Source organism: Pseudomonas sp. NFACC46-3, assembly GCF_900114515.1.
GTDB classification, from domain to species: Bacteria; Pseudomonadota; Gammaproteobacteria; order Pseudomonadales; family Pseudomonadaceae; genus Aquipseudomonas; species Aquipseudomonas fluorescens_Q.
Genome location: NZ_FOTH01000028.1, coordinates 1 through 57442, shown reverse-complemented (window position 1 = coordinate 57442; position 57442 = coordinate 1). Strand labels below are relative to the sequence as shown.

54 protein-coding genes, 1 tRNA gene and 1 pseudogene (1 of these 56 cut by a window edge) are annotated in these 57442 nt (G+C 59.4%); 48 read left to right on the top strand and 8 right to left on the bottom strand.

Features of this window, described 5'->3' with window-relative positions:
- The 6 genes from BM300_RS23335 to BM300_RS23310 all read left to right on the top strand — a co-directional run.
- On the top strand, window positions 1-226 hold the final stretch of the coding sequence (locus BM300_RS23335; RefSeq protein WP_092464155.1) for a hypothetical protein. 245 nt of this gene lie to the left of the window's left edge; the window shows 226 of its 471 coding nt (coding positions 246-471); its start codon lies beyond the left edge, outside the window; the stop codon is at window positions 224-226.
- Window positions 223-2286, top strand: coding sequence for an ATP-binding protein (locus BM300_RS23330; protein WP_092464153.1), 2064 nt, complete (start codon window positions 223-225; stop codon window positions 2284-2286). Before BM300_RS23335 ends, BM300_RS23330 begins: the two co-directional genes overlap by 4 nt.
- Window positions 2287-2497: 211 nt before the next feature.
- Entirely contained in the window at window positions 2498-3937 is a 1440-nt protein-coding gene (locus BM300_RS23325) for an RNA-directed DNA polymerase (protein ID WP_170862097.1), read from the top strand.
- Between the two features lie 208 nt (window positions 3938-4145).
- Window positions 4146-4790 carry an SLATT domain-containing protein gene (locus BM300_RS23320; RefSeq protein WP_092464151.1) on the top strand — a complete coding sequence of 215 codons (645 nt, stop codon included), beginning with the start codon at window positions 4146-4148 and terminating at the stop codon, window positions 4788-4790.
- 343 nt (window positions 4791-5133) lie between these two features.
- Window positions 5134-5328, top strand: a complete 195-nt coding sequence (locus BM300_RS23315; RefSeq protein WP_092464149.1) for a hypothetical protein — start codon at window positions 5134-5136, stop codon at window positions 5326-5328.
- Window positions 5325-5651, top strand: coding sequence for a low molecular weight protein tyrosine phosphatase family protein (locus tag BM300_RS23310; protein ID WP_092464147.1), 327 nt, complete (start codon window positions 5325-5327; stop codon window positions 5649-5651). The genes BM300_RS23315 and BM300_RS23310 overlap by 4 nt, the downstream gene beginning before the upstream one ends.
- A 34-nt stretch (window positions 5652-5685) precedes the next feature.
- On the opposite strand, the gene BM300_RS31465 is transcribed toward BM300_RS23310, so the two are convergent.
- The 3 genes from BM300_RS31465 to BM300_RS23295 all read right to left on the bottom strand — a co-directional run bounded on the left by BM300_RS31465 (window position 5686) and on the right by BM300_RS23295 (window position 7481).
- The gene (locus tag BM300_RS31465; protein ID WP_092464145.1) at window positions 5686-6735 is read right to left on the bottom strand and encodes a PD-(D/E)XK nuclease domain-containing protein; all 1050 of its coding nucleotides are present in this window, start codon (window positions 6733-6735) and stop codon (window positions 5686-5688) included.
- A gap of 43 nt (window positions 6736-6778) precedes the next feature.
- Window positions 6779-7108, bottom strand: coding sequence for a hypothetical protein (locus BM300_RS23300; RefSeq protein ID WP_092180211.1), 330 nt, complete (start codon window positions 7106-7108; stop codon window positions 6779-6781).
- A 288-nt stretch (window positions 7109-7396) separates the two neighbouring features.
- Window positions 7397-7481: transfer RNA gene (locus BM300_RS23295), tRNA-Leu, on the bottom strand.
- A gap of 108 nt (window positions 7482-7589) precedes the next feature.
- Between BM300_RS23295 and queA the strand changes: the two genes are divergently transcribed.
- From queA to BM300_RS23265, 6 genes are all read left to right on the top strand, one after another.
- Complete coding sequence (gene queA, locus BM300_RS23290; protein ID WP_025211994.1) at window positions 7590-8639, top strand: tRNA preQ1(34) S-adenosylmethionine ribosyltransferase-isomerase QueA; 1050 nt, start codon at window positions 7590-7592, stop codon at window positions 8637-8639.
- 14 nt (window positions 8640-8653) lie between these two features.
- Complete coding sequence (gene tgt / locus BM300_RS23285; protein WP_161951757.1) at window positions 8654-9769, top strand: tRNA guanosine(34) transglycosylase Tgt; 1116 nt, start codon at window positions 8654-8656, stop codon at window positions 9767-9769.
- A gap of 43 nt (window positions 9770-9812) precedes the next feature.
- Window positions 9813-10151: a preprotein translocase subunit YajC gene (gene yajC / locus BM300_RS23280; protein WP_007916913.1), complete on the top strand. Its 339-nt coding sequence runs from the start codon at window positions 9813-9815 to the stop codon at window positions 10149-10151.
- Between the two features lie 63 nt (window positions 10152-10214).
- A complete protein-coding gene (secD, locus tag BM300_RS23275; protein WP_092412918.1) occupies window positions 10215-12083 on the top strand; it encodes a protein translocase subunit SecD in 1869 nt (622 codons plus the stop codon).
- A gap of 9 nt (window positions 12084-12092) precedes the next feature.
- Window positions 12093-13007, top strand: a complete 915-nt coding sequence (secF, locus tag BM300_RS23270; protein WP_092143843.1) for a protein translocase subunit SecF — start codon at window positions 12093-12095, stop codon at window positions 13005-13007.
- A 117-nt stretch (window positions 13008-13124) separates the two neighbouring features.
- Entirely contained in the window at window positions 13125-13673 is a 549-nt protein-coding gene (locus BM300_RS23265) for a glycine zipper 2TM domain-containing protein (protein ID WP_014336691.1), read from the top strand.
- A 310-nt stretch (window positions 13674-13983) separates the two neighbouring features.
- Here BM300_RS23265 and suhB read toward each other — a convergent pair whose 3' ends face one another.
- Window positions 13984-14802 carry a type III secretion system regulator SuhB gene (gene suhB / locus BM300_RS23260; protein ID WP_003185165.1) on the bottom strand — a complete coding sequence of 273 codons (819 nt, stop codon included), beginning with the start codon at window positions 14800-14802 and terminating at the stop codon, window positions 13984-13986.
- A gap of 144 nt (window positions 14803-14946) precedes the next feature.
- Between suhB and trmJ the strand changes: the two genes are divergently transcribed.
- The 22 genes from trmJ to BM300_RS23150 all read left to right on the top strand — a co-directional run bounded on the left by trmJ (window position 14947) and on the right by BM300_RS23150 (window position 34319).
- Window positions 14947-15717: a tRNA (cytosine(32)/uridine(32)-2'-O)-methyltransferase TrmJ gene (trmJ, locus tag BM300_RS23255; RefSeq protein ID WP_092464143.1), complete on the top strand. Its 771-nt coding sequence runs from the start codon at window positions 14947-14949 to the stop codon at window positions 15715-15717.
- A gap of 1 nt (window position 15718) precedes the next feature.
- Window positions 15719-16495, top strand: coding sequence for a serine O-acetyltransferase (cysE, locus tag BM300_RS23250; RefSeq protein ID WP_072346750.1), 777 nt, complete (start codon window positions 15719-15721; stop codon window positions 16493-16495).
- A gap of 263 nt (window positions 16496-16758) precedes the next feature.
- Window positions 16759-17250 (top strand): Fe-S cluster assembly transcriptional regulator IscR, encoded by a 492-nt coding sequence (gene iscR / locus BM300_RS23245; RefSeq protein WP_003185160.1) that lies wholly within the window; start codon window positions 16759-16761, stop codon window positions 17248-17250.
- A gap of 50 nt (window positions 17251-17300) precedes the next feature.
- Window positions 17301-18515: an IscS subfamily cysteine desulfurase gene (locus BM300_RS23240; protein WP_063322856.1), complete on the top strand. Its 1215-nt coding sequence runs from the start codon at window positions 17301-17303 to the stop codon at window positions 18513-18515.
- A 43-nt stretch (window positions 18516-18558) separates the two neighbouring features.
- Window positions 18559-18945 (top strand): Fe-S cluster assembly scaffold IscU, encoded by a 387-nt coding sequence (gene iscU, locus BM300_RS23235; RefSeq protein WP_003185157.1) that lies wholly within the window; start codon window positions 18559-18561, stop codon window positions 18943-18945.
- Window positions 18946-18969: 24 nt separating this feature from the next.
- Window positions 18970-19293 carry an iron-sulfur cluster assembly protein IscA gene (gene iscA, locus BM300_RS23230; protein WP_030139597.1) on the top strand — a complete coding sequence of 108 codons (324 nt, stop codon included), beginning with the start codon at window positions 18970-18972 and terminating at the stop codon, window positions 19291-19293.
- Window positions 19294-19301: 8 nt separating this feature from the next.
- Window positions 19302-19823, top strand: coding sequence for a co-chaperone HscB (gene hscB, locus BM300_RS23225; protein WP_092223328.1), 522 nt, complete (start codon window positions 19302-19304; stop codon window positions 19821-19823).
- A gap of 50 nt (window positions 19824-19873) precedes the next feature.
- A complete protein-coding gene (gene hscA / locus BM300_RS23220; RefSeq protein ID WP_092143849.1) occupies window positions 19874-21736 on the top strand; it encodes a Fe-S protein assembly chaperone HscA in 1863 nt (620 codons plus the stop codon).
- A 3-nt stretch (window positions 21737-21739) separates the two neighbouring features.
- On the top strand, window positions 21740-22081 hold the full coding sequence (fdx, locus tag BM300_RS23215; RefSeq protein WP_025212005.1) for an ISC system 2Fe-2S type ferredoxin: 342 nt from the start codon (window positions 21740-21742) through the stop codon (window positions 22079-22081).
- 14 nt (window positions 22082-22095) lie between these two features.
- Entirely contained in the window at window positions 22096-22296 is a 201-nt protein-coding gene (gene iscX, locus BM300_RS23210) for a Fe-S cluster assembly protein IscX (RefSeq protein ID WP_092223324.1), read from the top strand.
- Window positions 22297-22388: 92 nt separating this feature from the next.
- Window positions 22389-22814, top strand: a complete 426-nt coding sequence (gene ndk, locus BM300_RS23205) for a nucleoside-diphosphate kinase (RefSeq protein WP_063322853.1) — start codon at window positions 22389-22391, stop codon at window positions 22812-22814.
- A 28-nt stretch (window positions 22815-22842) separates the two neighbouring features.
- Entirely contained in the window at window positions 22843-23991 is a 1149-nt protein-coding gene (rlmN, locus tag BM300_RS23200) for a dual-specificity RNA methyltransferase RlmN (RefSeq protein ID WP_063322852.1), read from the top strand.
- A gap of 12 nt (window positions 23992-24003) precedes the next feature.
- Window positions 24004-24762 carry a type IV pilus biogenesis/stability protein PilW gene (gene pilW / locus BM300_RS23195; RefSeq protein WP_063322851.1) on the top strand — a complete coding sequence of 253 codons (759 nt, stop codon included), beginning with the start codon at window positions 24004-24006 and terminating at the stop codon, window positions 24760-24762.
- Window positions 24762-25781 (top strand): RodZ domain-containing protein, encoded by a 1020-nt coding sequence (locus BM300_RS23190; RefSeq protein ID WP_092349017.1) that lies wholly within the window; start codon window positions 24762-24764, stop codon window positions 25779-25781. Before pilW ends, BM300_RS23190 begins: the two co-directional genes overlap by 1 nt.
- Window positions 25782-25784: 3 nt before the next feature.
- Window positions 25785-26894 carry a flavodoxin-dependent (E)-4-hydroxy-3-methylbut-2-enyl-diphosphate synthase gene (ispG, locus tag BM300_RS23185; protein ID WP_003185136.1) on the top strand — a complete coding sequence of 370 codons (1110 nt, stop codon included), beginning with the start codon at window positions 25785-25787 and terminating at the stop codon, window positions 26892-26894.
- Window positions 26895-26918: 24 nt separating this feature from the next.
- A complete protein-coding gene (hisS, locus tag BM300_RS23180; protein WP_014336698.1) occupies window positions 26919-28208 on the top strand; it encodes a histidine--tRNA ligase in 1290 nt (429 codons plus the stop codon).
- A gap of 40 nt (window positions 28209-28248) precedes the next feature.
- Complete coding sequence (locus BM300_RS23175) at window positions 28249-28890, top strand: YfgM family protein (RefSeq protein WP_092143856.1); 642 nt, start codon at window positions 28249-28251, stop codon at window positions 28888-28890.
- A complete protein-coding gene (bamB, locus tag BM300_RS23170; RefSeq protein ID WP_092165687.1) occupies window positions 28883-30034 on the top strand; it encodes an outer membrane protein assembly factor BamB in 1152 nt (383 codons plus the stop codon). Before BM300_RS23175 ends, bamB begins: the two co-directional genes overlap by 8 nt.
- A 134-nt stretch (window positions 30035-30168) precedes the next feature.
- On the top strand, window positions 30169-31641 hold the full coding sequence (der, locus tag BM300_RS23165; RefSeq protein WP_063322847.1) for a ribosome biogenesis GTPase Der: 1473 nt from the start codon (window positions 30169-30171) through the stop codon (window positions 31639-31641).
- Window positions 31642-31911: 270 nt separating this feature from the next.
- Entirely contained in the window at window positions 31912-33060 is a 1149-nt protein-coding gene (locus BM300_RS23160; protein WP_063322846.1) for a pyridoxal phosphate-dependent aminotransferase, read from the top strand.
- The gene (locus BM300_RS23155; RefSeq protein WP_092464140.1) at window positions 33048-33842 is read left to right on the top strand and encodes an amidohydrolase; all 795 of its coding nucleotides are present in this window, start codon (window positions 33048-33050) and stop codon (window positions 33840-33842) included. The genes BM300_RS23160 and BM300_RS23155 overlap by 13 nt, the downstream gene beginning before the upstream one ends.
- 63 nt (window positions 33843-33905) lie before the next feature.
- On the top strand, window positions 33906-34319 hold the full coding sequence (locus tag BM300_RS23150; protein WP_063322844.1) for a hypothetical protein: 414 nt from the start codon (window positions 33906-33908) through the stop codon (window positions 34317-34319).
- 194 nt (window positions 34320-34513) lie between these two features.
- On the opposite strand, the gene leuA is transcribed toward BM300_RS23150, so the two are convergent.
- The 3 genes from leuA to xseA form a co-directional block, all read right to left on the bottom strand.
- The gene (gene leuA / locus BM300_RS23145) at window positions 34514-36193 is read right to left on the bottom strand and encodes a 2-isopropylmalate synthase (protein WP_003198029.1); all 1680 of its coding nucleotides are present in this window, start codon (window positions 36191-36193) and stop codon (window positions 34514-34516) included.
- Window positions 36194-36682: 489 nt separating this feature from the next.
- On the bottom strand, window positions 36683-37504 hold the full coding sequence (locus tag BM300_RS23135; RefSeq protein ID WP_092464138.1) for a peptidoglycan DD-metalloendopeptidase family protein: 822 nt from the start codon (window positions 37502-37504) through the stop codon (window positions 36683-36685).
- A gap of 3 nt (window positions 37505-37507) precedes the next feature.
- A complete protein-coding gene (xseA, locus tag BM300_RS23130; RefSeq protein WP_092144302.1) occupies window positions 37508-38887 on the bottom strand; it encodes an exodeoxyribonuclease VII large subunit in 1380 nt (459 codons plus the stop codon).
- Between the two features lie 218 nt (window positions 38888-39105).
- On the opposite strand from xseA, the gene BM300_RS23125 reads away from it, so the two are divergent.
- From BM300_RS23125 to BM300_RS23100, 6 genes and pseudogenes are all read left to right on the top strand, one after another.
- On the top strand, window positions 39106-39873 hold the full coding sequence (locus tag BM300_RS23125) for a sulfite exporter TauE/SafE family protein (RefSeq protein ID WP_063322840.1): 768 nt from the start codon (window positions 39106-39108) through the stop codon (window positions 39871-39873).
- 70 nt (window positions 39874-39943) lie between these two features.
- The gene (locus BM300_RS23120; protein ID WP_092223370.1) at window positions 39944-40492 is read left to right on the top strand and encodes a sugar ABC transporter ATPase; all 549 of its coding nucleotides are present in this window, start codon (window positions 39944-39946) and stop codon (window positions 40490-40492) included.
- A 293-nt stretch (window positions 40493-40785) separates the two neighbouring features.
- Window positions 40786-42255, top strand: a complete 1470-nt coding sequence (guaB, locus tag BM300_RS23115) for an IMP dehydrogenase (protein WP_092143865.1) — start codon at window positions 40786-40788, stop codon at window positions 42253-42255.
- 79 nt (window positions 42256-42334) lie between these two features.
- Complete coding sequence (guaA, locus tag BM300_RS23110; RefSeq protein ID WP_045155136.1) at window positions 42335-43912, top strand: glutamine-hydrolyzing GMP synthase; 1578 nt, start codon at window positions 42335-42337, stop codon at window positions 43910-43912.
- 254 nt (window positions 43913-44166) lie between these two features.
- Window positions 44167-45780: a Fic family protein gene (locus BM300_RS23105; RefSeq protein WP_092143868.1), complete on the top strand. Its 1614-nt coding sequence runs from the start codon at window positions 44167-44169 to the stop codon at window positions 45778-45780.
- Between the two features lie 137 nt (window positions 45781-45917).
- Window positions 45918-46316: pseudogene (locus BM300_RS23100) on the top strand (helix-turn-helix transcriptional regulator); the annotation flags it as partial.
- Window positions 46317-46355: 39 nt separating this feature from the next.
- Here the strand turns inward: BM300_RS23100 and treR are convergent.
- A complete protein-coding gene (gene treR / locus BM300_RS23095) occupies window positions 46356-47060 on the bottom strand; it encodes a trehalose operon repressor (protein WP_092143871.1) in 705 nt (234 codons plus the stop codon).
- Window positions 47061-47303: 243 nt separating this feature from the next.
- Between treR and treP the strand changes: the two genes are divergently transcribed.
- From treP to tadA, 8 genes are all read left to right on the top strand, one after another.
- Window positions 47304-48746, top strand: coding sequence for a PTS system trehalose-specific EIIBC component (gene treP, locus BM300_RS23090; protein ID WP_092143874.1), 1443 nt, complete (start codon window positions 47304-47306; stop codon window positions 48744-48746).
- 73 nt (window positions 48747-48819) lie between these two features.
- Window positions 48820-50463 (top strand): alpha,alpha-phosphotrehalase, encoded by a 1644-nt coding sequence (gene treC, locus BM300_RS23085; RefSeq protein WP_092143877.1) that lies wholly within the window; start codon window positions 48820-48822, stop codon window positions 50461-50463.
- 142 nt (window positions 50464-50605) lie between these two features.
- A complete protein-coding gene (locus tag BM300_RS23080) occupies window positions 50606-51829 on the top strand; it encodes a maltoporin (RefSeq protein ID WP_092143880.1) in 1224 nt (407 codons plus the stop codon).
- Between the two features lie 71 nt (window positions 51830-51900).
- Window positions 51901-54435, top strand: a complete 2535-nt coding sequence (gene ptsP, locus BM300_RS23075) for a phosphoenolpyruvate--protein phosphotransferase (RefSeq protein ID WP_092143883.1) — start codon at window positions 51901-51903, stop codon at window positions 54433-54435.
- 2 nt (window positions 54436-54437) lie between these two features.
- Window positions 54438-54725, top strand: a complete 288-nt coding sequence (locus BM300_RS23070; protein ID WP_092143886.1) for a PTS sugar transporter subunit IIB — start codon at window positions 54438-54440, stop codon at window positions 54723-54725.
- 104 nt (window positions 54726-54829) lie between these two features.
- Window positions 54830-55222 (top strand): DUF6632 domain-containing protein, encoded by a 393-nt coding sequence (locus BM300_RS23065; RefSeq protein WP_092143889.1) that lies wholly within the window; start codon window positions 54830-54832, stop codon window positions 55220-55222.
- Window positions 55223-55418: 196 nt separating this feature from the next.
- Window positions 55419-56795, top strand: coding sequence for a multicopper oxidase family protein (locus BM300_RS23060; RefSeq protein ID WP_092464136.1), 1377 nt, complete (start codon window positions 55419-55421; stop codon window positions 56793-56795).
- On the top strand, window positions 56795-57292 hold the full coding sequence (gene tadA, locus BM300_RS23055; protein ID WP_092223304.1) for a tRNA adenosine(34) deaminase TadA: 498 nt from the start codon (window positions 56795-56797) through the stop codon (window positions 57290-57292). Before BM300_RS23060 ends, tadA begins: the two co-directional genes overlap by 1 nt.
- Window positions 57293-57442 lie beyond the last annotated feature (150 nt).

Below are 57442 nucleotides of genomic sequence, written 5' to 3'. Positions count from 1 at the left end.
GTTGGATCCGAGTGTTGATAGAGCAATCGATATTGGCCTTGGTGAGAGGCTATTCAAGCTTGATGAATTAAAGAACATTCAGTTAACGGAGAGAGGAGCGGATTTGTCTCGGCGAATCATGGCGGACTCAGAGCTTTTTCTAGAAGAAAAACTTTTTATGAGTAACTTCAATAAGAATTTTTTTTCGGATGGTTTTATTGATCGATTGCTTGAGGGGAGGTTATGACGGATCTAAGGCTGAAACTCAATAAGTTGCGGATTGAAACATCTACCGATTACGGTCTTTATGGTGTAGAAATACCTTTTGTAGATGGTCTGAATATCATTCATGCAGAGAATACATTTGGTAAAAGTACTTGCCTGCAGTCAATAATATTTGCGTTAGGCCTTGAGGGAGTGCTGGGTCCAATTAAAGGGACTCCGTTAAAGTCGGCCTTAACAAGGACCCTGAGAGTTAACGGGGAGGAGGAAGCTCTTGTTTCCAGTTCAAATGTTTTCCTGGAGTTGGAGAATAACCTCGGTGAAATAATTACTATCTGTAGGAATAGCAAAGCCGAATACAGTGGGCTGGTAAAAGTTTGGTTTGGTCCGGGAGTTAGCAAAGGGATCAGTGGATTGCAGCGTAGGGACTATCATGTGCGAATGCCTGGGTCCGCTGTCAACGAACGCGGATTTCATACCTTCCTTGCGGAATTTCTAAGTATGAATTTGCCGCAGGTGGTTAAGTATGACGGAACGAAGTGCCCACTTTATCTGGAGGCTGTTTTTTGTGTTAATTATGTCGAGCAGACCCGAGGTTGGGGGGGGATTTTAAATGTATTACCCACTCATTTGAGTATTAAAGATCTGTCCCAACGCATCATTGCTTTCGCTCTAGATCTGGAGATGATTGATTCTCAGCGTCGGCGGCAAGAACTTATATTTGAAGAAAGTAATATTGAAAAAATATGGGCCTCTAAAGTTGACAGGATTGACGTTCTTGCGAGACAAGTGTATGGGCACATTTCAGATGTGCCTGAAACACCTCGCGCCCCTGAGGCAATGGGGCTTTGTGAGATTGTAATATCTATGGATGGCAAGGAGTATACCTTGTCAGAATTGATTGTAAAAAAACAAGAGCAACTATGTAAATTCAAAGCCAACGATAATTATCCGATCTTACTTGAGAGTAATCCCAAGTATAAGAAACTTCAGGAGCTTCATTCTCAGCTGTTGTCGTTTTCCGCGCGAGCAGATGAAATTACACAGCAGCTAGATTTTTCTGAAAGCTATCTTTCTTCTTTGAAATTAAGGGAGGCTGATCAGAAGGATACTTTGAGAAAGTATAAAGATGTAGAGCGCCTGATTAAAATCGGTTCGGATGAAAACTTTGCAACGATTGCTAATAAATGTCCAACATGTGGGCATTTGGTAGATGATTCATTGCTGCCGCATATTCATGAGGCTTCAGTATTAGGAGTGTCTGATAATATTGCATATCTTGAAAAACAGCTTGATATGACGCAGTCTTTACTCGCGTCGGAAAAAGAGATGGTTAGGCTGAAAGAAATAGCTTTAGATGAGAAGAATAAGGAGATACAGGATGTTTCTAAAATTTTTGATGTTTTAAGGAGTGAGTTGGTTGATTTTAATGCTCAGGAAATTGGGGTGTCCAAGGCTAGAATTAAGGAAGAGTTAATTCTAGAAGATGACGTTGCACGGTTGGTGAAGGCAAACGCATCCCTCATGGATATGCGCCTAGAGTTGATCGAACAGGCGGAGGCATGGAAAACTGTTCAAGCTAAGCTAAAAATAATTCCAAAGGATGGATTGAGTTTTAATGATCGATCAAAGCTTAAGGTTCTTGAATCCAACTTCAAGCGCTTACTTGGAAGGTTCGGGTATCGAAGCACTAAAATTGAGGAATTTACCATTTCTGAACGTACCTATCGGCCAGCTCTTGACGGTGTGGAGATTGGATCTGAGGCATCAGCAAGCGATAATATAAGAGTCATTTGGGCATATCTTTACGCGTTAATGTTGACCTCAAAGTTTAAGGGTTTTTCCAGTAATTATCTTAATTTGTTGATTTTGGATGAGCCTCGACAGCAGGAAGCTAAAGACCTTAGTTTTAGGAGTTTTATTGAGGAGGTCTCCGGGACCGTGAATACGCAGCAGCAAGTAATTATAGGTACGAGCGAAAAGGCCGAAGAGCTCGGGGCTATACTCGATGGTATTCAGGCGAACGTTATTCACTTTGAGCAAGAGTTGATCGCACCGTTAGGTTCTTCGATTTTAACAAACTAAGTATTTCTCCAGTTTGACTCCTGAGTGGCAACGACAACTGGTGATGGCATGTCATGTTTGTGTGAGGAGAAATTGTTGAGGTGGATAAAGGGATACAAAGAATAGATAAATTTTTCTTTGGGTTTATTTATTTGTTTTTGTTAGGGGTGAATTAGTCCAATTTGTCCGCGGTGAGCTATAGGGCTGCGCCAAAAGTCATACGGGAGAAATAATGAAATTCAGCTGGAATGATATTTTGCTCGAGCATGAAGTGCCGGATAGTATTGGTTTGTTTGAATACATGTTTTCCGCTGCTAGTCTTCAAGCAGTCTTTAATGAGCGTTTCATAAATAACTCTGCAAAAGGAATTGATCGACTCAATGGATTCCAGTTTTCCAGTCGCTCAATTGCTGAGCTGACCGTAGCCTCAAATAAGTGTCTGGATGGTTCCTTTCGCTTCGCCCCTTTTCTTGAAAAGTTGAAGTTGAAGGGTCGCGGAAAACCTCCAAGAGTTATTGGAGTTCCAATTGTTAGGGATAGAGTGATACTTCATCAGCTTCAGAAGTATCTCGCGGCTATTTTTCCGGAGCGCGTGCCAAAAAATATCGCGAGCACCTATGTTCGACAGATATCGGAAGACATGAAGACACTAGACCCATCATCCGCTTGGGTCTGTAGTACAGATATAAAGACATTCTATGATTCCATACAACCTGAAAGGCTTAAGAAGGAAATTGCCAAAAGGGTAAAGTGTGAAAGAGCGCTAAAATTAATTTATCATGCGTTGAGAACTCCAACGGTACCTAAAAACACAAAGAAAACACAGCGATCAAAGTTTCAACACTTTGAAGGCGTCCCTCAGGGTCTTGCAATATCAAATATTCTTGCATCTATCTATATGCAAGTAATTGATGATGCATTTAAAGATATTCCCGATATAACATACTTCAGATATGTGGACGATGTGCTGATGTACGGTCCTGAGGAATCAGTTAAAAAGTCATACCAATCTCTTAAGGGACGCCTAAATAGGAGAGGACTGTCATTACACAGCCTTGGGTCTGGTAAGACACAGATAGCCCCAATTTCAAATACATTCGGATATCTTGGGTACACTTTTTCCTGGCCGGAAATAACAGTTAGAGATGCAACTATTGAGCGCTTCTTGCAGTCTGTTGCCGAAAAGCTTACCGAATACAAGCATAATAAGTTAAAGCGATTGGAGCGACAAAAGTACCTCACCAAGGAGCGTTTGGTTGAAATTTTCTTTATGGAACTTAACGAAAAAATTACCGGCGCTATTAGTGGGAATAAGCGGTATGGTTGGGTTGCATATTTTAATCAAATAACCGATATATCTCTGCTGTATAAAATGGACAAAGCAATTCTCGGAATGCTCAAGCGTATGCATGAGGTAAATGCCCAAGCACCTAGCGTAATCAAGAAGCTAAGTAGGGCGTATTACGAAATGAAGTTCAATCCCAAAGGTGGATATGTTAGGAATTATGATGAGATTACCACGTCCGCTCAGAAAATAAGCTTTCTGGCAGCCAGAGGTCGGATAGATCCAGATATCCCACTTACAGATAAGCAGATTGATGAAATATATGATGAATATCTTAAAGCTGTCCTTGCAGCAATGCATTCAGATGAAGGTGAAATTTATTCCTAACCCGTGTACATTTACATTCGTGAGTGGCGCCTACTGCGCAAGCAGTACCTCCTACCATCCATTGGCTGGAGCGGAAGTGCCCGAAACCTAGCGAAAGCAGGGCCTGACACCTAGTGTTAAACCTTCTCGAGGGCTATACGATAGCTGCCCGGGAAGAGGATCTGACTGATCTCTCAGGCGCCACGAACATACTATTTGGAAAAAGTCAATGCTTGAATATCTGAAAAAAATGCAGACTACCGTCTGGAGAACGTCAGGAGCCAGATACAACGCTTCTCGTCGCCTCAAGAGGAGGGAATTATTCTCCACTATTAGTTTGGCTCTATTCTCTGCGTTAAGCATAATTATTGCTGTTGTGCAAAGAATATATTCGATCCCAATACAAGTTGTTTCCGGTTTGGATAACTTGCTTACGGCGATATCTATTTGCATGGGTCTATTTATTTTGGTTTTTACCTTGATGGAGTGGGGCTCGGCGAATGGAGTGAAGGCGCACATGCTTCACATAAATGCAGAGGCTCTTAATGCCCTTCAAAGCAAAATTGGTCATATGGTTGCAAAATATAATGGCGAGCAAAAAACACCTATTAGCCAGGAAGAGGCGAACTCGTTAAGATTGGAATATGAAGAAATAAAAGGTCAGTGCGCCGAGAATCACACTCCGATCGATGACAGATTTTTTTTAATCACAAAGCGTCATTCGCCCGAGTTTGAGTACTTAAAGCTAACAAAAGTAGAGGCTGGGCTTGCTTGGCTAATATGGAATGCCTCTAGTATATGGTACTACGCGGGGCTATGGGCCGTTACTATCCTTGTTATGTGGTACACATTCTCCAGAATCATTCCCGTATAGTTCCCGCCGTTAATCAGTACATCGTTTCTAGGTTGAATCACCTGAGAATTTTTCGGCTAGCCGTTTGTTTTATTTGATCTGACCGGTTTAATTAAGATGCAAATGATCGGTGATTTTCCTAGCTTGCCCACCTGAATTTTAACGTTCAGAAAGGGGATGGCTTTTCTTTTGCTAGCAATAGATCGACACCTTCCCCCTTACCTTTATCCTGAAACAACAGCCGTTACGGACCGTCTGACCACAGCTATCTAACCTTACCCACACTAGCCAACCCCAATTCACACCATCCCCACCACCTCGTATTACTGCGGCTGCTGAACCCGGTACTCACGAGGAAACAACCATGGAAAGAACCCGCAGCTGGAGACGCGCGCAATCCCGCAAGCACAAGGGGCGCGAAGCGATTAGCCCGCAGGACTTCAAACCAGAAAAGAACTGGAAGCTGATCTACACCCGTGCCGACAAGCTGCACCGGGCGCTTCAGCTCGGTATGAGCTATCCCATCCGCACCACTCGCCAACTGTTGGATCAAGAGTGACTAATCTCCTGTTCGTTTGCAGTCGTAATCAATGGCGCAGCCCTACCGGGGAGGCGATCTGGCGTCGACGTCCTGGCTTCAGCATTCGTTCGGCGGGCACCAGCCCGAACGCACGCAAGCCTATCGGCCCAGCGGATATCCGTTGGGCCGATGTCATATTTGTGATGGAGCGCAAGCACGAGCATCGTCTGCGGGCAGAGCACGCTCGGCTGCTTGAGCACAAGCAGCTGCATGTTCTGGATATTCCCGATGACTATCGCTTCATGGATCCTGAGCTGGTGGACATGCTTGAACAGGCGGTGACGTCATACCTGTGTATTTGAGCATTTAGGGCAATCTTCACGAGCTGCCTTTTCTTCAATGGCTAGGCGAAACGATCAGGCTCACAGGGAGCTCACCCGCAATCTCCGATAACTCCGTTTGCAATGCCACGGTGTTCTTAACAAGGCCGCGAGGGTCGTAAACGAAGAAAATGATTGCATGGCATTCGGGGTGGGCACGATAGCGTGCGATATCCAGGATCAGCTCGTCGGCTAGCGATCTTGCGGTCATACCGTCGCGCGTCATCTTGAGTTCAATAAAGAGCCCATGTTCAGGCAGGAGGAAGTCTGCGCGGGTGCCGCCTGCTGCCATGCTCGGGGACGGCTCTTCAGGCTTTACATTATCAAACTGCAATCTTAGCAACGCGTTGACCAGAAACTGGACGTCGTATTCATCGTCAAGCTGAACTCCCTTTCGGCCGCGCGGGCGGTGTTCCAAGTCTTTCGCAAAACGGTGAAAACGCAGCAGCATGCGCTCGATGATCTGGTCGGCTCGCTCTTCGGTAACGGGGAGGGCGGGCATATCAAAGGAGAAATGCTCCTGGAGTATCTGTTCCTCAAACCTGCGCTGCGCTTTTGGTGGTCTTTGGAAAATGACGCAGGTTGCTATCCCAATCAAAAACAGTTCGATGGTCAGAAACATAACCAGATAGCCTGTGACGACTGTCACTTTGTACTGGCCATCAAGCTTGTATTTGTTGCCTCCTCCTTGCCTGGGCTCGTCTCGTGGTACCAACTGCAGGTTGAAAGTGACCGTTACGCCGCCAATTCGGTGAACGCCTTGTAAACCGCGCAGCGAGTCCAGGCCAATCTCGCCCCGGTTGTAGAGGTCGAGCAGAGCAAATATTTCCCGGGTTGCCTGTTGATACTCTTCGCTATTGATCACCTCAAGCACTGCGGGATTGGTAAGCCCCGAGTCCTCAAACCGCGGGGCTATCCAGGAGCAGTAGGTGAGGATGGGCATGAACACCAATATGGTGAAGCCGACCTTGGCGAACATGCGCCAGCGCCGGTTCTCCATCACTAACTCGCCCAGTGTGTCGTTTTCGCTACTTCTAAGAAAAAATGCAGAGATCCATTTCAGCAAAGCGTATTTCTCCAAGATGTTCGTTGCGCCAGGTCTTGCAGGTTTACTGGATATCTTTCAGGTAATCCCTAAGGGTTAGAAGCGGATCCCGAAGCTCCGCTATCGTCTGGGTAGCGCTGAAGTCAGTCGCCAACCGGCCCAGTTCCCGTCCCAAAGCGGTGTTGCTGCCCCCAAGTGCCTCCAGCGCCAAGTCCAAGCAGTGCTGCACTTTTGCCTGGATAGTTTGAATGTCTTCTCTGCGCACCAACAACCCAAACACCTCCCGCTCATAGTCCGCCATCAGGTGATCATCCCGCAAAATCGGACTATGCCCCTCCGTCTCGTAAGCCAGCTTCAGCGAGTAAAGAGCAACCGTTTCCAGCAGCAATTCCATGGGGTGAAATCCTTTGTCAGCGGGTGAGGAGGGGCGGTGGATCAATTGGGCGTCGCAAGGCGGAGCATCGGTGGGTGCTGTGACATTTTTGTGAGCGCTTTGCGCTCAAGCGGGAGCAAGCTCCCTCGCCACGGGTTCCTACTAGCCACAGATTCTTCCTTGCCACAGGTTTGGTGGTTGGGGCCGCTTCGCGGCCCAGCGGGGATAAATCCCCTCGCCACAAATGGATCGGGTGACTTTCCTGCAGACGAAAAAAAAGACCTTGAATTTCAAGGTCTTTCTTTAAGATGGTGCCCCGAGGGAGACTCGAACTCCCACTCCTTTCGAAAACGGATTTTGAATCCGCCGCGTCTACCAATTCCGCCATCAGGGCTCAATGGCGGCGAAGTATAGAGAGGTGCCTACCGTTGGTCAATCACGTTTCATGGTGAATTTTTGATATTTCCGCTAGACTTTCCGGCCCTGCTAGACGAACCCCATCATGCGTGTTGCTGACTTTACCTTCGAACTCCCGGATTCGCTGATCGCTCGCCATCCTCTGGCCGAGCGTCGCGCCAGTCGACTGTTGACCCTGGACGGGGTCAGCGGTGCCATGGCTCACCGTCAATTCACTGATTTGCTTGAGCATTTGCGCCCGGGCGATTTGATGGTGTTCAACAATACCCGGGTGATTCCGGCGCGGTTGTTTGGCCAGAAGGCCTCCGGCGGCAAGCTGGAGATTCTGGTGGAGCGGGTGCTGGACAGTCATCGTGTGCTGGCCCATGTGCGCTCCAGCAAGTCGCCCAAGCCGGGTTCGTCGATCCTCATCGACGGTGGCGGCGAGGCGGTGATGGTGGCGCGGCATGATGCGTTGTTCGAGCTGGAATTTGCCGAAGAGGTGTTGCCGCTGCTCGACCGTGTCGGGCACATGCCGTTGCCTCCTTATATAGACCGCCCGGACGAAGGTTCGGACCGCGAGCGTTATCAGACCGTGTACGCCGAGCGCCTGGGGGCGGTGGCGGCGCCGACGGCGGGGCTGCATTTTGATCAGCCGTTGCTGGAGGCGATTGCCGCCAAGGGCGTGGAGACGGCGTTCGTGACGCTGCACGTTGGCGCTGGCACGTTCCAGCCGGTGCGAGTCGAGCGTATCGAAGACCACCACATGCACAACGAATGGCTCGAAGTGAGCCAGGAAGTGGTCGATGCCGTGGCGGCCTGTCGCGCTCGCGGTGGGCGGGTGGTGGCGGTGGGGACCACCAGTGTGCGGTCCCTGGAAAGCGCTGCTCGCGATGGCGTGCTCAAGCCGTTCAGTGGCGACACCGACATCTTTATCTACCCGGGCCGGCCGTTCCATGTGGTCGATGCCCTGGTCACCAACTTTCATTTGCCTGAATCCACGCTGTTGATGCTGGTTTCGGCGTTCGCCGGTTATCCCGAAGCCATGGCCGCCTACAAGGCCGCCGTCGAGCATGGATACCGCTTTTTCAGCTACGGTGATGCGATGTTCATCACCCGTAACCCCGCGCCACGCGGACCCGAGGAAACAGTATGAGTCGCACCTGTCGCATGTCCTTCGAGTTGCTCGCCACCGATGGCAAGGCTCGTCGCGGTCGTCTGACCTTCCCCCGCGGTACCGTGGAAACCCCGGCGTTCATGCCGGTGGGCACCTACGGCACGGTCAAGGGCATGTTGCCGCGTGACATCGAGGCGATTGGCGCGGAAATCATCCTGGGCAATACCTTCCACCTGTGGCTGCGCCCGGGCATGGAAGTGATCAAGGCCCACGGCGACCTGCACGATTTCATGCAGTGGAAAGGCCCGATCCTGACCGACTCCGGCGGTTTCCAGGTGTTCAGCCTGGGCGCGATGCGCAAGATCAAGGAGGAGGGCGTGACCTTCGCCTCGCCGGTGGACGGTTCCAAGGTGTTCATGGGCCCGGAAGAGTCGATGCAGGTGCAGCGCGACCTGGGCTCGGACATCGTGATGATCTTCGACGAATGCACGCCGTACCCGGCCGATGAAGACGTGGCGCGGGTGTCCATGGAGCTGTCGTTGCGCTGGGCCCAGCGTTCGAAGAACGCCCATGGCGAAAACACCGCAGCGTTGTTCGGCATCGTCCAGGGCGGCATGCACCGCGACCTGCGCATGCGCTCGCTGGAAGGCCTGGACAAGATCGGCTTCGACGGCCTGGCGATTGGCGGCCTGTCGGTGGGTGAGCCGAAGCACGAGATGATCAAGGTGCTCGATTACCTGCCGGGCGAAATGCCCGCTGACAAACCTCGTTACCTTATGGGCGTTGGCAAACCGGAAGATCTGGTTGAGGGTGTGCGCCGCGGGGTGGACATGTTCGATTGCGTGATGCCAACCCGTAATGCCCGCAATGGGCATCTGTTCATCGACACCGGTGTGCTGAAGATCCGTAATGCGTTCCATCGCCATGATGATTCGCCGCTGGATCCGACGTGCGATTGCTACACCTGCCAGAACTTCTCCCGCGCTTATCTGCATCATTTGGACAAGTGCGGCGAAATGCTCGGCAGTATGCTCAATACCATCCACAATTTGCGCCATTATCAGGTGCTTATGGCTGGTTTGCGCGAGGCTATCCAACAGGGTACATTGGCCGCCTTTGTCGAGGCCTTCTATGCCAAGCGCGGGTTGCCTGTTCCGCCTTTGGACTGAGTTTTCCGATCCCTAGATTCAATACTTGCAACTGGAGTGCTAAATGAGCTTTTTTATCTCTAACGCCATGGCTGATGCCGCTGCACCTGCTGCTGCCGGCCCTATGGGTGGCGGTTTCGAGTGGATTTTCCTGGTCGGCTTCCTGGTCATCTTCTACCTGATGATCTGGCGTCCACAGGCCAAGCGCGCCAAAGAGCAGAAGAACCTGCTCAGCAGCTTGCAGAAGGGCGATGAAGTGGTCACCACCGGCGGTATCGCGGGCAAGATCACCAAAGTGGCTGATGACTTCGTGGTACTGGAAGTGTCCGACACTGTTGAAATGAAGTTCCAGAAGGGCGCCATCGCGGCCACGCTGCCAAAAGGCACGCTGAAAGCGATCTAAGTAACAACTTCTATTCAATCGACGGGGCGCGCAAGGCGCCCCGCGTCATAAGCGGGCGGCGTGATGCTGAACAAATACCCTCTGTGGAAATATTTACTGATCCTGGCGGTGCTGGCGGTCGGTCTGATTTATTCCGCTCCCAATCTCTACCCGGATGACCCGGCCATTCAGGTCAGTGGCGCAAGCACTGCGCTGCAGGTCACCCAGGCCGATCTGGACCGTGCGAGCGCTGCGCTCAAGGCGGCCAATATCGAGGTCAAGGCTGCGTCCATCGCCGAAAACGGCAAGGGCGGCCTGTTGCGCCTGGTCAAGGCAGAAGACCAACTGCCAGCCAAGGACGTGGTGCGCAAGGCGTTGGGTGACGATTACGTCGTGGCCCTGAACCTGGCCCAGACCACCCCGCAATGGCTGCGCAAGCTCGGCGCGCACCCGATGAAGCTGGGCCTGGACTTGTCCGGTGGTGTGCACTTCCTGCTGGAAGTGGACATGGAAAAAGCCCTCGACGCGCGCATGAAAGTCTACGAAGGCGACGTCAAGAGCTTGCTGCGTAAAGAGCGCGTGCGTTATCGCAGCCTGCCGCAACTCGACGGTGCCATTCAGCTGGGCTTTAGCGATGAAGATACCCGCGAGCAGGCCCGTGCGCTGATCCGCAAGAACTTCAACGATTTCGACATTGTGCCGTCCGACCTCAATGGTCAGGCGGTGCTGCGTCTGGCGATGACCCCGGCCAAGCTGGCGGAAATCCGCGAATACTCCATCAAGCAGAACTTGACCACGGTGCGTAACCGCGTCAACGAGCTGGGTGTGGCCGAGCCGATCGTGCAGCGCCAGGGCGCCAACCGCATCGTGGTTGAGCTGCCGGGCGTGCAGGACACCGCCGAAGCCAAGCGTATCCTCGGCAAGACCGCCAACCTGGAATTCCGCCTGGCCGCTGAGCCGGGTGCTTCCAAGGCCACTTCCGAGAGTTTCGAGTTCCGTGAAGGCGGTCGTCCGGCGGCGCAGATCGAGCGTGGCCTGATCATCACCGGTGACCAGGTGACCGACGCCCAGGCGGGCTTCGACGAGCAGGGTCGTCCGCAGGTGAACATTCGCCTCGACGGCCACGGCGGCGAACTGATGAGCCGCGCCACGCGCAGCAACGTCGGTCGCAGCATGGCGGTGATCTTCATCGAGCAGAAGCCGACCACCACTTACACCAAGCAAGTGGTCAATGGCGTCGAGAAAGACGTACCGGTCCAGACCTTCAAGGAAGAGAAAAAGATCATCAGCCTGGCGACCATCCAGTCGCCACTGGGCAGCCAGTTCCGCATCACCGGCCTCAACGGCCAGGGTGAATCCTCGGAACTGGCCCTGCTGCTGCGTGCCGGTGGCCTGGCCGCACCGATGTACTTCGCTGAAGAGCGCACCATTGGCCCGAGCCTGGGTGCCGACAACATCACCAAGGGTATCGATGCATCCCTGTGGGGCATGCTGTTCGTGTCGCTGTTCATCATCGCCATCTACCGCTTCTTCGGCATCATCGCCACCGTCGCGCTGGCGGTGAACATGGTGATGCTGCTGGCCCTGATGTCGCTGCTGGGGGCTACGCTGACCCTGCCGGGTATCGCCGGTATCGTCTTGACCATGGGTATGGCGGTGGACGCCAACGTGCTGATCTTCTCGCGGATACGTGAAGAAATCGCCGCGGGCATGTCGATCCAGCGGGCAATCAACGAAGGCTTCGGCCGGGCATTCACCGCGATCCTCGACGCCAACTTGACCACGTTGCTGGTGGGCGGGATTCTCTTCGCCATGGGCACCGGCCCGGTCAAGGGCTTCGCAGTGACCATGTCCCTCGGGATCTTTACCTCGATGTTCACGGCCATCATGGTGACCCGCGCAATGGTCAACCTGATCTTTGGCGGTCGTGACTTCAAGAAGTTGTGGATTTAAGGGGCTGCCATGTTACGTACAATCAACTTCATGGGCGTTCGCAACGTTGCGTTCGGCGTCACATTGTTCCTTACCGTACTGGCGTTATTCAGCTGGGCCACCAAGGGTCTGAACTACGGCCTGGACTTCACCGGCGGTACGCTCATCGAGCTGACCTACGAGCGTCCGGCCGATGTCACCAAGGTGCGCGAGCAACTGGCGACGTCGGGCTACAGCGATGCCATCGTGCAGAGCTTCGGTGCGACCACGGACCTGTTGGTGCGCATGCCGGGTGAAGACCCGCAACTGGGTCACCAGGTGGCCGAGGCCTTGCAGAAGGCCGGCGGCGATAACCCGGCCCAGGTCAAGCGCGTCGAGTTCGTCGGCCCGCAGGTGGGTGAAGAGCTGCGCGACCAGGGCGGCCTCGGCATGCTGATGGCGCTGGGCGGCATCCTGATCTACCTGGCCTTCCGCTTTCAGTGGAAGTTCGCGGTGGGTGCGATTGTCTCGCTGATCCACGACGTGATCGTGACCGTGGGCATCCTGTCGTTCTTCCAGATCACCTTCGACCTGACGGTGTTGGCGGCGGTGCTGGCGATCATCGGTTACTCGCTCAACGACACCATCGTGGTGTTCGACCGGGTGCGTGAGAACTTCCGTGTGCTGCGCAAGGCGTCGTTGATCGAGAACATTAACATCTCGACCACCCAGACCCTGCTGCGGACCATGGCGACATCGATCTCCACCTTGCTGGCGATTGCGGCGCTGCTGATCTTTGGTGGCGACAACCTGTTCGGTTTCTCCATCGCGCTGTTCATCGGCGTGCTGGCGGGTACTTACTCTTCGATCTACATCGCTAACGTGGTGCTGATCTGGCTGAACCTGAGCACCGAGGACCTGATTCCTCCAGCGGCCACCGAAACGGAAGTGGACGACCGCCCGTAAGGCTCCGGTTTCCACCCGTCACGGCTGAAAAGGCGCGAGTTGAACTCGCGCCTTTTTTTGTGCTCCAAGGCTGGGAGAAGCGCGGATTAATCCGCTTGTGATGGTCAGGAGGTTCAAGTGAACAAATCGATGCTGGTTGGTGCGGTATTGGGTGCTGTCGGTGTAACAGCCGGTGGTGCGGTCGCCACCTACAGCTTGGTAAAAAGTGGCCCTGAGTATGCGCAAGTATTGGCCGTGGAGCCGGTCAAGACCCAAATCAAGACCCCGCGTGAAGTGTGCAAGGACGTCACCGTGACTCGGCAGAAGCCAGTCCAGGACCAGCACCAGATCGCCGGCACCGTGTTGGGCGCCGTAGCCGGTGGCTTGCTGGGTAACCAGATCGGCGGCGGCACCGGCAAGAAAATCGCCACCGTGGCGGGTGCGGCCGGTGGTGGTTATGCCGGTAACAAGATTCAGGAAGGCATGCAGGAGCGCGACACCTACACCACCACCCAGACGCGCTGCAACACGGTCAATGACATCAGCGACAAGGTTGTAGGCTACGACGTTCGCTACATGCTCGACGGCAAAGAAGGCAAAGTCCGCATGGACCGCGACCCGGGCAACCAGATCCCGGTGAGCAAGGAAGGCCAACTGATCCTGGGGCAGAACGAACCCGCCCAGTGATCCAGTCGCTATGAAAAAGCACCCTTCGGGGTGCTTTTTTTTCGCCCGCATTTTAAGCCCCACCCCAAATCCCCTGTGGGAGATTGCTCGCGATAGCGGTGGGTCAGCTTCCATCAATGTTCAGGGTGTCATCCATTGTGGCGAGGGAGCTTGCTCCCGCTCGGTTGCGCAGCGACCGCAAGATCTTGGGTCTGCTGCGCAGCCCAGCGGGAGCAAGCTCCCTCGCCACGGGGTATTTATCTGGGCTGAGTGGTGTGGGGCAGGCATAAAAAAAGCACCCCGAAGGGTGCTTTTTCTGTAGCCGAGCGGCTTAACGCTTCAACGAAGCCGGCAAGTGCGGCTGGATAGCAGTCAGCACAGCCTTGAAGCATTTGGTGTTGCCGGCAACGATGTGGCCTTTTTCAAGGAAGTCGTGGCCGCCGGTGAAGTCGCTCACCAAGCCACCGGCTTCCTGGATCAGCAGGGCGCCAGCAGCCATGTCCCATTCGGACAGGCCCGATTCCCAGAACGCATCGAAACGGCCAGCGGCTACATAAGCCAGGTCCAGGCTCGCAGCGCCGGCGCGGCGGATGCCGGCGGTCTGGCCGACCAGGGCGCGGAACATGCCCAGGTAGTTGTCCAGGTTGTCCATCTGGTCATCACGGAACGGGAAGCCGGTACCCAGCAGGGCGCCGTCCAGGCTGGTGCGGCCGCTGACGCGCAGGCGACGACCGTTCAGTTGGGCGCCACGGCCACGGCTGGCGGTGAATTCCTCCTGGCGAACCGGGTCCAGCACAACGGCGTGTTCCAGGCGGCCACGGTATTTGCAGGCGATGCTGACAGCGAAATGAGGAATGCCGCGCAGGAAGTTGGTGGTGCCGTCCAGCGGATCGATGATCCACAGGTACTCTTCGCCTTCGATGCCAGTACCGGCGTGCATGCCGGTCTCTTCACCGAGGATGGAGTGGTTTGGATAAGCCTTGCGCAGGGCGTCGACGATCTTTTGCTCGGCGGCGCGATCGACCTCGGACACGTAGTCCTTGGCGTCTTTTTCATCGACCTTGATGGTATCCAGGCGCTCGATGGAGCGGAAGATCAGTTCACTGGCGCTGCGGGCGGCGCGCAGCGCGATATTCAGCATGGGCTGCATGGATGTGTCACCTAAGGTTGTTAAAGAAAGCCGCGCATTCTATCAGAAAGTTTTCCGAGGAGAAGGTTGGTGTTCGCTTTCATAGCTTAACGGTAGGTGCTTCTGTAAGATTTGCTCCCTTTATCGTGTTCGAGAGCGCCCCCCTTGTTGCAGAACATTCGTGTCGTCCTGGTCAATACCAGCCATCCGGGTAACATCGGCGGAGCTGCGCGGGCCATGAAGAACATGGGCCTGTCGCGCCTGGTGCTGGTCGAACCGCGTCTGTTTCCCCATCACGAGGCTGACGCCCGGGCTTCCGGTGCCGGTGACATCCTGGCCAACGCTCAAGTCGTCGCCACCCTGGAAGACGCCTTGGTGGGGTGCAACCTGGTGCTCGGCACCAGCGCCCGTGACCGCCGTATCCCCTGGCCGCTGCTCGACCCCCGCGAATGCGGCACCAAAGTGGTCGAGGAAGCCGCGCAAGGCTTTGAGATCGCCCTGGTGTTCGGTCGTGAAGATTCCGGCCTGACCAACGACGAGCTGCAGCGATGTCACTTTCACGTGCATATCCCTTCCGACCCCGAGTTCAGTTCCTTGAACCTGGGGACGGCGGTGCAGGTGTTGAGCTATGAAGTGCGCATGGCTTGGCTGGCAGCCGAAGGCAAGCCCAGCAAAGTCGAAAAAACCGAGGTCACGTCGCCGCGCAGTGAGACACTGGCGACCATGGACGAGTTGGAACGATTCTATGAGCACCTGGAGCAGACCTTGGTGGACATCGAGTTCCTCGACCCGGAAAAGCCGCGACACTTGATGGCGCGCCTGCGTCGGTTGTACGGACGAAGCTCGGTCAGCCGGGCGGAGATGAATATATTGCGCGGCATCCTCACGGAAACCCAGAAGGCGGCCCGTGGCGAGCTGATTAAGCGGAAGAAATAAAATGTTCGAACGTTTGCGTGAAGATATCCAAAGTGTTTTCCATCGTGACCCGGCGGCGCGCAATGCCTTTGAAGTGCTGACCTGCTACCCGGGGATGCACGCGATCTGGATCCACCGCCTGTCCGGTGCCTTGTGGAACATGGGCTGGAAGTGGCTGGCGCGGCTGGTCTCGAACTTCGGGCGCTGGTTGACCGGGATCGAGATCCATCCGGGCGCCAAGGTCGGTCGTCGGTTCTTCATTGACCACGGCATGGGTATCGTCATTGGCGAAACCGCCGAGATCGGCGACGACGTGACCCTGTACCAGGGCGTGACCCTCGGTGGCACCAGCTGGAACAAAGGCAAGCGCCACCCGACCCTGGAAGACGGCGTGGTAGTCGGTGCCGGCGCCAAGGTGCTCGGGCCGTTCACGGTAGGGGCGGGGGCGAAAGTCGGCTCCAACGCCGTGGTGACCAAGGCCGTGCCGCCTGGCGCGACCGTGGTGGGTATTCCGGGGCGGATCATCGTCAAGTCCGATGACGAGCAGGACGCGCGCCGCAAGGCCATGGCCGAGAAGATCGGCTTCGACGCCTACGGTGTCGGCGAAGACATGCCCGACCCGGTCGCCCGCGCCATCAACCAATTGCTCGATCACTTGCAGGCCGTCGATGGGCGCCTGGAGGGGATGTGCGGGGCCCTGAAGGATCTGGGCAGTAATTACTGTGCCAAGGACCTGCCTGAGCTGCGCGAGGAAGATTTCGCGTGTGTGAAGGACAAGGATCAGAGCCAGGCCAGCTAAACCCGGCAGGCCTCATCGCGAGCAAGCTCGCACACAGGGGGTTTTGGTGGGTGCACAATTCGTGTACACCACAGATCCCTGTGGGAGCGAGCTTGCTCGCGATAAACGATAACGCGGTATCGCTGGTCGCCGCCGACCAGCCTTTGCTATCATGCGCGCGCTCTTTCGCGGGTAAACCTGAGTAAAGCACTAGGTCTTATACTTGACTTAAATACTCGGGAATTGCATACTCGCCCCCATTCCGAACTCCGTGGTAATTGTCCATGCGACTGACTACAAAAGGCCGATACGCCGTGACCGCAATGCTGGATCTGGCATTGCATGCGCAGCACGGGCCGGTGTCCCTGGCCGATATCTCCGAGCGCCAGGGCATTTCCCTGTCCTACCTTGAACAGCTGTTCGCCAAGCTGCGCCGTAGCAACCTGGTTTCCAGCGTTCGCGGCCCAGGCGGCGGCTACCAGCTGTCGCGGGACATGCAGGGCATCCAGGTCGCCCAGGTGATCGATGCGGTGAACGAATCGGTCGATGCGACCAAATGCCAGGGCCTTGGCGATTGCCATGGCGGTGATACTTGCCTGACCCACCACTTGTGGTGCGACCTCAGCCTGCAGATTCACGAATTTCTAAGCGGTATCAGCTTGGCTGACCTTGTAACTCGTCGTGAGGTGCAAGAAGTAGCCCAGCGTCAGGACCAGCGTCGTTGCAATAGCAAGGCGCCGCACCTGGACAAGATTGAAGCGTCCGCCGTCGAATGACTGCCGCAGAGCACGCGGAACGCCAGCCAGCCTGATTTAGGAGAGAGTCCATGAAATTGCCGATTTACCTTGATTACTCTGCGACCACCCCGGTTGATCCGCGTGTTGCGCAAAAAATGAGTGAATGCCTGCTGGTCGACGGAAACTTCGGTAACCCGGCGTCCCGTTCCCACGTGTTTGGCTGGAAGGCCGAAGAGTCGGTCGAAAACGCCCGTCGCCAGGTCGCTGACCTGGTCAACGCCGACCCGCGTGAAATCGTCTGGACCTCCGGTGCCACTGAATCCGACAACCTGGCAATCAAGGGTGTCGCGCATTTCTACCACACCAAGGGCAAGCACCTGATCACCTCCAAGATCGAGCACAAGGCTGTCCTGGACACCATGCGCCAACTGGAGCGTGAAGGCTTCGAAGTCACCTACATCGAGCCCGGTGAAGACGGCATCATCACCCCGGCCATGGTTGAAGCCGCCCTGCGCGACGACACCATCCTGGTTTCGATCATGCACGTGAACAACGAAATCGGCACCGTCAACGACATCGCCGCCATCGGCGAACTGACCCGTTCCAAGGGCATCCTGTTCCACGTCGACGCGGCCCAGTCCACCGGCAAGGTCGACATCGACCTGTCCAAGCTGAAAGTCGACCTGATGTCGTTTTCGGCCCACAAGACCTACGGCCCTAAAGGCATCGGCGCGCTGTACGTCAGCCGCAAGCCGCGTGTTCGCCTCGAAGCGACCATGCACGGCGGCGGTCACGAGCGCGGCATGCGTTCCGGCACCCTGGCGACCCACCAGATCGTCGGCATGGGCGAAGCCTTCCGCGTGGCCAAGGAAGACATGGCCGCCGAGAACGTACGCATCAAGGCCCTGAGCGACCGCTTCTTCAAGCAGGTCGAGCACCTCGAAGAACTCTACGTCAACGGCAGCATGATCGCCCGCGTACCGCACAACCTGAACCTGAGCTTCAACTACGTTGAAGGCGAGTCGCTGATCATGGCGCTCAAGGATCTGGCCGTGTCGTCCGGTTCGGCGTGCACCTCGGCGTCGCTTGAGCCTTCGTACGTACTGCGCGCCCTGGGCCGCAACGACGAACTGGCCCACAGCTCCATTCGCTTTACCTTCGGCCGTTTCACCACCGAAGAAGAAATCGATTACGCCGCGCAGAAAGTCTGCGAGGCCGTTACCAAGCTGCGCGCTCTGTCGCCGCTGTGGGACATGTACAAAGACGGCGTCGACATTTCGAAAATCGAGTGGGCGGCGCACTGAAGAAGTCGCCACCAGAGCGACTCACTGATGAGGATTGAAGCAAATGGCATATAGCGAAAAGGTCATCGACCACTACGAGAACCCGCGCAACGTCGGCAAGATGGACGCGCAGGATCCTGATGTCGGCACCGGCATGGTCGGCGCGCCGGCGTGCGGCGACGTGATGCGTCTGCAGATCAAGGTCAACGAGCAAGGCATCATCGAAGATGCCAAGTTCAAGACCTACGGTTGCGGTTCCGCCATCGCGTCCAGCTCCCTGGCCACCGAGTGGATGAAGGGCAAGACCCTTGATGAAGCCGAAACCATCAAGAACACCCAGCTGGCCGAAGAACTGGCCCTGCCGCCAGTGAAGATCCACTGCTCGGTACTCGCCGAAGACGCCATCAAGGCCGCCGTTCGCGACTACAAGCAGAAGAAAGGCTTGATCTGATCCGCGCATTGGTAAGGAGTTTTCATGGCTATCCAGATGACAGAAGCGGCAGCTAAGCATGTGCAGCGTTCCCTCGCGGGGCGTGGCAAGGGCGAGGGTATCCGCCTGGGTGTTCGCACCACGGGCTGTTCTGGCCTCGCCTATGTACTGGAATTCGTCGACGAAGTGGGCGAAGACGATCAGGTGTTCGAAAGTCATGGTCAGAAAGTGATCATCGACCCGAAAAGCCTGACGTACCTGGACGGCACCGAGCTGGATTTCGTCAAGGAAGGGTTGAACGAAGGCTTCAAGTTCAACAACCCCAACGTGCGCGGTGAGTGTGGCTGCGGCGAAAGCTTCAACATCTGAGGCAGCTTGTGGGTACTCCTTGTCATTTTGCGTTGTTCCAGTTGCAGCCTGCTTTCCAGCTGGATCTCGATCAGTTGTCGGCGCGATATCTGGAATTGGCCCGTGGTGTTCATCCGGACCGTTTTGCCGACGGCTCCGAGGCTGAGCAGCGGCGGGCGCTCGAGCAGTCGGCGAACCTCAACGAGGCTTACCAGACGCTCAAGAACCCTGCCAAGCGCGCACGTTACCTGCTTGCCATCAGTGGCCATGAGTTGCCGCTGGAGGTCACGGTCCACGATCCCGAGTTTCTTTTGCAGCAGATGCAATGGCGCGAAGAGCTCGAAGACCTGCAGGACAGCGCCGATCTGGCCGGTGTCGCGGTATTCAAGCGACGCTTGAAAGACGCCCAGCAAACACTGAACGAAAGCTTCGCAGCCTGCTGGAACGATGCCGCGCAACGCGAACAGGCCGAACGCCTGATGCGGCGCATGCAGTTCCTCGACAAGCTCACCTACGAAGTGCGCCAGCTAGAAGAGCGCCTCGACGATTAACCCAGTGCCGCTCCGGTCGCACGCCTGATTACAGATAAGTCCTGATTACGATGGCCCTACTGCAGATCGCCGAACCCGGCCAAAGTCCACAACCGCACCAGCGTCGCCTGGCTGTCGGGATCGACTTGGGTACCACCAACTCCCTGGTAGCTGCCTTGCGCAGCGGTCTTTCCGAACCGCTGGCCGACGAGCAGGGACGGGTGATCCTGCCGTCCGCCGTGCGCTATCACGCCGATCACGTTGAAGTGGGCGAGTCCGCGAAGCTTGCCGCCGCCACCGATCCGTTGAACACCATCGTCTCGGTCAAGCGCTTGATGGGTCGTGGCCTGTCCGACGTCAAGCAATTGGGTGACCAACTGCCGTACCGCTTCGTTGGCGGCGAATCCCACATGCCGTTCATCGAAACCGTGCAGGGCCCGAAAAGCCCGGTAGAGGTTTCCGCCGACATCCTCAAGGTGCTGCGCCAGCGCGCCGAAGCAGCATTGGGTGGTGAGTTGGTCGGTGCGGTCATCACCGTGCCGGCCTATTTCGACGACGCCCAGCGTCAAGCCACCAAGGACGCGGCCAAGCTGGCCGGCCTGAACGTGCTGCGCCTGCTCAACGAGCCGACGGCCGCTGCGGTCGCTTATGGCCTGGACCAGCATGCCGAAGGCCTGGTTGCCATCTACGACTTGGGTGGCGGTACTTTCGATATTTCGATCTTGCGCCTGACCGGCGGTGTTTTCGAAGTCTTGGCCACCGGTGGCGACAGTGCCCTGGGCGGCGATGACTTCGACCACGCCATCGCCGGCTGGATCATCGAGCAAGCGGGCTTGTCCGCCGACCTCGACCCAGGTGCGCAACGCCACCTGCTGCAAACCGCCTGCGCCGCCAAGGAAGCCTTGACCGACGCCGCCACCGTTGAAGTCGCTTATGGCGACTGGAAAGCCACGCTGACCCGCGAAGCCTTCGATGCCCTGATCGAGCCCATGGTCGCCCGCAGCCTCAAGGCCTGCCGCCGTGCCGTGCGCGATTCCGGCGTGGAGCTCGAAGACGTCAAGGCCGTGGTCATGGTCGGTGGTTCGACCCGCGTGCCTCGGGTTCGCGAAGCCGTTGCCGAGGCCTTTGGCCGCCAGCCGCTGACTGAAATCGACCCGGACCAGGTGGTCGCCATCGGCGCCGCGATCCAGGCCGATACCCTGGCCGGCAACAAGCGCGACGGCGGCGAACTGCTGCTGCTCGACGTGATTCCGTTGTCCCTGGGCCTGGAAACCATGGGCGGCCTGATGGAGAAGGTGATTCCACGCAACACCACCATCCCGGTTGCCCGCGCCCAGGACTTCACCACCTATAAAGACGGCCAGTCGGCCATGATGGTCCACGTGCTGCAAGGCGAGCGTGAACTGATCAGCGACTGCCGTTCCCTGGCGCGCTTCGAACTGCGCGGCATCCCGCCGATGGTGGCCGGTGCGGCGAAGATTCGCGTGACCTTCCAGGTCGATGCCGACGGCTTGCTCAACGTCTCCGCCCGCGAACTGGGTTCGGGCGTCGAGGCGAGCATCCAGGTCAAGCCGTCCTACGGCCTGACCGACGGTGAAATCGCCAAGATGCTCAAGGATTCCTTCCAGCATGCCAGCGACGACAAGGTGGCGCGGGTGCTGCGCGAGCAGCAGGTCGACGCCCAGCGCCTGATCGAAGCCGTGCAAGGTGCCCTGGAGGCAGACGGCGACCGTTTGCTCGACGCTGAAGAACGCATGGTCATCGAGCTGCAAATGCAGGAATTGTCCGAATTGATCAAAGGCACCGATGGTTATGCCATCGAGCAGCAGACCAAGCGTCTGTCGCACGTCACCGATGCCTTTGCTGCCCGCCGCCTGGACTCGACGGTGAAAGCCGCCCTGGCGGGGCGCAACCTGAATGAAATCGAGGAATAACTGATGCCGCAGGTGATTTTTTTGCCCCACGAGAAGTTCTGCCCGGAGGGTATGGTCGTGGAGGCTGAGCCCGGGACGTCCATTCTTGAACTGGCTCATGAGCATCACATCGAGATGGAAAGTGCCTGTGGCGGTGTCTGTGCGTGCACGACCTGTCATTGCATCGTTCGTGAAGGCTTCGATTCGCTGGAAGAGGCGGACGAGCTCGAAGAAGACTTCCTCGACCGGGCCTGGGGCCTGGAAGCGCAATCGCGTCTGGCCTGCCAGGCGATTGTCGGCACTGAGGACCTGACCATCGAGATCCCAAGATACTCGCTTAACCACGCCGCCGAAGCGCCGCACTGATTCAGGGAGCTACAATGAGTCTGAAATGGGTTGATGTACTGGAAATTGCAATCCAGCTGGTTGAATCCAAGCCAGATGTAGACCCCCGTTACGTGAACTTCGTCGATCTGCACAAGTGGGTGCTGGAATTGCCGGAGTTCAGCGATGATCCGACCCGCGGTGGTGAGAAGGTGCTGGAAGCCATTCAAGCCGCCTGGATCGAAGAGGCGGACTGAGTCTGCACCGTACGCAGTTAGGCAATACCCAAGAACCCGCGTATAATTCGCGGGTTTAATTTTTCGCAAATTACCGTTTCTGGAGTTACACCATGGCTGTTCAACGTACTTTCTCCATCATCAAGCCTGACGCCGTTGCTAAAAACGTGATCGGCAAGATCGTTACCCGTTTCGAAGACGCTGGCCTGCGCGTTGTAGCTTCGAAAATGAAGCAACTGTCCAAGGCTGAAGCCGAAGGCTTCTACGCTGAGCACAGCGAGCGCGGTTTCTTCGGTGAGCTGGTGGCCTTCATGACTTCCGGTCCGGTTGTCGTCCAGGTGCTGGAAGGCGAAAACGCTATCGCTCGCAACCGTGAGCTGATGGGCGCTACCAACCCTAAAGAAGCTGCTGCCGGCACCATCCGTGCTGACTTCGCCGAGTCCATCGACGCCAACGCCGTTCACGGTTCGGACTCCGAAGCCGCCGCTGCTCGCGAAATCGCTTACTTTTTCGCTGCTACTGAAGTAACCACTCGCTAAGCATTGGCTTAAGAGTGAAGGTGAATCCATGACTACATCGACTGTTAAAACCAATCTGCTGGGGCTGACCCAGCCGGAAATGGAGAAATTCTTCGACTCGATCGGGGAGAAGCGTTTCCGTGCCGGTCAGGTGATGAAATGGATTCACCACTTTGGCGTCGACGACTTCGACGCCATGACGAATGTCGGCAAGGCCCTGCGCGAAAAGCTCAAGGCTGTGGCCGAGATTCGCGGCCCCGAAGTGGTCAGCCAGGACATTTCCAGCGACGGCACCCGTAAGTGGGTGGTGCGCGTGGCGTCCGGCAGCTGCGTCGAGACCGTCTACATTCCCCAGGGCAAACGCGGCACCTTGTGCGTTTCGTCCCAGGCAGGCTGTGCCCTGGATTGCAGTTTCTGCTCCACCGGCAAGCAAGGCTTCAATAGCAACCTCACCGCCGCCGAAGTGATCGGCCAGGTGTGGATTGCCAACAAATCCTTTGGCAGTGTCCCGGCGACCGTCGACCGTGCCATCACCAACGTGGTGATGATGGGCATGGGTGAGCCGCTGCTGAATTTCGACAACGTCGTTTCCGCCATGCACCTGATGATGGACGACCTGGGCTACGGCATCTCCAAGCGCCGCGTGACCCTGTCCACTTCCGGCGTGGTGCCGATGATCGATGAGCTGGCCAAGCACATCGACGTCTCCCTGGCGTTGTCGCTGCACGCACCCAATGACGCATTGCGTAACCAATTGGTGCCGATCAACAAGAAATATCCGCTTAAGATGCTGCTCGAGTCGTGCCAGCGCTACATGTCGTCCCTGGGCGAAAAACGCGTGCTGACCATCGAGTACACGCTGCTCAAGGATGTGAACGACAAGGTCGAACACGCGGTCGAGATGATCGAGCTGCTCAAGAACATCCCGTGCAAGATCAACCTGATCCCGTTCAATCCGTTCCCGCATTCCGGTTACGAGCGTCCGAGCAACAACGCGATTCGTCGCTTCCAGGATCAGCTTCACCACGCTGGCTTCAACGTCACCGTGCGCACCACTCGCGGCGAAGACATCGACGCCGCCTGTGGCCAATTGGTAGGACAGGTGCTGGATCGCACCCGTCGCAGCGAACGCTACATTGCCGTGCGTGAGTTGAACGCCACGGACGATGCGGTGCAAAACGCTGCGAACAGTCACTAAGAGAGGAACTCTATGTCCCTGCGCTTCGCGCTCGTTTTGCTGTTGGCCGGCCTTTGTTCCGGTTGTGTCCTGTCGGGTGACTACAACCCGATGAGGACCAGCAAAGGGCGCGACGAGGCGCGTGTGGCCTACGTGCAGCTGGGCATTGGCTACCTGCAGCAGGGCATGACTGAACGGGCCAAGGTGCCGCTCAAGAAAGCCCTGGAACTGGACGACTCCGACCCGGATGCCAATGCGGCCCTGGCCCTGGTGTTCCAGGCCGAGATGGAGCCGGAGCTGGCCGACCAGCATTTTCGCAAGGCGCTGTCTGCCCGCCCGCAAGACGCGCGGATCCTGAACAACTACGGCAGTTTTCTTTTCGAGCAGAAACGCTACAAGGACGCCTACGAGCGCTTCGAGCAGGCTGCCGCCGACACCCTTTACCCTGAGCGTTCGCGGGTTTTCGAAAACCTCGGCATGACGGCTGCGCAGCTCGGCCAGCGCGACCTGGCCCGCCAGCAACTGGAAAAGGCGCTGCGGCTCAACCGCCAGCAACCGCGGGCGCTGCTGGAAATGGCTGAGTTGTCCTACGAAGACAGGCATTATGTGCCCGCGCGTGACTACTACGAGCGTTTTAGCCTGCTGAGTGAGCAAAATGCACGTAGTCTATTGCTCGGCGTTCGGCTGGCACATGTGTTTGAAGATCGCGACAAGGCTGCAAGTTACGGCCTGCAACTCAAAAGACTCTATCCCGGTACGCCGGAATATCAGCAATACCTGTCGGAGCAATGATGAAAGCGGCGCATCCCGAAGTTGTAGCAGCGACTCGCGTAAATCCTGGTGAGACCCTGCGTCAAGCCCGCGAAAGCAATGGTTGGTCGCTGGCCGAAGTGGCCCTCAAGCTCAATCTCACCGTGGCCTCCCTCGGCAATCTGGAAGCGGGCGCGTTCGACAAGCTGCCTGGGCATACCTTTGCCCGGGGCTATATCCGCGCCTATGCCAAGTTGCTCGGCATGGACCAGACCGTGCTGGTCCAGCAATTCGATCAATACACCGGTTCCGATGCCCAGGGCAGCAACGTGCACAGCCTGGGGCGCATCGAGGAACCGGTTCGCGTTTCCCACACCATTTTGCGAATCGTCAGCCTGTTGCTGCTGATCGCGGTGATTGGTGGCGGTTTTGTCTGGTGGCAGGACCAGGCTTCCTTGCGCAACAAGGAGCCGGTCGCCATGAACCCTGAGCACGTCGAGGTCGAAGGCGCCGACGGCACCACCCAGATCCATCCGCTGGACGAGCCGGAAGACCAGGCTGTCGTCGAAGGCCAGGCCGAAGGCGAGACCGCCTTGGCGTTGCCACAGGACCAGGACGCCACTGCAGAAGCGGGTGCCGAGCCGGCTGCTCCAGCCCCTGCGCCAGTTGCACCAGCAGCGCCGGCTGCACCGATTGCCACGGCACCTGCCGCACCGAGCACGCCAGCGCCAACCGCGGCTGCGCCTGCGACCCACGCTGCGCCAGCCGCGCCAGTTGTTCCGGCAGCTCCGGCGGCCCCGACCCCGGCGCCAGTCGCAGGTGAAGGCCAGGTGCAAATCCAGTTTGTCGCCGACTGCTGGACGCAGATCACCGACGGCAACGGCAAGGTGCTGTTCAGTGGCCTCAAGCGCAAGGGCGACAGCACCGCCGTCAATGGCAAGCCGCCGTTTGCCGTACGCCTGGGTTATGCCCGTGGCGCGCAGGTCAGCTACAACGGCCAGCCGGTCGACATCGCTCCGTTCACCAGTGGCGAGACCGCTCGCCTGAAGTTGGGTCAATAAGTCATGCACGGCGAATCTCCTATCAAGCGTCGCGAATCCCGAAAAATCTGGGTCGGCAACGTGCCCGTGGGCGGCGATGCGCCTATCGCTGTGCAGAGCATGACCAACAGCGACACCAATGACGTAGCCGCCACGGTCGCCCAGATCAACCGCCTGGAAGCCGCCGGTGTCGACATCGTGCGCGTATCGGTGCCGGACATGGACGCCGCCGAGGCGTTCGGCAAGATCAAGCAACTGGTCAAGGTCCCCTTGGTGGCCGACATCCACTTCGACTACCGCATCGCCCTGCGCGTGGCGGAGTTGGGCGTGGATTGCCTGCGCATCAACCCGGGCAACATCGGTCGCGAAGACCGTGTCCGTGCCGTAGTGGATGCCGCCCGCGACCGGGGCATCCCGATTCGCATCGGCGTGAACGCCGGTTCCCTGGAAAAAGACCTGCAAAAGAAATACGGCGAACCGACCCCGGCGGCACTGGTGGAATCGGCCCTGCGCCACGTCGAGCACCTCGAGCGCCTGAATTTCCAGGACTTCAAGGTCAGCGTGAAGGCGTCCGACGTGTTCATGGCCGTTGAAGCCTACCGCCTGCTGGCCAAGGAAATCGTCCAGCCGCTGCATCTGGGCATCACCGAAGCCGGTGGGTTGCGTTCGGGCACGGTGAAATCCGCCGTCGGCCTCGGTATGCTGCTCGCCGAAGGGATTGGCGATACCATCCGCATCTCGTTGGCGGCTGACCCGGTCGAGGAAGTGAAGGTCGGCTACGACATTCTCAAGTCCCTGCACCTGCGTTCCCGTGGCATCAACTTCATCGCCTGCCCGAGCTGCTCGCGGCAGAACTTCGATGTGGTCAAGACCATGAACGAGCTGGAAGGGCGCCTCGAAGACCTGCTGGTGCCGCTGGATGTCGCGGTGATCGGTTGCGTGGTCAACGGGCCGGGCGAAGCCAAGGAGGCGCACATCGGCCTGACTGGCGGTACACCGAACCTGATTTACATCGACGGCAAGCCGTCGCAGAAACTGACGAATGACAATCTGGTGGATGAGCTGGAACGGCTGATTCGCCAGAAAGCGGCCGAAAAGGTCGAAGCCGACGCCGCAGTGATTGCGCGTGGTTGAGTCGAACGAATTTAAGGATTACCTGTGAGCAAGTCCCTGCAAGCCATTCGTGGCATGAACGACATCCTGCCCGAGCAGACGCCCCTGTGGCGCTATTTCGAGGGCACCGTGGCGCGTTTGCTGGATAACTATGGTTATCGGCAGATCCGCATGCCGATCGTCGAGTTCACCGAGCTGTTCAAGCGCTCCATCGGTGAAGTGACCGACATCGTCGAAAAAGAGATGTACACCTTCGACGACCGCAATGGCGACTCCCTGACCCTGCGCCCCGAAGGCACGGCGGCCTGCGTGCGTGCGGTGCTCGAGCACGGCATCACCGGCGGCGGCCAGGTGCAGAAACTCTGGTACGTCGGCCCGATGTTTCGTCACGAGCGTCCGCAGAAAGGCCGTTATCGCCAGTTCCACCAGATTGGCCTGGAAGTGTTCAACCTCGAGGGGCCGGACATCGATGCCGAGCTGATCGTCATGACCTGGCGCCTGTGGGGCGAGCTGGGGCTTCGCGATGCGGTCAAGCTCGAGCTCAACAGCCTGGGCACCAGCGAGTCCCGTGGCCGCTACCGTGAAGCGTTGGTGGAGTTTCTTTCTGCCCACCTGGACAAGCTCGACGAAGACAGCCAGCGCCGTCTGAAGACCAACCCGCTGCGTGTGCTCGACACCAAGAATGCCGAGACCCAAGCAGTCCTGGTCGACGCGCCGAAAATGGCCGACTACCTCGACGACGAATCCCGTGCACACTTCGAAGGGCTGAAGGCGCGCCTCGACGCCGTGGGCATCCCTTACGTGATCAACCCCAAGTTGGTCCGTGGTCTGGACTACTACAGCAAGACCGTCTTCGAGTGGGTCACCGACAAACTCGGCGCCCAAGGCACCGTATGTGCTGGCGGCCGCTACGACGGACTGGTTGAACAGATGGGCGGCAAGCCGACCCCGGGCGTGGGCTTTGCCATGGGCATCGAGCGCCTGGTGCTGATGCTGGAAGCCTTGGACAAGGTCCCCGAAGAACTGTCCCGTCAGGTCGACGTCTACCTGTGCGCCTTTGGCGAGGCCGCCGAACTGGCCGCCTTGTCGTTGAGCGAGCGGATCCGCGACCAGTTGCCCAACCTGCGCTTGCAAATCAACGCCGGCGCCGGCAGCTTCAAGAGCCAATTCAAGAAGGCCGACAAGAGCGGTGCGTTGTACGCACTGATCCTCGGTGACGACGAACTGGCCCAACAAGTGGTAGGTTTCAAACCCCTGCGTGGCCAGGGCGAACAACAAAGCATTGCCTGGGATGCGCTTGCTGCACACCTGGCCACCTGCGTCGTGCAGGGTTGAAGCTGTCAAACAGCCGATTTAGCGATTAAGGAGTATTGGGGTGTCGAGTACCGAAGATGAACAGCTGGCGGATTTGAAGGACTGGTGGACGCGCAACGGCAAGCCGCTGGTCACTGGCGGCCTGTTGGCGCTGGTCATCGTGTTCGGCTGGCAGGCCTACCAGAAATACCAGAGCAACCAGTCGCAAGGCGCCTCGGTGCTCTACCAGCAATTGCTGGAAACCACCCTGACCCCGGACGGCAAGCCTGACCCTGCCCGCGTGGCGGACCTGGCCGGCAAGCTGGACAAGGAATTCGGCGGCACTGCCTACGCCCAGTACGGTCGCCTGTTCGTGGCCAAGGTGGCGGTGGACAGCGGCAAATTGGACGACGCGGCCACTGAGCTCAAAGGTATCGTCGACAAACCGGCCAACCCGACCCTGGGCGAAGTGGCGCGTCAGCGCCTGGCGCAGGTACTGGCGGCACAGAACAAGGCTGAAGAGGCGTTGAAGCTGCTCGACGGCGATGCCGACAAGGCGTTCCTGGCGACCCGCGAAGAACTCAAGGGCGACCTGCTGGTACAGCTGGGCCGTGCCGATGAGGCCCATGCGGCCTACCAAAAAGCCAAGGCTGCGCTGTCGGATGAAGCCGCGGTCGGTGGCCTGCAAATCAAGCTGGACGACCTGGCCAAAGGGGATGCGTGACGTGATCCAGTGGAAACATGCAGCATTGCTGGCCCTGGCCATTCTGGCCGCGGGTTGCAGCAGCAACAGCAAGAAAGAACTGCCTCCGGCCGAACTGACCGACTTCAAAGAAGAAGTCGTGCTGCAGAAGCAGTGGAGCCGTTCCATCGGCGATGGCCAGGGTGAAACCTACAACATGCTGGTGCCGGCCATTGACGGCGACACCATCTATGCCGGCGACGTCACGGGCGTGGTCATGGCGATGGATCGCAGCAACGGCGACGTCAAATGGGAGAAAGATCTCGAACTGCCCGTTTCCGGCGCCGTTGGCGTGGGTTACGGCCTGGTCATGATCGGCACGCTCAAGGGCGAGATCGTCGCCCTGGACGCGAGCAGCGGTGAAGAGAAATGGCGCGCCCGCGTGACCAGCGAAGTGCTCGCACCGCCGGCCACCAACGGCGACGTGGTGGTGGTCCAGACCCAGGACGACCGTCTGATCGGCCTGGATGCCGCCACCGGCAACCAGCGCTGGTTGTACGACAGCACCCCGGCGGTACTGACCCTGCGCGGCACCAGCGCGCCGATCGTCACCAACCGCCTGGCGGTGGCTGGCTTGTCGACCGGTAAAGTGGTGGCCCTGGATGTTTCCAACGGCGTGCCGGTCTGGGAACAGCGCGTAGCGATCCCGCAAGGTCGTTCGGAGCTGGAGCGTGTGGTCGACATCGACGGTGGCTTGCTGCTCTCCGGCGGTACGTTGTACGTCGCCAGCTATCAGGGCCGCGTGGCGGCACTGGACCTGGAAAGCGGTCGTCCGTTGTGGCAGCGCGATGCGTCCAGCTACGCCGGTGTCGCCCAGGGTTTTGGCAGCGTCTACGTGAGCCTGTCCTCGGGCACCGTCGAAGGCGTTGACGAGCGTTCCACCACCGCCTTGTGGAGCAACGACTCCCTGGCCCGTCGTCAACTGTCGGCCCCGGAAGTGTTCTCCAGCTACGTTGCAGTGGGTGACCTGGAAGGTTATCTGCACCTGCTCAGCCAGGTGGACGGTCGTTTCGTCGGCCGTGAGCGCATCGACAGCGACGGCCTGCGTGCCCGTCCGCTGGTGGTGGGCAACATGATCTATGTGTATGGCAACAGCGGCAAACTGGAAGCCCTGACCATCAAGTAAGACTATGCTTGGGGCTAATCCCCCCAAGCGGCCTTGTTCTCAAGGTTTGCAGGGCTTGCACAGACTGCCCCGAGCACCAGCCGCTGCCTCGCAGCGGCTTTTGTATTTTCTGAAATAACGAAGTGGAGAGCCGCATGGTTCCCGTAATCGCCCTGGTGGGCCGACCGAACGTCGGCAAGTCCACCTTGTTCAACCGCCTGACCAGGACTCGCGACGCCATTGTCGGCGACTTGTCCGGTCTGACCCGTGATCGCCAATACGGTGAGGCCAAGTGGCAAGGGCGTACCTATATTCTGGTCGACACCGGCGGCATCTCCGGTGATGAACATGGCATGGACGAAAAAATGGCCGAGCAGTCGTTGCTCGCCATTGAAGAAGCCGATGTGGTGCTGTTCCTGGTAGACGCCAAGGCCGGTTTTACCGCCGCCGACCAGATGATCGCCGAGCATTTGCGCAAGCGTAACAAGCGTTCCTACGTGGTCGCCAACAAGGTCGACAACATCGACCCGGACATGGCCCGTGCCGAGTTCGCACCGTTGGGCATGGGCCAGGCGATCCCGATCGCCGGTGCCCACGGTCGTGGCATCACCCAGATGCTGGAAATCGCCCTGGAGAGTTTCCCCAAGGACGACGTGGAAGAGCCGGAAGAGGGCGAGGAAGAGATCGTTGCCGAAGGCGAGGAAGCCAAGCGCATTCCGGGCCCAAGCGAGAAAGACGGGATCAAGATCGCCATCATCGGCCGTCCCAACGTGGGCAAGTCGACGCTGGTCAACCGCATGCTCGGCGAAGACCGGGTCATCGTTTATGACCAGCCCGGCACCACCCGTGACAGCATCTACATTCCCTTCGAGCGTAACGAAGAGAAGTACACGCTGATCGACACCGCCGGTGTGCGCAAGCGCGGCAAGATCCACGAAGAAGTTGAAAAGTTCTCCGTGGTCAAGACCTTGCAGGCGATCAAGGACGCCAACGTGGTGATCTTCGTGATGGATGCCCGCGAGGGTGTGGTCGATCACGACCTGAACCTGCTGGGTTTCGCCCTGGAAGCCGGTCGTGCGCTGGTCATCGCGATCAACAAGTGGGACGGCATGACGCCGAGCGAACGGGATTTCGTCAAGGTCGAATTGCAGCGTCGCCTGTTCTTCGTCGACTTCGCCGACATCCACTTCATCTCGGCTCTGCACGGCACGGGCGTGGGCAACCTCTACGCTTCGGTGCAGAACTCGTTCAAGTCCGCGGTGACCCGCTGGCCGACCAACCGCCTTACCCAGATCCTCGAAGATGCGGTAGGCGAGCACGCGCCACCGATGGTCAACAACCGTCGGATCAAGCTGCGCTACGCCCACTTGGGCGGTGCCAACCCGCCGATTATCGTGATCCACGGTAACCAGATCGAGAAGGTGCCCAAGTCGTACGTTCGTTACCTGGAGAACACCTACCGTCGCGTCCTGAAGCTGGTCGGCACGCCGATCCGCATCGAGTTCAAGGGCGGCGAGAACCCGTACGAAGGCAACAAGAACACGCTCACCGACCGCCAGGTCAACAAGAAGCGCCGCTTGATGTCGCACCACAAGAAGGCCGACAAGAAGCGCCGCGACAAGCGCTGATTCAATACCTGTTGCCCGGAAGCTTGTGTGGCGAGGGAGCTTGCTCCCGCTGGGGTGCGAAGCGCCCCCCAGATGTCTCTGCCCCCGCAGTGCATCAGGCACAACCCAGGGGCTGCTGCGCAGCCCAGCGGGAGCAAGCTCCCTCGCCACGGTCGTTCGGCGACATGAAAAGGGTGTCCTTGGTGGCACCCTTTTTCATGCCCGGCGATTGGGCTATTCTCGAGCTCTCCCGCGCCGCACCAGAGCCGGGTGCAGAGCAGGGAACCCTTGATGATCACCAGCAAGTTGCCGAATGTCGGCATCACTATCTTTACTCAGATGTCCCAGCTCGCGGCGCAGACCGGTGCGCTCAATCTGTCCCAGGGATTTCCCGATTTCGATGGCCCGCAGGCCCTGCGCGATGCGGTTGGCCGGCACATTGCCCAAGGCCATAACCAGTATTCGCCGATGACCGGCCTGCCGGCGCTACGCCAGCAGATCGCAGCGAAGATCGCCCGCAGCTACGGCGCCAACGTCGATGCCGATCAAGAGGTCACCGTGACCCCTGGCGCGACCCAGGCGATTTTCTGTGCCATCGCGGCGGTGGTCCACAGCGGTGACGAAGTGATCGTTTTCGATCCTAGCTATGACAGCTACGAGCCTTCCGTTCTATTGGCCGGTGGGCGCTGCGTGCACGTGCCATTGGGCCTGGATGACTTCGCCATCGACTTCGAGAAGCTCGGCGAAGCCCTGAGCCCGCGTACGCGCATGATCATCCTCAACTCGCCGCACAACCCCAGTGGTGCCCTGATCAGCCGCGCCGAACTGGATCAGTTGGCGACGCTGATTCGCGACCGTGACATCTACCTGGTCAGCGACGAGGTCTACGAACACTTGGTGTTCGACGGCGTCGCCCACGCCAGTGTCCTGGCCCACGAAGAACTGTACCGCCGCGCCTTCGTGGTCAGTTCGTTCGGCAAGACCTACCACGTCACCGGCTGGAAAACCGGCTACGTGGTGGCGCCAGCGGCCTTGACGGCGGAACTGCGCAAGGTACACCAGTACGTCAGCTTCTGCGGCGTGACGCCGTTGCAGTACGCCCTGGCCGACTACATGGCCGAACATCCGGAACACGTCAACGGACTGCCGGACTTCTACCAGGCCAAGCGTGACCTGTTCTGCGATCTGCTGGCCCCGTCACGGTTCAGCTTCAAGCGCGTGACCGGCACCTATTTCCAGTTGGTGGACTACTCGCAGATTCGCCCGGACCTGAATGACGTCGACATGGCCGTGTGGATGACCCGCGAGCATGGCGTGGCGACGATTCCGATCTCGGTGTTCTACCAGCACCCACCCCAAGGCCAGCGCCTGGTGCGCCTGTGCTTTGCCAAACGCGAGGAGACGCTGCGCGAAGCGGCGGAAAAACTATGCGTGATCTGAGCACGTTACCGGACCTCGACATTGCACTGGTCCAGACCACCCTGGCCTGGCACGACCGCCGGGCCAACCTTGAGCATTTCGAAGCGCTGCTTGAGCAGGCACGTGGGGCTGATCTGATCATCCTGCCAGAGATGTTCACCACGGGTTTCTCCATGGAATCCGAAACCCTGGCGGAGCCGGAGAACGGCCCGACGCGCCAATGGCTCAAGGCCCAGGCGGCGAAGCTGAACGCGGTGATTACCGGCAGTGTGATCATCCAGGCCGCGGACGGTAGCCATCGCAATCGCTTGCTCTGGGCGCGGCCGGATGGAGAAGTGTTGCATTACGACAAGCGCCATCTGTTTCGCATGGCGGGGGAACACAACCACTACACCCCGGGTGAGCGACAGGTGCTGTTCGAGCTCAAGGGCTGGCGGATTCGTCCGCTGATTTGCTACGACCTGCGCTTCCCGGTCTGGAGCCGCGACGCCGAGGACACCGACCTGCTGCTATACACCGCCAACTGGCCCGGGGCGCGGCGTCTGCACTGGAATCGGCTGTTGCCGGCCCGGGCGATCGAGAACCTGTGCTACGTGGCCGCGGTAAACCGTGTGGGTACCGACGGCAAGGGTTTCGCCTATACCGGTGACAGCCAGGTGCTGGATTTCCAGGGCGAGAGCTTGCTCAGCGCCGGTGAAGCGGATGGTGTGTTCAAGGTGTGCTTGAACGCAGCGGACCTGGCGGCGTATCGCACGCGGTTTCCGGCGAACCTGGATGCCGATCGCTTCGAATTCACGAATTGAAACGATTCAGCCTCAAGGAACAGTGTTGCATGCCGATAACCGGTCAGCCAAGGAGAAGTCCCTATGACCAGTATCAGCGCAACCACCGTAAATCCTTATCCATTGTCAGCCCCTAAAGTCTCCATCCGCGGGACTGAAGAAGAGAAAGCGGTCAGTCCAGTGGCATCGACTGACGCCGACGACAAAGACAAGACACTGCAGGTCGATACCCGCGGCGCGAATGTCGCCGGCGCTCCCGCCAGCGGCGGTGGGGACATCATCGAGCAACTGAAAAAGCAGATCGAGCAGGCCGAGAAACTGCTGGCCCAGCAGCAAGCCCAGTTGGCCCGGGTCCAGAAAAGCCAGGCCAACGAAGAGCAGAAGGCCCAGCAGGCCATGGCCATCCAGACCCAGATCATGGGTACCCAAGCGATGCTGCAAACCCTGCGGGCGTCGTTGTTGCAGGCCATGACCGTTTCTGTCGATACCCATGCCTGACATTTTGGTTGTCTGACAGGCCGCCATCGCGAGCAAGCTCGCTCCCACAGGGGGCACAGGATTTCGGCTCCACTGAAGATCCAGTGTGGAGAGCTTGCTCGCGATGAGGCCAGTACAGTCAGCACCCAACCATCAGCCAAACAAAAAGGCCCCAGGGTTCACACCCCAGGGCCTTTTTGCATTTCAGCTGTAGATCAGGCCGCCTTGGCTTCCGGCTGGCTCAACGAGCGGTTCAGCGCACTGAACAGGGCCTTGAAGCTAGCGGTAGTGATGTTCTCATCGATACCCACGCCATGCACCGCACGCTCGCCGTTGACTCGCAGTTCGATGTAGGCCGCCGCCTTGGCATTGGTGCCGGCGCCGATGGCGTGTTCGTTGTAGTCCATGATCTCCACCGGAATCGGCAGGCCGGCCACCAGGGCTTCCAGCGCGCCGTTGCCCTTGCCGCGCCAGTGCAGGTTGGTCTCGCCCTGGCCCTTGCTGGCCACTTCCACTTCTACGGCGCTGTTGCCGTTTTCTTCCTGCAGGCGATGGCTGACCAGTGCGTACGGAGTGTTGGCTTGCAGGTATTCACGCTGCAGCAAGGCGTGGATCTGCTGTGCAGTCATTTCCAGGCCCAGGCGATCGGTTTCGCGTTGTACCACCTGGCTGAACTCGATCTGCATGCGACGCGGCAGGCTGATGCCGTATTCCTGTTCCAGCAGGTAGGCGATACCGCCTTTGCCCGACTGGCTGTTGACGCGAATCACCGCCTCGTAGCTGCGACCGATGTCGGCCGGGTCGATTGGCAGGTATGGCACTTCCCACAGACCGTCCGATTTCTGCTGGGCGAAGCCCTTGCGGATGGCATCCTGGTGCGAGCCGGAGAACGCGGTATGAACCAGGTCGCCAACGTACGGATGACGCGGGTGCACCGGAATCTGGTTGCATTCCTCGACCACTTTGCGCACGCCGTCGATGTCGGAGAAGTCCAGCTCAGGGTTGATGCCTTGGGTGTAGAGGTTCAGCGCCACGGTCACCAGGTCGACGTTACCGGTGCGTTCGCCGTTGCCGAACAGGCAGCCTTCGACACGGTCGGCGCCGGCCATCAGGCCCAGCTCGGTAGCGGCCACGCCGGTGCCACGGTCGTTGTGGGTGTGCAGGCTGATGAGCACGCTGTCACGCCGGGTGATATTGCGGTGGAACCACTCGATCTGGTCGGCGTAGATGTTCGGGGTGGCGACTTCCACGGTAGCGGGCAGGTTGAGGATCACCTTGCGTTCGGGCGTCGGGTTCCAGACTTCGATCACCGCGTCGCAGACTTCCTTGGCGAACTCCAACTCAGTGGCGCTGAAGGTTTCTGGCGAGTATTCGAACTGCCACTGGGTTTCCGGTTGCTGGGCGGCGTATTTGACGAACAGCTTGGCCGCGTTCACCGCGATTTCCTTCACGCCTTCCTTGTCCTGGTTGAACACGATGCGGCGGAACGACGGGCAGGTGGCGTTGTACAGGTGGACGATGGCTTTTTTCGCGCCGCGCAGGGATTCGAACGTACGGGCGATCAGGTCTTCACGGGCCTGGGTCAGCACTTGGATGGTGGTGTCGTCCGGGATGTGGCCTTCTTCGATGAGGGTGCGCACGAAGTCGAAGTCGGTTTGCGAAGCGGCTGGGAACGATGCTTCGATTTCCTTCACGCCCACCGCGACGAGGGTTTTCCAGAAACGCAGTTTCTTGACCGCGTCCATCGGCTCGATCAGCGACTGGTTGCCGTCGCGCAGGTCGGAGCTGCACCAGATCGGCGCGGCGGTAATGGTCTTCGACGGCCAGGTGCGATCCGGCAGGTTGATGGTCGGGAAGGCGCGGTATTTGGAAGACGGGTCTTTGAGCATGCTCATGGGGAAATCCTTATTGTCGTGGCCGGAAAAAGGCGGCCTGCCGGTGGTTCGAATGGGGTGGCTTGAAGCCTGGACGAGATGCCGCGATTCAGCCTGGCAGTCGTGCGCTGACGAGGCACAGGCTGCGGTGCTGGCGAAGCTGAATGAGGGTGTGAGAGGTTTTCATGCCTTCAACCCTAACCGCGTGAGGGAAGGATCGCAAGCAGTCGGAAAAAATTGAGATAAGTTCTGCTTTGGGGAGGTTTTGCGAGATTTAATCGCGAGTTTTTCGGGAATTTGTAGTTTTATTGCGTCGATGTTTGTGGCTCGGCAATTCAGGAAGAGGCGGTGCTACTGCCGGCCCCATCCCGAGCAAGCTCGGCTCCCACAGGGTAGCTCGGTACTTGTGAAAGAGTGCTGTACCTGTGGGAGTAGGTACTTTTAAGAACAGCGCTGTACCTGTGGGAGCCGAGCTTGCTCGCGATGAGGCCAGTAGCCCTGGCACACATCTCAGGGCTGAAACGCACCGATGAAAATCGCCGGATCCACCCGCGCATCGTTCAGGCTGATGTTCCAGTGCATGTGCGGCCCGGTCGCGCGGCCGGTGGCGCCGACCTTGCCCACCACGACGCCCCGGGCCAGTTGCTGGCCGACCTTCACATCGATCTTCGACATGTGGCAGAACATGCTGATGAAGCCTTGGCCATGGTCGACGAACACGGTGTTGCCATTGAAGAAGTAATTACCGGTGAGGATCACCTTGCCGGCGGCCGGGGTCTTGATCGGCGTGCCGGCGGGCACGGCGAAGTCCAGGCCGGCGTGGGGGTTGCGTTCTTCGCCGTTGAAGAAGCGGCGCACGCCGAACTTGCTCGACAGCGGGCCGTTGACCGGTTTGTCCAGCAACAGGTTGCTGGGGATGTTCGGGCTGAAGCTGCGGTAGGCCTTCAGTTGCACCGCCAGCTCGGCATCGATGCGCTTGAGGTCCGCCGGGTTCGGGTTGACCTGGCGCTTGTTCTTCAGGGTGATGTGTTGTTCGGGGTACTTCTTGTAGCCGACCACGAACGGCTGGGTGCCGCCGCCACTGCTGATCTGTTGCGTGCCGGGCTGCACCGTCAGCGGGATGCCGACAATCGCCAGCCAGTTGTCCTGTTCTTTGACCACCAGCACTGGCTTGCCCTGGTAACTGGCTTTCGGTGCCTTGGCGGCGCTGCCCAGGTCCACCACGGCCACGCCGCCGGGCACCGGTTTGTTCAGCAGGCGGGTGATGTAACTGTCGGCATGGGCGTTGAAGGCCAGGCACAGCAAGAGCAAAGGGGCGAGATATCGCGGCATGAATCAATCCAGTAAAGAAAGGGTGACCGGCGTGAGGTGATTGTCTTCGACCCGTACCAGCAGCTCACCTTCGCCAAGGCGGGCGGTCAGGCGCTGGCCGGTCTGGGTTTGCCCGGCACTGCGGATCGCCTGGCCGCGTTCGTCGAGCAGAATGCTGTAGCCGCGGCCGAGGGTCGCCAGGGGGCTGACGATGTGCAGCGTCTGCATCTGGTTGTGCAGCTGCACGCGTCGCGCTTTCAGGCCTTCGCGCATCGCCCGGGGCAGGCGTTCGGCGAGGCTGTCCAGGCGCTGGCGTAGCAACGCCAGGTGCCGGCCCGGATGTTGCCCGGCCAGGCGGGTTTCCAGGCGGATCAAGCGTTCGCGGCGGGTATTGAGGCTGCGCTCGAAGGCCCGGCGCAGGCGCATGTCCAGATCGTCGAGGCGCTGGGCTTGCTGGCGCAGGCGTTCGCCGGGGTGGCGCAGGCGTCGGGTCAGGCCTTCGAGGCGCAGTTGATCGCGCATCAGGCGGTCGCGCATGCGCATCACCAGCCGGCGATGCAGGCTTTCGACCCGGCGCACCAGGTCGCCAGCATCCGGTGCCAGCAGTTCGGCGGCGGCGGACGGGGTCGGGGCGCGTACGTCGGCGACGAAATCGCTGATGGACACATCGGTTTCATGGCCCACGGCGCTGACGATCGGCGTGACGCAGGCATCCACCGCCCGGGCCACGGCTTCTTCGTTGAAGCACCACAAGTCTTCCAGCGAACCGCCGCCCCGGGCCAGGATCAGCGCATCGAAACCACGGGCGTCGGCCAGCTTCAGGGCGCGGACGATTTGTGCGGTGGCTTCGCGCCCTTGCACGGCGGTGGGGATCAGGGTCAGGGCGATCTGCGGCGCGCGGCGGCGGAAGACACTGATGATGTCGCGGATCACCGCGCCGGTGGGCGAACTGATGATGCCGATGCGTTGCGGATGAGCCGGCAGCGGCACCTTGCGTTCGGCACTGAACAGGCCCTCGGCGCTGAGTTTTTCCTTCAAGGCATCGAAGGCCAGGCGCAGGGCGCCATCGCCGGCTGGCTCGACGGTGTCGAGGATCAGTTGATAATCGCCACGGCCTTCGAACAGCGAGACCTTGCCGCGCACTTTCACCGCCAACCCGTCTTTCAAGGCCTGGCGCACCCGCGCGGCGTTCTGCCGGAACAACGCGCAACGCACCTGGGCACCGCTGTCCTTGAGGGTGAAGTACACGTGGCCGGAGGCCGGGCGGGCGAGGTTGGAGATTTCGCCCTCGACCCAGATGTTGCTGAACACGTCTTCGAGCAACACCCGCGCACGGCCGTTGAGCTGGCTGACAGTCAGGACCTCACGGTCCAGGCCCAGTCGGGCAAAGGGATCTTTAATCATGGGCGGCATGATAAGGGGATTCGCCAATGGTGTGCAGACAATTAGACCGGGTTGCCTGCATCGCGAGCAAGCTCGCACACAGGGGATCTATGTCGCACTGAAGATCAAATGTGGGAGCGAGCTTGCTCGCGATAGCGACAGGCCTGTCACCACAAATGCTGGATATGCCATGACACAACTGGCTAAAGTCGCCGCTCTCCTCATCAAGGAAGTGCCGGATGAATCTTCTCCCATGGTTGGGCCAGTGGGCATTTGCCCCCACGCAATGGCTGGTGATCGGCTCGGCCATTGCCCTGGCCTACATCGTCTTCGGCATTGCCGGGTTCGGCACGGCGCTGGTGGCCGCGCCCATCCTGCTGCTGTTCATGCCCCTGTCGAAAATCGTCCCGCTGCTGGTCTTGTTGGATTTTGTCGCGGCCTTTGGCAACTTGCTGCCATCGCGTCGGGACGTGTCCCGGCCGGAGCTGCTGCGGTTGTTGCCGTGCATGGCATTGGGCTGCACCCTCGGGGTGATTTTCCTGCTCAACCTCAAGTCCGACCTGTTGTTGCTGCTGATGGGGGTGTTCATCAGTTGCTATGCGATCTACAGCCTGCTGATCAAGACCCGGCCGACACAGTTGTCGGCGCTGTGGGCGGTTCCGATGGGTACGGTGGGCGGGATGTTCGGCGCGTTGTTTGGCAGTGGCGGCTTTTTATATGCCATCTACCTGAACAGTCGCTTGCCCAAGGACCCGGCCCGAGCCACGCAAAGTGCCCTGATCAGTTGCAGCACCGTGGTGCGCCTGAGCCTGTTTATCGTGGCCGGGGTCTATGCCGAGCTACCCTTGTTGGTACTGGCGCTGTGTTTGTTGCCGGCCATGGCGCTGGGGTTGTGGGTAGGGCGTCGCTTGACCATGAAAATGTCGCGAGAAGCATTCGTGCGGCTGGTCACCTGGCTGGTGCTTGCCAGCGGCCTCGCGTTGATCGGGCGCTACCTGAGTGCTTGACCTGGCCCCGCCAGGGATTAAGCTGCCGGCCTTTGATCAGACCCTGCCAGGGAAACAGCCAGGCCTCGCCATGAACTCGCAAAGCATCATCGTTCCGAAAATTTCCACCCTGCCGGTCCACGAGCCCCGGGCCCGGGCGATCGTGCGCTGGCTGGTGCGCAAGAATATCGTCGAAGAACAACTGACCACCTGCGGGCGCACCGGCAATCGCATGGCCCACGCCATCGCCCCCGGTGCTCGCGAGGTGGTCCTGCATCCCGAAGCCTTGCCGTTCGGTGAAGCGATCAATGGCCTGGAGATCATCACCAAGCGCTGCATCTATACACCGGCCAAGGGCTTTCTCGAAGAAGCCGGTTGCGCCGAGTGCCGCAAGGAAGTCGGCGAAGCGCTGTTCGAAAGCCTGGAAGACTGGATGCCGGCGCGCACCGACAACTTCACTTGCCCTGAATGCGGTCATGAAGACGACATCAATGGCTTCCTGTTCCTGCAGCCCTGCGGGTTTTCCAACCTGGGGTTCATTTTCAACAATTGGCTGGAGGCGGGGTTCAAGCAGGACTTTCTCGATGAATTCGCCGACTGGCTCGATCAGCCGGTGAGTTGGGTGAGGGTGGAGTTGTAGATAAGCGCACTGGAGACTGCTTTTGTGGCGAGGGGATTTATCCCCGCTGGGGCGCGAAGCGGCCCTAAACCCAGGCTATGCGGTACATCAGGTATATGAGTCGACTGCTTTGGGACTGCTGCGCAGTCCAGCGGGGATAAATCCCCTCGCCACAGGATCAGGAGTGCTCCAGAGATTGTAGTGATTAGCTCCGTCAATCACCCCGGCAATAATAGACAGAGTTTTACATTGAGCCAGACGGGGTCCATGAGTATAATGGCGCGCTTCCATTTTCCCGCTCGGGAGCCCCCGCGATGCTGCGTATCAGCCAAGAAGCTCTGACCTTCGACGACATTCTCCTAGTGCCCGGTTATTCCGAAGTACTGCCTAACGAAGTCAGTCTCAAAACCCGTCTCACCCGTGGCATCGAACTGAATATCCCCCTGGTTTCCGCCGCCATGGACACCGTGACCGAAGCCCGTCTGGCCATTGCCATGGCCCAGGAAGGCGGTATCGGTATCATCCACAAGAACATGACCATCGAACAGCAGGCCGCCGAAGTGCGCAAGGTCAAGCGGTTCGAGGCTGGCGTGGTCAAGGATCCGATCACCATCGAGGCTGACGCCACGGTCCGGGATCTGTTCGAACTGACCCGTATGCACAACATCTCCGGCGTTCCGGTGCTGCACGATGGCGACCTGGTCGGCATCGTCACCTCCCGCGACGTGCGTTTCGAGAACCGCCTGGATGCCACCGTCCGCCAAGTGATGACGCCTAAAGAGCGCCTGGTCACGGTCAAGGAAGGCACCAACAAGGACGAAGTCCGCGAGTTGCTGCACAAGCACCGTATCGAGCGCGTGCTGATCGTCGACGACAAATTCGCCCTCAAGGGCATGATGACCGTCAACGACATCGAAAAAGCCAAGGCCTACCCGCTGGCCAGCAAGGACGACCAAGGTCGTCTGCGCGTCGGCGCGGCGGTCGGCACCGGCAAGGACACCGGTGATCGCGTCGCGGCCCTGGTCAGTGCCGGTGTTGACGTGGTGGTGGTCGACACCGCCCACGGCCACTCCAAAGGCGTGATCGACCGCGTTCGCTGGGTCAAGCAGAATTTCCCTGACGTGCAGGTGATCGGTGGCAATATCGCCACTGGCGCTGCGGCCAAGGCCTTGGCCGAAGCCGGCGCCGACGCGGTCAAGGTCGGTATCGGCCCTGGCTCGATCTGCACCACCCGTATCGTTGCCGGTGTCGGCGTGCCGCAGATCAGCGCCATCGCCAACGTCGCCGCCGCCCTTGAAGGCACGGGCGTGCCGTTGATCGCCGACGGCGGTATCCGCTTCTCCGGTGACCTGTCCAAGGCCATCGTCGCCGGTGCCTCCTGCGTGATGATGGGGTCGATGTTTGCCGGTACCGAAGAAGCACCGGGCGAGATCGAACTGTTCCAGGGCCGTAGCTACAAGGCTTATCGCGGCATGGGTTCGCTGGGTGCCATGTCCCAGGCCCAGGGCTCTTCCGACCGTTACTTCCAGGACTCCTCCGCGGGTGCCGAGAAGCTGGTACCGGAAGGCATCGAAGGTCGCGTGCCATACAAAGGCACCCTGAGCGCCATCATCCATCAACTGATGGGCGGCCTGCGTTCTTCCATGGGCTACACCGGCAGCGCCAACATCGAAGAGATGCGCACCAAGCCGGAATTCGTCCGGATCACCGGTGCCGGTATGGCCGAGTCCCATGTCCACGACGTACAGATCACCAAGGAAGCGCCGAACTACCGCGTAGGTTAAGGCTTCCAGCAAAACGTTAATCACCGGGGCTGTTCATTCAGCCCCGAGTTGTTTCTGATTCACTACATGAGAATGAGTCATGGCCCTCGACATTCACGCTCACCGCATCCTGATCCTCGACTTCGGTTCCCAGTACACCCAGCTGATCGCCCGCCGCGTGCGTGAAATCGGTGTGTACTGCGAATTGCATCCGTTCGACATGGATGACGAAGCGATTCGCGAATTCGCGCCTAAAGGCGTGATTCTCGCCGGCGGCCCCGAGTCCGTGCACGAAGCCGACAGCCCGCGCTGCCCGCAAGCCGTGTTCGACCTGGGTGTACCGGTCTTTGGTATCTGCTACGGCATGCAGACCATGGCCGAACAGCTGGGCGGCAAGGTAGAAGGCTCCGACCTGCGTGAGTTCGGTTATGCCCGCGTTGACGTCGTCGGCAAGAGCCGCCTGCTGGACGGCATCGAAGACCACGTCGACGCCGACGGCCTGTTCGGCCTGGACGTGTGGATGAGCCACGGTGACAAAGTCACCAAGATGCCGGAAGACTTCCACATCCTGGCCAGCACCCCGAGCTGCCCGATTGCCGGCATGTTCAACGATGATCGCCGTTACTACGGCGTGCAGTTCCACCCTGAAGTGACCCACACCAAGCAGGGCGGCCGCATCCTGTCGCGCTTCATCCTCGACATCTGCGGTTGCGAAGCCCTGTGGACCCCGTCGAAAATCGCTGAAGACGCCATCGCCCAGGTGCGCGCCCAGGTCGGTACCGATAACGTGCTGCTGGGCCTGTCCGGCGGTGTGGACTCCTCGGTGGTCGCTGCGCTACTGCACAAGGCCATTGGCGATCAACTGACCTGTGTCTTCGTCGACAACGGCCTGCTGCGTCTGCACGAAGGCGAGCAAGTGATGGCCATGTTCGCCGAGAACATGGGCGTCAAGGTGATCCGCGCCAACGCCGAAGAGCAGTTCCTGAACAACCTGGCCGGCGAGTCCGACCCGGAGAAGAAGCGCAAGATCATCGGCCGCACCTTCATCGACGTGTTCGATGCCGAATCCTGCAAGCTGGACAACATCAAGTACCTGGCCCAGGGCACCATCTATCCCGACGTGATCGAGTCGGCCGGCGCCAAGAGCGGCAAGGCCCACGTGATCAAGTCCCACCACAACGTCGGTGGCCTGCCGGAAGAGATGAACCTCAAGCTGGTCGAGCCGCTGCGCGAACTGTTCAAGGACGAGGTTCGTCGCCTCGGCCTGGAGCTGGGCCTGCCCTACGACATGGTCTACCGCCACCCATTCCCGGGCCCGGGCCTGGGCGTGCGGATCCTCGGTGAAGTGAAGAAGGAATACGCCGACCTGCTGCGTCGCGCCGACCACATCTTCATCGAAGAACTGCGCAAGGCCGACTGGTACCACAAGGTCAGCCAGGCGTTCGTGGTGTTCCAACCGGTGAAATCCGTCGGCGTGGTCGGTGATGGCCGTCGTTACGCCTGGGTCGTGGCCCTGCGTGCCGTGGAAACCATCGACTTCATGACCGCTCGCTGGGCACACCTGCCATACGAGCTGCTGGAAACCGTTTCCGGGCGGATCATCAACGAAATCGAAGGCATCTCCCGCGTGACGTATGACGTGTCGAGCAAGCCGCCGGCGACGATTGAGTGGGAGTGAAGGGAGGTCTCTAGAGGCCATCTCCAGCTATCTTGAAATCGATGCAACGTCGATTCCGTAGTCGGACAGAGGAAGGGTGCATGTTCAGCCCCTTCCTCAGCTCTGACGAGCTGGATTGCAGGCAATAATCGCTTTTGTTCGTTTCTCTTGTTTTCTAATTGTTTTTGTCTGATCTTAAGCATCAATTAACAAGATTAGGCGTCTCGCATCATTTTTGAATCCCTGAAAAGCCTTCTTGTCCGCAGAGGTCCCTTATGATCGATTTGCCCGCCGATCCCATAGGCGCCAGCTGGCTGGCCCGACTCTATGGCGTGCTGCCGCTGGGGAGACTGCCTGTGACGAGCCAGGCGGGCGGGCGACGCGCAACCCAGATCAACGATGGTTTTAGTCTGGAAACCTATCCCGAGGCGATGCGACCGGATGCAAAGCCTGCCGCGCATCTGCAGTTCCACCTACGGCATGAAGTCCCCCATCTGGAGTTCCTGGCCCGTCTTTTCGAGCGGACGGGGCCTGATTTCGTCCAAGCCTGGGTCGCGGCCGAGCCTACCGGGCAGTATGCGCGTCGCGCTGCGTTTCTGTATGAATGGCTGACCCGGGACACCCTGGTCGTACCCGAGCGTCTGGGGGGCAACTACGTCGATGCCATCGACGAAGCCAAGCTGGTTTCGGCATCGCGGGACCGGGTGGTCAAGGTGCAGCGCTGGCGGGTGAATGACAATCTGGCCGGTACGCGCGAATTCTGCCCCTGCGTAGTCAAGACTGAGGCGATGATGCGTGCGGCCAGTCTGGACATTCCACGTTTGTTCGGTGAGTTGACGGACGAGTTCGGCGAGGATCTGCTGATACGATCGGCGGTCTGGATGACGTTACGCGAAAGCAAGGCCAGTTTCGCCATCGAAGGCGAGGCTGACCGGGTAGGGCGAGTACAACGTTTTGCCGACGTGATGGCGCGCCGCACCGGACAAGGTCTGGTGCCATTGAGCAACGCTGCACTGGCGGAGTTGCAGCGGGAAATTCTCGGTGATCGGACGACGATCGCCCACTTCGGCGTGCGCCAGTCACCGGTTTTCGTCGGCGAAACGGTGCGCTACCAGGAGGTCGTACACTACGTCGCCCCTGCGGCCGATGAAATCGGCGCGATGCTTGAAGGGCTGAGGGTGTTCCTCGAAAGGACGCAAGGCCAGTCGTCGGTGATGCGCAGCGCAGTTGCAGCCTTTGGTTTCGTCTATATCCATCCACTCGCTGATGGTAACGGCCGTGTGCACCGGTTTTTGGTCAACGACGTACTGCGACGCGACGGCGTAATCCCGGATCCTGTGATTCTGCCGATCTCTGCGGTTATTACAGATGACGTAGGCGAGCGTCGCGGCTATGACCGAGTGCTGGACCAGGTGTCCAGGCCGCTTATGCAGGCTGTACGCGAGCGAGTAGTCTTCGAGTCCAGACAGACGACCTATCCAGATGGTGTCGTGTCGAACTTCTCTTTTCAGGGCGCTGACCAAGCCCGACCGCTGTGGCGTTATCCGGATCTCGGACCTCATACCGTGTTTCTGGCCAATATCATTGGCCGGACTTTGACCGAGCAGATGCGCGAAGAGTCTCGTTATCTGCGCAGCCATGCGCGTGCCCGCGCGATGCTGAAGGAGGTGGTCGAGATGCCCGACCAACAGGCGGATCGGGTGCTGCGCTCAATTGAGCAGAATCGCGGCGAGTTGAGCAATGTGCTTGCCAAGGAAATGCCCGTGCTGCAACAGGTCGGGGTCTGGGCCGAAATCGTTGATGCCGTTTCGCGGGCGTTCGAGGAGAACGGCGGAGCGGGTGCTACTGTGATTGATCGATATCGCCCGGGAAAGCCCGTCGACCGTTGAAGCCGTTCATGCAATTTCCGTCCTCCTAGGGGAGGTTCTTCTGCCAGTCGGTTTCCCCGTCACGTTTCGCTACGACTACCGCCTCCGCGGGCACCGAGCTGCGTTTATCATCGGGCGGTATACTTGCGGGTATCGCACTGGCACTTGAGTTCACTCGGGATGCGCCTGATGCGGTTAAGGCAGTGCTTAGTGCGCTGGGCGACGTTCGCCGCGCGGTGCCATCGGCCAGACTGATCGAGGTAGCGCCTGATTTAGTCGGGCTGACCGACGTAGCCGAGATCGTCGGTGTATCTCGGCAAAACATGCGCAAGCTGATGTTGGCTCATCCGGGCAGCTTCCCGACGCCCGTGCACGAGGGGAGTGCGTCTATCTGGCACTTGGCAGACGTTCTGAGCTGGCTCCAGGCCAAGGGCAGCTATTCGCTTGCCAAGAGCGTTTTGGATGTGGCCCAGGTGGCGTTGCAGGTCAACGTTGCGAAAGAAGGCCGACGGTTACCGGGCATGGCTTCCAAAGAGCTGGAAGCTTTGGTTGGGTGACAATCCTGTGGCGTCGCTGAGCTGGGATTCCTCACGACTTCAGCGCCGCGCCACGTCCGAAAAATAAAACTTATCCAGGGTATGCCGTGATTCGGTGTACTCGAACTGTCGGCCGTCCTGGAGAAAGGTCTGGTTGCTGACCACGATGACGTGGCTCTGGCCGTCGAGGTCCAGGTGTTGCTGGTCGTCCTTGCCGCAGCGAATCGCTTCGATGGTGCGCTGGGCATAGGCGATTTGCAGCTGCAGGGTCTGTTCGATGAAGGCGTAGATCGAGCGCTCGGCGATGTCGCGGGTCAGGCCGGGGATCACGTCGCTGACGAAATGGTTGATGTCCAGGATCACCCGTTTGCCGTCGATTCGCCGTACCCGCTTGATGCGCGTCACCTGGCTGCCGGCGGGTGCCTTGATGTGCTCGAGCAGGGCGCCTTCCAACGGCAGTTGAGTGAACTCGACCACATCAGTGCTGACATCGTCGCCCAGGCGCGGGTAGGTCTCCTGGAAGCTGACGATGCCGCCGAGCTGGAATTCGATGGGGGAGGTCGACAGCACGAAGGTGCCCTTGCCGTGGATCTTCTGGGCAAAACCACGTTCCTGAAGCTGTTCGATCGCCTTGCGCACGGTGCCGCGACTGGCCTGGTAGCTGTCCATCAGTTCGGTTTCCGAAGGCAAGCGGGCGCCACGCTCCAGGCGTTCGGTGGTAATGCTGGTCAGCAGATCGTTGTAGATCCGGTTGTATTTACTCATGGAGAGGGCTCTGTACCGCGCTGTTCACCGGGGCGGAACCTTAAGGGCCAAGTGGGGGATTTGTCCATTCGACTGTCATTATTTGATGAGAGGAGCGTAGGACGTTTCCCGTTTTGTCATGGGTATCATAAACAATTTCAAAACTCGTCTGTACGAGTTGTTGATTTAACTCGTACAGACGAGTACTTTCGCTTCCACGTGCTGTCGACTCTCAATAACAAGAATGACGCGGAAGAAAAAAGCATGAGCCACGATTACTCCAAAATCGCCAGTGAGCTGCTGCAAAGCCTCGGTGGCGTCGACAATATCGAGCAGGCCGCCCATTGCGTGACGCGCCTGCGCCTGTCCCTCAAGGATGCCGCCCGGGTGAACAGCGCCACGCTGAACCAGATTGATCTGGTCAAGGGATCGTTTTTTACCGGTGGGCTGTTTCAGGTGGTCATCGGGCCGGGCGAAGTGGAAAAGGTCTACGCCGCCCTGCGGGAACTGACTGGCCTTGCGGCCGCAACCATTGCCGACGTCAAGCGCCAGGGCGCGCAGAAGGGAAACGGCATGCAGCGCCTGGTACGGGTGCTTTCCGACGTGTTCATGCCGATCCTGCCCGCCTTGGTGATCGCCGGTCTGTTGATGGGCGTCAACAACCTGCTGGGGGCCAAGGGCATGTTCATTGCCGGCCAGACGTTGCTCGATGCGTATCCCAACCTGGACGGTGTCTGGAGCCTGATCAACCTGATGGCCAACACCTCCTTCGTCTTTCTTCCGGCCCTGGTAGGTTGGTCGGCGGCCAAGCGTTTTGGCGGCAGTGAAATCCTCGGCATCGTGCTGGGCCTGATGCTGGTCCACCCGGACCTGCTCAACGCCTGGAACTACGGCAAGGCCGTGGCGGGGCTGGACGGCCAGAGCCTGCCCTATTTCGATATCTTCGGCTGGTTCCGGATCGAAAAAGTCGGCTATCAGGGGCAGATCCTGCCGATCCTGCTGGCGGCCTATGTCATGAGCGTGATCGAGAAATGGTTGCGTGCCAGGGTGCCCAATGCGATCCAACTGCTGGTGATACCCATCACCACCATCGTGGTCACCGGAGTGCTGGCCCTCGCCATCATCGGTCCGGTCACCCGGCACCTGGGGATCCTGATCACCGAGGGTATGGTGGCGCTGTTCGACCTGGCGCCGGTGATCGGCGGGGCGATCTTTGGCCTTCTCTATGCGCCGCTGGTGGTCACCGGCATGCACCACATGTTCCTGGCAGTGGACCTTCAGTTGATCTCGACCCAGGGCGGGACCTTTATCTGGCCGATGATCGTCATGTCCAACCTGGCCCAGGGCAGTGCGGCGCTGGCGGTGTTCTACATGACCCGCAATGCCCGGGACAAGAGCATGGCGTCCACCTCGGCGATTTCCGCTTACTTCGGCATCACGGAGCCGGCGATGTTCGGGGTCAACCTGCGTTACAAGTTCCCCTTTTATTGCGCCCTGGCCGGCTCGGCCCTGGGCTGTATTTTCCTCTCGTTGAACAAGATCAAGGCCTCGGCCATTGGCGTGGGAGGCTTGCCGGGTTTCATCTCGATCGTTCCCGACGCCATACCCATGTTCGTGATCGGCATGGCCATCGCCATGAGCGTGCCCTTTGCCCTGACCTGTGCATTGAGCATGAAGATCGTCCGGCCGGGGTATCGCGTCGCCTGACACTCGTGGGATCCGGGCTGGCCCGCGATGAGGCCTCCCGGTTCGGTACCCAACAGACTGAAGGAATCTCGCCATGCAAGACTGGCAACGTTCAGTGATCTACCAGATTTATCCGAAGAGTTTCTACAGCCATGGTGGCCAGGCCACCGGCGATTTGCTGGGCGTCGTGGACAAGCTCGACTACCTGCACTGGCTGGGTGTGGATTACCTGTGGCTCACCCCGTTCCTGCGTTCGCCGCAACGGGACAATGGCTACGACATCAGCGATTACTACGCCATTGACCCCAGCTACGGCACCATGGCCGATTGTGAATTGCTGATCGCCGAAGCCCACAGTCGCGGTATCAAGCTGATGCTCGATATCGTGGTCAACCACACCTCTATCGAGCATCCCTGGTTCCAGGCCGCTCGCAGCAGCCTCGACAACCCGTATCGCGATTTCTACGTCTGGCGCGACCAGCCCAACAGTTGGGAATCCAAATTCGGTGGTTCTGCCTGGGAGTACGAAGCACAGACCGGCCAGTATTACCTGCACCTGTTCGACCACACCCAGGCCGATCTGAATTGGGACAACCCGCGGGTGCGCGCCGAAGTGTTCAAGATGATGCGCTTCTGGCGGGACAAGGGGGTGGGGGGCTTCCGTCTCGATGTGATCAACTTGATCTCCAAGCCGGCCGACTTTCCTGACGATCACACCGATGGCCGCCGCTTCTATACCGATGGCCCCAACGTACACCGCTATCTGCAGGAAATGCATCGGGAAGTCTTCGAAGGTTTCGACCTGATCAACGTTGGCGAGATGTCGTCCACCAGCCTTGAACACTGCGTTCGCTATTCGTGCCCGGACTCACGGGAGTTGTCGATGACCTTCAATTTCCATCACTTGAAGGTGGATTATCCGAACCTGCAAAAGTGGGTGCGGGCCGACTTCGATTTTTTCCAGCTCAAGCGCATCCTGTCCGACTGGCAGACCGGCATGCAAGCCGGTGGCGGCTGGAACGCACTGTTCTGGTGTAACCATGATCAGCCGCGGGTGGTGTCGCGCTTCGGGCATGACGGAGAATATCGGGTGGTCTCGGCGAAGATGCTCGCCACTGCGCTGCACTTTCTGCAGGGCACGCCTTTCGTATACCAGGGCGAGGAGCTGGGAATGACCAATCCGGGCTTCGATCACATCGATCAATACCGCGATGTGGAAACCCTGAACATCTATCGCCTCAAGCGCAACGCCGGCATGCCTGAAGCCGAGGCCATGGGGCCGATCATGCAAAAGTCCCGTGACAACGGGCGTACGCCGATGCAATGGAATGCCGGGCCGAACGCGGGTTTCAGCCGTGCCGAACCCTGGATCGACGTACCCGCCAACGCGGCCTTCATCAATGTCGAGCAGCAACTGCAAGACCCGACCTCGGTACTGCATTACTACCGTCGCTTGATTGCCCTGCGTCGCAGCGAGGCCTTGATCCAGGACGGGGTCTATCGCCTGCTGCTGCCCGAGCATCCCCAGGTGTGGGCGTACCTGCGCGAAGGGCAGGGCGAGCGCCTGCTGGTGGTCAGCCACTTTTACGATGGCGACTGCGAAGTCCAGTTGCCGGAAGGAATTCTCTGCGCCGACACGAAGCAACGATGGGTGATCGGCAACTACGACCGCCAACACCGTGAGCGACGATTGTTCCTACGCCCCTACGAGTCGTTCGTGCTGCACCTGAGCGACTGAACAAACGTCATTTCTGACCCAGGCATCGCCTGATAGCGACCACGTTGCGCTCGACGCACCGTGTGCCTTTTGTCGCCCATTCGCTGGCAGGCGAAGGGAGATTGAAGTGCATCAAAAAACAATAAAAAAGAAGGAGCGGCATATGAAAACAACAATAAATCGTGGTCTTGCAGTGTCTTGTATTTGCCTGGCATTGCCATTCCCCGCCCAGGCGCTGGAGTTCTCCGGCTACCTGCGCAGTGGCGTCGGCAGTGCCACCAATGGCCGCTCCCAATCCTGTTTCCAGTTGCCCGGGGCGCAAAGCAAATATCGATTGGGCAACGAGTGCGAACAATATGGCGAACTGGAGCTGCGCCAGGACCTTTTCACCCTCGACGACGGTTCGGTGCTGAGCGTGGATGGCATGGCTTCGTTGTATAACCGCTACGACCGCACGCCGACCTTCCAGGGCGAAAACGGCGCGGCGCGGATGCCGCAGATGTATGCCCAGTGGTCGAACATGCCCAGCCTGAACGGAGGCTCGCTATGGGCCGGTCGGCGTTACTACAAGCGTAACGACATCCATATTTCCGATTTCTACTACTGGAACCAGAGCGCCACTGGGGCCGGAATCGAGGATGTGTTGATCGGCGGGCTGAAATACAGCTACGCCTTTTCGCGCAAGGACAACCTGTACCAGAAAGACCCGGTCAACCGGCATGACTTCAACGTGGGCGGCTTCGATACCAATCCCGGTGGCGAGCTGGAGTTCGGGGTGAGTCTCATCGACCGGGCGAGCCGGCGCGATGCCCATCGCGGTTGGGCCTTGACCGCCCAGCATGTGCAGCAGGACTTCCTTGGCGGCAAGAATAAACTGGCCTTGCAATATGGGGAGGGGCCCGGCACCGGACTGGGTTATACCGGCGATACCGGACTGGACGACAGCAACAAGAGCTATCGTCTGGTGGAGTTTTTCGATTGGCAGATCACGCCGCGTTTCGGCGGGCAAGTACAGGCGGTGTACCAGAAAGACATTCGTCCTGACGGCGTCGATCAGGACTGGCTGTCGTTGGGGGTTCGCCCGGCCTACGCCATCACCGATCAGTTCAAGTTGGTGACCGAACTGGGCCATGACCAAGTGCAGGCCAGCGATGGAACACGCAAGCTGAGCAAATTCACCTTTGCCCCTACCTGGTCGCCCAAGGGCCCGGAATTCTGGGCTCGCCCGGAAATACGACTGTATTACACCTACGCCAGCTGGAACGCGGCGGCCCAGCGCGCAGCCAATGAACTGGCGGCCGGTTCGGCGCTGTCCGACACCGGTGCATTTGGCGGCACGCGGCATGGTTCCAACGTGGGCGTGCAGGTTGAGTACTGGTGGAAATGACCCGTGTGACGCGGGTCGGTGGATGCGCTCTGCCCGCGATGCGAAAAGAACAGACAGCAGCAGGTGAAGTCATGAACACAACGCAACCTTTGCAATTGCTCGCACCGTTGTCCGGGGTCTTGATGCCCCTGGACAAGGTGCCGGACCCGGTCTTCTCCGATCGTGTCGTGGGGGATGGAATCTGTATCGATCCGACGTCGCAGACCCTTTGTGCGCCGCTCTCCGGTGTCGTCGGCACGCTCCAGGACAGCGCCCACGCAGTGAGTGTCACCAGTGACAACGGTGTTCAGGTGTTGATGCACATCGGCCTGGATACGGTGAACCTGGCGGGCAAGGGCTTTACCTCGCGGGTTGAAATGGGGCAACGAGTGGAGGCGGGCCAGCCGCTGATCGATTTCGATGCTGATTACATTGCCTTGCACGCGCGCAGTCTGTTGACGCTGATGTTGGTGGTCAGCGGCGAAGCCTTCACCTTGATTCCGGCCCAGTCGTCCTGCGTGGAAAGCGGTCAGCCGTTGCTGCAGGTGAGTCAAGGAACGCAAGGGCAGGACGCGCAGACGCAACAGGGCTCGGTGCTGTTTTCCAAGCCGCTGATCCTGCCGAATGACAGCGGTCTGCATGCGCGTCCCGCTGCGGTGTTCGCCCAGGCGGCAAAAGGCTTTGATGCGAACATCTGCCTGCACAAGCAGCAGGCCAGCGCCAACGGCAAATCCCTGGTGGCGATCATGGCGTTGCAGACGGTCAAGGGCGACAGTTTGCAGCTCAGTGCCGCCGGTCCACAGGCCGAACAGGCGCTCGAGGCGTTGACGCAACTGTTGCTGGCGGGCTGCGGCGAATCCGTCCAGGCGCAGCCGACGCCAGAAGTGCCCGTGTGCGTCGAATCGCCCGCGCCTGAGCGCTGGCATGGCGTGTGTGCCTCGCCGGGCTCGGTGTCGGGGGTGGTGGTGCAGGTCGCGACCCAGGCGTTGGAAGTGCAAGAGCCAGGCGCGGGAATCGAAACCGAGCAGGCCCTCCTGGACCAGGCGTTGAACCAGGCGAGCCAGGCATTGAAGGCGTTGCAGAGCGAGAGTGCAGGCAGTGTCCAGGCCCAGATTTTTGCCGCGCATCAGGAGTTGCTGGAAGACCCCACCTTGCTGGAGCAGGCTCGGGATCTGATCGTCGAAGGCAAGAGCGCGGCCTTTGCCTGGAAAACCGCAACCGAGTCGACCGCCACGCAGTTCCAGCAATCGGGCAATGCCTTGCTGGCCGAGCGCGCGATGGATCTGGCCGATGTCGGGCATCGGGTCCTCAAGCTGATCCTCGGCGTGCAGGACCACACCTGGGACCTGCCCGAGCAGTCGATCCTGGTGGCCGCGCAACTGACGCCGTCCCAGACCGCGAGCCTGGACACCACGCGAATCGCCGGTTTCGTCACGGTGGGTGGCGGTGCTACCAGCCATGTGGCGATCCTGGCCCGTGCGCTGGGCCTGCCGTCGTTGTGTGGCGTGCCTGAGCAGGCATTGACCATTGCCAACGGCACCCCGGTGTTGCTGGATGCCGACAGCGGCGAACTGCATTTGAATCCAGACCCGGCGCGGATCGAGCAACTCCAGGCCTCCCGTGACCGACAGTTGCGACGGCAGCGGCGTGACCTCGAACAATCGGCCCTCGCGGCCCGTACCCTTGATGGTCATCGAGTCGAGATCACTGCCAATGTCGGCTCGCTTCGGGACGTGGAGCAGGCCATGACCCTGGGGGGCGAAGGGGTGGGGCTGTTGCGCTCCGAACTGCTTTACCTGGATCGCGCGCACCCACCTGGCCATGACGAGCAAGCGGCCTTGTACAGTGCCGTCGCCCGGGCCCTGGGGGTTGAGCGAAATCTGGTGGTGCGTACCCTGGACGTGGGCGGAGACAAGCCGCTGGCCTATGTGCCGATGGCCCACGAGGCCAATCCGTTTCTGGGCATGCGTGGTATTCGCCTGTGCCTGGAGCGACCGCAGTTATTGCGTGAACAGTTCCGGGCAATCCTCGCCTGTTCGGGGCTGACGCGGCTGCACATCATGCTGCCAATGGTCACGCAGTTGTCGGAATTGCGGCTGGCGCGGCAGATGTTGGACGAAGAGGTGCGCAACCTGGGCCTGTCGCAAGCGCCGAAGCTGGGCATCATGATCGAAGTCCCGGCGGCGGCCCTGATGGCCGACCTGTTTGCTTCCGAAGTGGATTTCTTCTCCATCGGGACCAACGACTTGACCCAGTACACCCTGGCCATGGACCGCGACCACCCGCGCTTGGCCAGCCAGGCCGATGGACTGCATCCGTCGGTATTGCGCCTGATCGCCCGGACAGTCGAGGCCGCTCACGCCCATGGCAAATGGGTCGGAGTATGTGGCGCGCTGGCATCGGAAACCTTGGCGGTACCGGTGTTGCTGGGGCTTGGCGTGGATGAGCTATCGGTCAGCGTGCCGCTGATTCCGGCCATCAAGGCCTGCGTGCGTGAATGGGATCTGAGTGAATGCCGCACGCTGGCCCAACAGGCCTTGGCCCAGGAAAGCGCCGAGCAGGTGCGCGACCTCTTGCGTATTCATTCACCCACGGCCAATCCGGCCCCCCTGGCCATGGAGCATTGAACATGTTCGACAAACTGCAACAGGCATTCTGGAAAGCCCTGACCCCGGACCTGGTACCGGAAGAGCCCAGGCCAGCGGCAGCGGTTGATGAACTGTCACCGGCCATCGTTGCCGCGCTGGGTGGCGCGGATAACCTCAAGCACCATCAACCCGTAGCGCTGACGCGGCTGCGGGTGGAGTTGCGGGATGTGGCCCGGATCGACCGGACGGGGCTGAGCGCGGCCGGGGTGGCCGGGGTGATGACACTGGAGAACGGCGTGGTGCATCTGATTACGGGCTTGCCGGCCTGAACCGCCAGATGTCTGAAGGTATCGGTTGACGGGGTATACACCGGGGAGCGTTCTATACTCACGGGCATCCAGTTACGGCAACCCGCCGCAATAAGGAGCCCGCCATGAACGACACCCAGCGGCTCGCCGCCTTGCGCATCGTCTTGATTGTGGTCGGTCTGATCGCCATCTTCGCGATCGGGCCGCTGATGCTCCTGTGGCCGTCCGGCTGGACGTGGCACAGCGGCCATTCCCAGTACCCGCTGATGATCGTCGGCATCTACGCGACACTCGGTGTGTTCTTGCTGATGGCGTCGCGCGATCCGATGAAACATTTGAGCCTGATCTGGTTCACCGTGTGGTCGAGCGTCGTGCACGGCGCGATCATGGCCGTGCAGTCCTTCGGCGTCGATATGGACGGGACAAGCCACGTTGGCCATCTGCTGGGCGACGTACCCGCGTTGTTCATCGTTGCGGCGGCGTTGGCTTTCTTCACGCCGCGGCGCAGCAATGCGTAACCAGCGAATGGACTGATCCTGCCGAAAAGGCTTGCTTCGATGTGCACAAAGAATGCCCTGTGGATAACTTTCCCCAGGGCATTTTCATTTTGTTTTTTTCATTTTCGCTGGCCTTACCGTTTCTCATCTGCGGGTGTATCGTATTCGCCTTTTGCGGACCCACCGGTTCGCGCGGATTCAATAGGTGGTTGCGTTCATGTCCTTTACCCGTCGCCAAATACTCGGTGGCCTGGCCGGTCTTGTTGTCGTTGGCGTAGGCGCGGGGGGCGCATCGCGGTATTGGCTGGGCAAGCGCGCCGATGCCGAGGCTGGTCACGACTATGAACTGATCGCCGCACCGCTGGACGTGGAACTGGTGGCCGGGCACAAGACCCAGGCCTGGGCGTTTGGCCCCTCGGCGCCGGGCACCGAACTGCGGGTGCGCCAGGGCGAGTGGTTGCGGGTGCGTTTCATCAATCATCTGCCGGTCGCCACCACCATTCACTGGCACGGTATTCGTTTGCCGCTGGAGATGGACGGCGTGCCGTATGTCTCGCAACTGCCGGTGCTGCCGGGCGAGTATTTCGACTACAAATTCCGCGTGCCGGACGCCGGCAGTTACTGGTATCACCCCCACGTCAACAGCAGCGAAGAGCTCGGGCGTGGGCTGGTGGGACCATTGATCATCGAAGAGCGTGAGCCGACTGGCTTCAAGTATGAACAGACCCTGAGCCTCAAGAGCTGGCATGTGGACGAACAAGGCCAGTTCGTGGAGTTCAGTATTCCCCGTGAGGCGGCGCGTGGCGGCACGGCCGGGCGGCTGGCGACCATCAACGGTGTGCCGCAGGCGGTGATCGACCTGCCGGCCGGGCAGATCACCCGGGTGCGTTTGCTCAACCTCGACAACACCCTGACTTACCGTATCAACATCCCAGGCGTTGAAGCGCAGATCTATGCGTTGGACGGCAACCCCATCGAACCGCGCCCGCTGGGCAAGGAATACTGGCTTGGCCCGGGCATGCGCATTTGCCTGGCGATCAAGGCGCCGCCGGCCGGGGAAGAGCTGTCGTTGCGCAATGGCCCGGTGCGCCTGGGAACCTTGCGCTCGGTGCCCAACAGTGACGCACCGACCCAGTGGCCGCCGGCACTGCCAGCCAACCCGGTGTCCGAGCCGGACCTGGCCAATGCCGAAAAACTCAACTTCAATTTCGAATGGGTCGGCTCGGTGTCGGTCAATGTCGACAACGGCAAGCCGCCAAGCCTGTGGCAGATCAACGGCAAGGCCTGGGACATCACCGACAAGACCTGCGCCGACCGGCCGATCGCCACGCTGAAGAAAGGCCAGAGCTACATTTTCGAATTGAAGAACATGACCCAGTACCAGCACCCGATCCATTTGCACGGCATGAGCTTCAAGGTGATCGCGTCGAACCGGCACAAGGTCGTGCCGTATTTCACCGACACTTACCTGCTGGGCAAGAACGAGCGGGCGCAGGTGGCGCTGGTGGCGGATAATCCGGGTGTGTGGATGTTCCACTGCCATGTGATCGACCACATGGAAACCGGCCTGATGGCCGCCATCGAGGTGGCGTGATGCGTCAGATTCGCCCTGCCAAAATCATCGACCGTAGCCGCGACCAGGACTTCATGCGCGAAGCCCTGGCCCTCGCCGCTCAAGGCGCCGCCCTGGGCGAAGTGCCCGTGGGCGCGGTGCTGGTGCAGGACGGCGAGATCATCGGACGCGGCTTCAACTGCCCGATCAGTGGCCACGACCCCAGTGCCCACGCGGAAATGGTCGCCATCCGCGCCGCCGCCCAGGCGGTGAGCAACTATCGCCTGCCCGGCAGCACCCTCTATGTGACGCTGGAACCCTGCAGCATGTGCGCTGGCCTCATCGTCCATTCGCGTATCGCCCGGGTCGTCTACGGCGCCCTGGAGCCCAAGGCTGGCATCGTGCAGAGCCAGGGGCAGTTCTTCAGCCAGGGTTTCCTGAACCATCGGGTGATGTTCGAGGGCGGGGTGTTGGCCGAGGAGTGCAGCGCGGTGTTGAGCGAGTTCTTCAAGGCCCGAAGAGCCAAATCGCAAGATTGAACACACAACCCCGTGGCGAGGGAGCTTGCTCCCGCTGGGCCGCGAAGCGGCCCTAGAACCCGGCGACGCGGTGGATCAGGGTGATTGAGTGAGCTTGAGAGGGGGCTGCTGCGCAGCCCAGCGGGAGCAAGCTCCCTCGCCACAAAAGCC

Excerpts from the sequence above, each read along its gene's own strand:
- iscR (WP_003185160.1), top strand. The coding sequence starts at position 16,759 with ATGCGACTGACTACAAAAGGCCGATACGCCGTGACCGCAATGCTGGAT.
- xseA (WP_092144302.1), bottom strand. The coding sequence starts at position 38,887 with ATGATTAAAGATCCCTTTGCCCGACTGGGCCTGGACCGTGAGGTCCTG.
- BM300_RS23190 (WP_092349017.1), top strand. The coding sequence starts at position 24,762 with ATGAAAGCGGCGCATCCCGAAGTTGTAGCAGCGACTCGCGTAAATCCT.
- BM300_RS23150 (WP_063322844.1), top strand. The coding sequence starts at position 33,906 with ATGACCAGTATCAGCGCAACCACCGTAAATCCTTATCCATTGTCAGCC.
- BM300_RS23070 (WP_092143886.1), top strand. The coding sequence starts at position 54,438 with ATGTTCGACAAACTGCAACAGGCATTCTGGAAAGCCCTGACCCCGGAC.
- secD (WP_092412918.1), top strand. The coding sequence starts at position 10,215 with ATGCTGAACAAATACCCTCTGTGGAAATATTTACTGATCCTGGCGGTG.
- BM300_RS23060 (WP_092464136.1), top strand. The coding sequence starts at position 55,419 with ATGTCCTTTACCCGTCGCCAAATACTCGGTGGCCTGGCCGGTCTTGTT.
- guaA (WP_045155136.1), top strand. The coding sequence starts at position 42,335 with ATGGCCCTCGACATTCACGCTCACCGCATCCTGATCCTCGACTTCGGT.
- BM300_RS23320 (WP_092464151.1), top strand. The coding sequence starts at position 4,146 with ATGCTTGAATATCTGAAAAAAATGCAGACTACCGTCTGGAGAACGTCA.
- iscX (WP_092223324.1), top strand. The coding sequence starts at position 22,096 with ATGAGTCTGAAATGGGTTGATGTACTGGAAATTGCAATCCAGCTGGTT.
- BM300_RS23300 (WP_092180211.1), bottom strand. The coding sequence starts at position 7,108 with ATGGAATTGCTGCTGGAAACGGTTGCTCTTTACTCGCTGAAGCTGGCT.
- BM300_RS23105 (WP_092143868.1), top strand. The coding sequence starts at position 44,167 with ATGATCGATTTGCCCGCCGATCCCATAGGCGCCAGCTGGCTGGCCCGA.
- queA (WP_025211994.1), top strand. The coding sequence starts at position 7,590 with ATGCGTGTTGCTGACTTTACCTTCGAACTCCCGGATTCGCTGATCGCT.
- hscA (WP_092143849.1), top strand. The coding sequence starts at position 19,874 with ATGGCCCTACTGCAGATCGCCGAACCCGGCCAAAGTCCACAACCGCAC.
- BM300_RS23135 (WP_092464138.1), bottom strand. The coding sequence starts at position 37,504 with ATGCCGCGATATCTCGCCCCTTTGCTCTTGCTGTGCCTGGCCTTCAAC.
- pilW (WP_063322851.1), top strand. The coding sequence starts at position 24,004 with ATGTCCCTGCGCTTCGCGCTCGTTTTGCTGTTGGCCGGCCTTTGTTCC.
- der (WP_063322847.1), top strand. The coding sequence starts at position 30,169 with ATGGTTCCCGTAATCGCCCTGGTGGGCCGACCGAACGTCGGCAAGTCC.
- leuA (WP_003198029.1), bottom strand. The coding sequence starts at position 36,193 with ATGAGCATGCTCAAAGACCCGTCTTCCAAATACCGCGCCTTCCCGACC.
- treR (WP_092143871.1), bottom strand. The coding sequence starts at position 47,060 with ATGAGTAAATACAACCGGATCTACAACGATCTGCTGACCAGCATTACC.
- BM300_RS23065 (WP_092143889.1), top strand. The coding sequence starts at position 54,830 with ATGAACGACACCCAGCGGCTCGCCGCCTTGCGCATCGTCTTGATTGTG.
- ndk (WP_063322853.1), top strand. The coding sequence starts at position 22,389 with ATGGCTGTTCAACGTACTTTCTCCATCATCAAGCCTGACGCCGTTGCT.
- rlmN (WP_063322852.1), top strand. The coding sequence starts at position 22,843 with ATGACTACATCGACTGTTAAAACCAATCTGCTGGGGCTGACCCAGCCG.
- BM300_RS23160 (WP_063322846.1), top strand. The coding sequence starts at position 31,912 with ATGATCACCAGCAAGTTGCCGAATGTCGGCATCACTATCTTTACTCAG.
- BM300_RS23325 (WP_170862097.1), top strand. The coding sequence starts at position 2,498 with ATGAAATTCAGCTGGAATGATATTTTGCTCGAGCATGAAGTGCCGGAT.
- BM300_RS23315 (WP_092464149.1), top strand. The coding sequence starts at position 5,134 with ATGGAAAGAACCCGCAGCTGGAGACGCGCGCAATCCCGCAAGCACAAG.
- ispG (WP_003185136.1), top strand. The coding sequence starts at position 25,785 with ATGCACGGCGAATCTCCTATCAAGCGTCGCGAATCCCGAAAAATCTGG.
- ptsP (WP_092143883.1), top strand. The coding sequence starts at position 51,901 with ATGAACACAACGCAACCTTTGCAATTGCTCGCACCGTTGTCCGGGGTC.
- yajC (WP_007916913.1), top strand. The coding sequence starts at position 9,813 with ATGAGCTTTTTTATCTCTAACGCCATGGCTGATGCCGCTGCACCTGCT.
- cysE (WP_072346750.1), top strand. The coding sequence starts at position 15,719 with ATGTTCGAACGTTTGCGTGAAGATATCCAAAGTGTTTTCCATCGTGAC.
- tadA (WP_092223304.1), top strand. The coding sequence starts at position 56,795 with ATGCGTCAGATTCGCCCTGCCAAAATCATCGACCGTAGCCGCGACCAG.
- treP (WP_092143874.1), top strand. The coding sequence starts at position 47,304 with ATGAGCCACGATTACTCCAAAATCGCCAGTGAGCTGCTGCAAAGCCTC.
- suhB (WP_003185165.1), bottom strand. The coding sequence starts at position 14,802 with ATGCAGCCCATGCTGAATATCGCGCTGCGCGCCGCCCGCAGCGCCAGT.
- iscU (WP_003185157.1), top strand. The coding sequence starts at position 18,559 with ATGGCATATAGCGAAAAGGTCATCGACCACTACGAGAACCCGCGCAAC.
- BM300_RS23330 (WP_092464153.1), top strand. The coding sequence starts at position 223 with ATGACGGATCTAAGGCTGAAACTCAATAAGTTGCGGATTGAAACATCT.
- BM300_RS23125 (WP_063322840.1), top strand. The coding sequence starts at position 39,106 with ATGAATCTTCTCCCATGGTTGGGCCAGTGGGCATTTGCCCCCACGCAA.
- BM300_RS23155 (WP_092464140.1), top strand. The coding sequence starts at position 33,048 with ATGCGTGATCTGAGCACGTTACCGGACCTCGACATTGCACTGGTCCAG.
- bamB (WP_092165687.1), top strand. The coding sequence starts at position 28,883 with ATGCGTGACGTGATCCAGTGGAAACATGCAGCATTGCTGGCCCTGGCC.
- treC (WP_092143877.1), top strand. The coding sequence starts at position 48,820 with ATGCAAGACTGGCAACGTTCAGTGATCTACCAGATTTATCCGAAGAGT.
- BM300_RS23120 (WP_092223370.1), top strand. The coding sequence starts at position 39,944 with ATGAACTCGCAAAGCATCATCGTTCCGAAAATTTCCACCCTGCCGGTC.
- tgt (WP_161951757.1), top strand. The coding sequence starts at position 8,654 with ATGTCCTTCGAGTTGCTCGCCACCGATGGCAAGGCTCGTCGCGGTCGT.
- secF (WP_092143843.1), top strand. The coding sequence starts at position 12,093 with ATGTTACGTACAATCAACTTCATGGGCGTTCGCAACGTTGCGTTCGGC.
- iscA (WP_030139597.1), top strand. The coding sequence starts at position 18,970 with ATGGCTATCCAGATGACAGAAGCGGCAGCTAAGCATGTGCAGCGTTCC.
- BM300_RS23080 (WP_092143880.1), top strand. The coding sequence starts at position 50,606 with ATGAAAACAACAATAAATCGTGGTCTTGCAGTGTCTTGTATTTGCCTG.
- BM300_RS23240 (WP_063322856.1), top strand. The coding sequence starts at position 17,301 with ATGAAATTGCCGATTTACCTTGATTACTCTGCGACCACCCCGGTTGAT.
- fdx (WP_025212005.1), top strand. The coding sequence starts at position 21,740 with ATGCCGCAGGTGATTTTTTTGCCCCACGAGAAGTTCTGCCCGGAGGGT.
- guaB (WP_092143865.1), top strand. The coding sequence starts at position 40,786 with ATGCTGCGTATCAGCCAAGAAGCTCTGACCTTCGACGACATTCTCCTA.